We start from the raw sequence: 57,671 nt of genomic DNA, 5'->3' as shown, positions 1-57,671 counted from the left end.
CAGGAGAAAGCCTGGGCTTCCTTCCCGGCGATTTGCAGGAAAAGGTTGACCCATATCTCCGTCCGCTCTACGACGCCTTATACGACGTTATGGGCCCCGATCAGGTTGCCAAGGCACTGGAACGGGGATTGATCGAAATTGCACCGCTCGCGTATATGCGCGGACGCACGCTGGATGATTCTTTTATCATTCTGGATGAAGCCCAGAATACGACTCCTGAACAGATGAAAATGTTCCTTACCCGGCTTGGCTTTGGCTCCAAGATGGTTATTACGGGTGACGTTACCCAGATTGACCTGCCGCGCGGCAAAAAATCCGGGTTGATCGAAGCGAAGGCGATTCTGTCAGGCATCGAGGAGCTTGGGTTTGTTTATTTTGCGGAACAGGATGTCGTACGGCATTCCCTGGTGCAAAAAATTATCGTCGCCTATGACCGCTCTGCCGAAAACCAGGACTAACAAAGGGGACTGTCTCCATGGCCTCAAAGCAACCATCGAAATTAAGCGGATTTGTATATAGCAACAACGGCTGGAAGTATAGCGCGGCGACGCGCTATGCTCTTTTCCTGTTATTGGGGATTGTTTTCTACTTCAGTCTCTCACCTGATTTGCTGCCTAAACGCTATGACATTAAAGAGAACACCAAAAGTGCCAAGGAAATTACTGCGCCGAAGCAAATACTCGACAGCAAGGCTACGCTGAAGGCTCAGGAAGCCGCCGCTGAGACCGTGCAGAACAGGTATGAGATTATTCCGATGAGGCTCGATAATCTGGTAACCTTGCTGATAGACCGGATTGACCGGCTCAATCAGGATGATCTGATTTCACAAAGTGAGAAGGCCGGCATTTACAAGGATGTAATCCCGCAGCGGGCCAATGATTTTATCGTGAACTTTGTGAATTCGAGCCGTAACTCCGGCACGTATTCCACCACACTGCTCGATGAGATGCAGTCCGTCATCAAAGAACAGACCTATGTCATCCCGGAGGAGACTTACATCAAAATTCCGCGGCTGACCTCTCAGGACATCATCGAGATGAAGCCGGTTGCCCGGGATATTGTCACCAAGCTGATGAACGACCAGATTGTGGATGCCCAGACTGCGCGCGCGAAGGTAGCGGAGCAGGTCAGCGTCAGCTCGCTAAGCCAGCGCACAGCCCGTGAGGTGGTGCAGGAGCTGGTACGGCTGGTGATCACGAGCAATAAGTTCTACGATGAGGAAGCTACCAAGGAAGCTAAGGTGCAGGCCCGCGAGAACACGCCGGATGTGTTCATTGAGCAGGGGGATGTGCTTGTTGCTAAAGGGGAGTATATTACACCCGAGCTGTACGCACTGCTGGATGAGAGCGGCCTGCTGAGCAATGAGGTCAATTATTGGCCGCAGTTGGGCCTGTTCCTGCTGTCAGCTATGCTCTCCGCCGGTCTGCTGATGTTCATCCGTTATACCGGGGGGACCTCCGGCTTCAAGTACAATAATTCCCAGCTGCTTATGCTGGTGCTTGTGTTTATTATTACGATCATCTCGATGCGGCTTGCCGCGTTTTTACAGACGGATGTCCGGTCTTATGTCGGGTTCCTGGCTCCGGTAGCCATTGGCGCTATGCTGATCGCAATGCTGCTGGATATGACGCTGGCTTATTTCTGTTCCATCCTGTTCAGTATTCTTTCCAGTATTATATTGAATGTGCAGCAAAATACGGTGTTCGATTTCAACTTCGGATTCTTTGCGCTTATCGTTTGCTATGTGGCAATTTTCGCCACCCACCGCGCCGGGCAGCGGTCAACGCTGCTGAAAGGCGGAATCATGGTGTCTCTGTTCGGTTGTGTGGCTGTGTTTATGCTGACGCTCCTGAGCGGCGGAGACTGGAATCAGACGCAGACACTGTATGCTATCGGCTTTGCCTTTGCCAGCGGTCTGCTGACCGCAGTGCTGGTAATCGGCCTGATGCCTTTCTTTGAGGCTACCTTTGGCATTCTATCGGCACTCAAGCTGGTAGAGCTGTCGAATCCGAATCATCCTTTGCTGCGCAAGCTGCTTACAGAAACGCCCGGAACCTATCATCACAGTGTAATGGTCGGCAATCTGTCAGAAGCTGCGGCGGAGGCGATCGGGGCGGACGGGCTGCTCTGCCGCGTAGGCTCTTATTATCATGATATCGGCAAGACGAAGCGGCCGTTTTATTTTATCGAGAACCAGAACAACATGGAGAATCCGCATGATTCGATTGAACCGAAGCTGAGCAAATCAATCATCGTGGCCCACGCCCGCGACGGGGTGGAAATGCAGAAGGAGTACAAGCTGCCCAAACCGATCCGTGACATTGCTGAACAGCATCACGGCACGACATTTCTGCATTATTTTTATCATAAAGCATTGAAGCTGGCCGAAGAGAAGGGTGTGGAGCCTGATTTCACGGAAGAGGATTTCCGTTACCCTGGGCCGAAGGCGCAGTCGAAGGAATCTGCAGTTGTCGGAATCGCCGACAGTGTGGAGGCTGCTGTCCGTTCACTTCGCAAGCCGACGGTTGTGCAGGTGGAGACGATGATCGAGAAGATTATCAAAAGCCGGCTGGATGACCATCAATTCGATGAATGTGATCTTACGATAAAGGAATTGGATATTATCGCGCGGACATTGAAAGAAACGGTTATGGGGATTTTTCATTCCCGGATCGAATATCCGGAGGAAGTGAAGAAACCTAAAAAAGAGGAAGGAGCCGTAAATACATGAGTCTTGCAATCGTTTGGAACAATGAACAGGAAGAACACGAGATTAATGACGAGCTAATATCTCTGCTGGAGCGCATTCTGCAAAAAGCGGGTGAAGCCGAAGGCATTGAGGGCGGCGAGGTGGACCTTACCTTCGTCAACAATGAACGGATTCATGAGCTCAATCGGGAATACCGGGGAATTGACCGTCCGACGGACGTGCTTTCCTTTGCCATGAACGAAACCAGCGAAGATGAGCTGGAAATTATATACGGACAAGATGAGAATGAAGAGCTAGAAGATGTGCCGAATGTGCTGGGGGATATCATTATCTCTGTCACCCGGGCGCAGGAGCAGGCTTTGGAATATGGCCATTCCCTGGAGCGTGAGCTGGGTTTCCTGTTTGTGCACGGATTTTTGCATCTGCTGGGCTACGATCATCAGGATGCTGCTTCTGAGGCCGAAATGATGTCCAAGCAGGAGCATGTGCTGGCTCAGGTCGGGTTAACACGCTAATGGTCAAAAATACGGCGGTAGGCCACAAAAAGTTCTGGCATTCGTTTCGATTTGCAGCTCAGGGCATTGCGGGAGCGTTCAAATCCGAACTGAATATGAAGGTACATAGCGGCTTGGCTGTTCTTGTGCTTGCCGCTGCCGCCGTATTCAGACTTCCTGCAGCAAGCTGGATGTTGTTGCTGCTGGCAATTACGCTCGTTTTGACCGCTGAGCTGCTGAATACGGCTATTGAAGCGACGGTTGATCTGGTCTCACCGGAGATTCATCCCCTGGCCAAGACTGCCAAAGATACCGCCGCAGGTGCTGTGCTGCTTACGGCGGTGTTTGCTGTGATTACGGGAATCTATGTTTTTTATCACCCGGTAATGGACTGGATCACTGGACTTATGTCATAATCAGTTTACAACTTGAGCTCGGGGAGAGGCGGATCGGCGTTTTGCGCTCCGCCATCTTTGGTTAGATTCATACTTCTCGCAGTAAGAATCCTGTATGTTGAACAATTTTAATGGTGTGTAGGGGAAACGGTTTGCCCAAATCAACTTAATGTAGTCTATGCTTACAAAACTTAGGGTTAGCTTTCGAAGTAAGTTTTTTCCGAAGTAACTCGATGAAGTCTATGCTTACAAAACTTTTAGGAGGATCACTATGGATTCTGCGCTACTTCTTCAAGAAGCGATAAAGGCACGAATGAGTGCTTATATACCTTATTCCCGCTTTGGCGTCGGTGCTGCGCTGCTGGATCAGGACGGTCATGTCCATCATGGCTGCAATATTGAAAATGCTGCTTACGGGCCGACCAACTGTGCGGAGCGGACTGCAATGTTCCGCGCCATCGCGGACGGCCATAAAGCCCGCAGCTTTCAGGCTATCGCGGTTGTTGCCGATACCGATGGCCCCGTATCGCCCTGCGGTGTCTGCCGGCAGGTGATGGTGGAGCTATGCGGTCCCGACATGAAGGTCATCCTCGGGAACATGAAAGGCGACATCGTGGAGACTACCGTGCGTGAGCTGCTCCCGGGTGCTTTCGGACCGGACGATTTGGAGCAGGGGCAAGCTCCTGAGTAGATATTTGATAGGTGTAACCCTGTTTACAGCGTTATTAACTTGGGAAGATGGCAGAGCGGGAGGGTTGACGTTTCCGGCTATTGCAGAACAAATGTGTGGCGGAAGGTCATTTTGCCTTTCCCGTTACGCTTGCCTAGTTTAGTTGTATTTTGTACAGCTAAACTAACCTGTTTTTTGCAAGATATGTGTTTAGTTGTATAACCTGCAACTAAAATCAGCATAATGGCTCCAAGCAGCGGTTTTTGCCAAATTTAATTGTACATAATGCAGCTAAAATCATAGAGGTAACGATTCAAAGGTATTTAACTGTACAAAATACAATTAAACTGCATAAACCGAAGGATTGTCCAAAAAGACCTAGAAGTAAGAGTTATCTGTTCCATCGCCGACAAGCAGCTTTACCGCTGCACTGCCGCATATGCAGCTAACTAATTTATCCGCTCCGCGTGGTACAAACAGTTGACTAGCTTTCCCGCTCAGCCGGCCAAGTTTCCCGTTCAGCCAGCCAAGTGTGTTCCCGCAGGGAACGAAAGCGCTCTAAGCACCATCCGGCTCACCCAAGCGTCGAACCTAACTGTGCCATCCCATTCCGGGTGTCCAGAGGGCAGGGGCCCTTGGGGTCCCTCTTGGCTAAGGGGGATTTACCGGGATCGAAAAGGTTTTAACAAGAAACTTTATGAATTTGAAGTTATGTCAAGGAAGGAAGATTATATTGAAATTCAAATCAGGGTTTGTCGCCATTATCGGCAGACCGAACGTAGGCAAATCGACACTCATGAACCAGGTGATTGGCCAAAAAATTGCCATCATGTCGGACAAGCCGCAGACAACCAGAAACAAAATCCACGGGGTTTACACTGCCAACAACTCGCAGATCGTATTTCTGGACACACCGGGTATCCATAAAAGACAATCTAAGCTGGGTGACTACATGAACCAGACGGCGATGAGCACGCTGCATGAAGTGGAGGCCGTGCTGTTTCTGGTGGACGCATCCGAAGGACTCGGCGGCGGCGACCGCTTTATCGCCGAGCAATTACACAGTATCAAGACACCGGTTATTCTGGTGATGAACAAAATTGACAAGATTGAGCCGGAAGTGCTGCTGCCGCTGATTACACAGTACAACAAGCTGCATGAGTTTGCCGAAATCGTGCCGATCTCCGCCAAGCTGGGTAACAATGTGAATACCCTGCTGGATCAGGTGGCGAAATATTTGCCGGAAGGTCCGCAGTATTATCCCGACGATCAGATTACCGATCATCCGGAGCAGTTCGTCTGCGCGGAGCTGATCCGTGAGAAGATTCTCCATATGACCCGCGAAGAGGTACCGCATTCCATCGCGGTGGCCATCGAGGATATGAGTGTAGAACCCAATGGAGTTGTGCATATTTCCGCCGTTATTTTTGTGGAGCGCGATTCCCAGAAGGGGATCATTATCGGCAAGCAGGGTGCGCTGCTGAAAGAAGTGGGCCGGCGCGCCCGTACGGATATCGAGAACCTGCTGGGATCGAAGATTTTTCTGGAGCTATGGGTAAAAGTGAAAAAAGACTGGCGCAATCAGGACCGCGTACTGCGGGATTTGGGCTTCCATAAAGACCTTTAATCTTGGGCTCCGCAGCTTCTTGGCAGGAATTGCAAGGATAGAACCTGGTACATCGCACATCCTATTTCTGAAGAGACATCGTGTTTCCGAAGAAAGGATGAATACGAATGCGAGACTTTTCGTGGAAGTATTTTGCAATGACTGGAGATGTCGATGCTTATCTGCTGTACAGGGAAGCCGGAGATCCGCTGGATGAAGGCGGACTGCTGCTTGCAGAGGAAGAGAAGGCCCTTGATGAAGAAGCGCAATAAGGACTGGTTGCTTGCCGAATGGTTGGGGGAAGAGGCATGCTACACAGGGTGGAAGGGATCGTCATCCGCAGCATGGACTACGGCGAGGGGAACGCGATTATTACGCTTTGCACCGAGAACGCCGGCAAAGTAGGCGTTCTGGTGCGCGGCGCCAAGAAGGTCAAAAGCCGCCATGCTGCCCTGATCCAGCTGTTCACTGTAGGGGAATTTGTGTTTTTCCGCAACAACGGGGGACTGGGTACATTAAATGCCGGGGAAATTACACAGTCTCACCATCCGCTGCGCGGGGATTTGTTCAAAGCGGCATATGCTTCATATGCCTGCGAGCTGCTTGACCGTGTGCTGCATGATGAGGAGACGGGAAGCTTTTGGTTCCGCCAGCTTTCCGCCTGCTTGAATGCACTTGAGGACGGCAAGGAACCCGGCGTCATTATAAATGTTTTTGAGATGAAAATACTGCAGGCGGCCGGATATGGTCCGGAACTGGATGCCTGTGTCGTATGCGGGTTGGACAAACCTGATGAAGAACTCAGAATAAGTCCCCGTCTCGGCGGGGTGCTCTGCCGCAGCTGCAGGCATAATGATCCTCCAGCCATGGAGATTTCTCCGCGGGCGCTGAAGCTGCTGCGTCTATTCGCTGCACTTGATTTAAACCGGCTTGGAAATGTCGACGTGAAGGAAGGCACCCGCGCAGAACTTAAAAAGATTATGCGTGCCTTTATGGACATGCAGCTCGGGCTGAAGCTGAAGTCGCAAGGATTTCTTGATCAGCTCGACAAATACGATATTTGACGAAATCCAAATTTTCCGTTACTATGGTGACAGTTTCTTCTTGTATACAGCCGTTGTTGCTCTGACATTTGGAGACGTACAGTGATCGGGAAAGTAGTGGGCAAATTTGTCGCTTAAGCGAGCCGGGGATAGTGGAAGCCTGGCGGGACAAGGTTCATGAACAGGGCACCCGGGAGTACGGTAACGGCAGAATGAAAAGTGGATTGCGCTCATCGGATGTGGCCTGCTTTATTGGCCGGATACCGGATGCGTAATCAAGTAGGGTGGAACCGCGGGAGAATAAGTTAAGCTCTCGTCCCTATGTCTGTATATCAGGCATGGGGGCGGGAGCTTTTTTGCCTTGTGGCGAGGATCTTAACCAAGAATCCTGTACCGCCGCAAGTATAAAAGAGGACCGCCTCCATCGCGCAGGAGCAAGATGCCTCAAGGCACAGTGTGCCAAAAACTTGTAAGCGAAGGAGTCGGTAGTATGAATTTTCAGCAGATGATTTTGACACTGCAGCAGTTCTGGGCAGCAGAGAATTGTATTCTCGTCCAGCCGTATGATACGGAAAAGGGGGCGGGAACGATGAACCCCATGACGTTTTTGCGTTCGCTTGGACCGGAGCCTTGGAAAGTAGCTTATGTTGAGCCTTCCCGCCGTCCATCGGATGGACGTTATGGCGAGAACCCGAACCGCCTGTACCAGCATCACCAGTTCCAGGTGATTATCAAGCCTTCCCCGGACAATATCCAGGAGCTTTATCTGGAAAGCCTGAAGGCGCTTGGCGTAGACCCGCTGCAGAATGATATCCGGTTTGTCGAAGATAACTGGGAGAATCCGTCGCTGGGCTGTGCAGGCCTTGGCTGGGAAGTATGGTTGAACGGCGAAGAGGTTACTCAGTTTACTTACTTCCAGCAAGTCGGAGGAATTGAGACCAAACCGGTTGCTGTTGAGATCACATACGGATTGGAACGTCTGGCTACCAACATCATGAAGAAAGAAAATGTGTTTGATCTGGAATGGGTGGACGGCATGACCTATGGTGATGTATTTCATCAGCCGGAGGTTGAGCACTCGACCTATACATTTGAAGTCTCCGATGTCAAAATGCTGTTCACACTCTTTAATACCTACGAAGAGGAAGCACGCAGAGCCATGGAGCACCATCTGGTGTTCCCGGCTTACGATTATGTGCTGAAATGCTCGCATACCTTCAATCTTCTGGATGCACGCGGAGCGATCAGCGTTACCGAACGCACGGGCTTTATTACGCGGGTGCGGAATTTGGCCCGTACCGTTGCGGCGACATATCTTGAGGAACGCGAGAAGCTTGGCTTCCCGCTGCTGAAGAAAGAAGGTGCTGACCTTGTCTAAAGATATATTGTTCGAGATCGGTTTGGAAGAGGTGCCTGCACGCTTCATCCGCGCTGCGATGGAGCAGTTGAAAGACAGAACAACTAAATGGCTGGAAGCTTCGCGTATTTCCCATGGCGGAGTCAACGCATATGCAACACCGCGCCGCCTTGCGGTTCTGGTGAAGGATGCCGCCGAAAGGCAAGAGGATATCAGCGAAGAGGTGAAGGGCCCTTCCCGCAAAATCGCGTTGGACGCGAGCGGCGAGTGGAGCAAGGCCGCACTCGGCTTTGCCCGCAGCCAAGGGGTGTCGACGGAGCAGTTTACCTTTAAAGAATTGGCCGGAGTGGAGTATATCTACGCCACCAAAAACAGTGAAGGTGTAAATACTTCCTCGCTATTGTCCGAAGGACTCAGCGGCATTGTCGGCTCGATGACCTTTCCGAAAAATATGCGCTGGGGAGCGTATGATTTTAAATTTGTCCGTCCGATCCGCTGGCTGGTTGCCTTGTTCGGGCAAGAGATCATTGATCTGGAAATTACAGGGGTCAAAGCAGGCAATACCAGCCGCGGGCACCGTTTCCTTGGAACGAATGCTGTTATTGCTGAACCTGCGGATTATGTGGAAGCTATGCATGCGCAGCATGTGCTGGTAGATGTGAAGGAACGTGAAGAGTTGATCCTGAACCAGATTAATAAGCTGGCTGAGGAGAAAAGCTGGACAATTGCCATCAAAGAAGATCTGCTGGAGGAAGTGCTGTTCCTGGTAGAGACACCGACGGTACTGTTCGGCACCTTCGATCCTTCGTTCCTCAATATCCCGCAGGAGGTGCTGATCACCTCGATGCGGGAGCATCAGCGTTACTTCCCGGTCTTAGATAGCGCAGGCACGCTCCTGCCGTTCTTCGTTACCGTTCGTAACGGAAATGCAGAATCGCTGGACGTCATTGCCAAGGGGAACGAAAAGGTGCTGCGTGCCCGACTATCGGATGCGAAGTTCTTCTATGGAGAGGATCAGAAACTGCAGATCAGCGATGCGCTGGCTAAGCTGGAATCCATCGTGTATCACGAAGAGCTGGGCAGCGTTGGCGATAAGGTTCGCCGCATCCGTGCCATTTCTGACAAGCTCGCTGCGAAGCTGGGGCTGTCCGCAGATACCGCGGCTGAAGTCAGTCGTACGGCTGATATTTGCAAATTCGATCTGGTGACGCAGATGGTCTATGAGTTCCCTGAGCTTCAGGGCACAATGGGTGAAGATTATGCCCGCAAAGCGGGAGAAGCGGAAAATGTGGCAAAAGGTATTTTTGAACATTACCAGCCGCGTTTTGCCGGAGATGCAGTTCCTTCTACACAAGCTGGTCTTGTAGTCAGTCTGGCCGATAAAATCGATACGATCGTGGGCTGCTTCTCCATCGGCATTATTCCGACCGGTTCACAGGACCCTTATGCGCTGCGCCGCCAGGCGGCAGGCATCGTGCAGATGGTGCTGGAGCATCAATTGCCGATCTCTTTGCAGGAAATTTTCGCTGCGGCTTTGGAAATTCATGAAAATTTGCGCACAGAGAAACATTTTACCCCTGAGCTGCGTATAAACCTTTACGAGTTCTTCGGTCTGCGCGTAAAACGACTCTTGTCCGACGACAATATCCGATACGATGTGGTGGATGCAGTCACTGCCGCTGGTTTTGATGATATTGTCGCTGTTGTAGGCAGAAGCCGTGCGCTTACCGATGCTGTGAATGCCGTCGCTGATTTCAAGATCACTGTGGATTCGCTGACTCGTATCAGCAATCTGGCAGCGAAGGCGCAGGAAGGTATTGTGGTTGTGCCTTCATTGCTGAAAGAAGAGGCCGAGCTTAAGCTGTACGAAACATGGCAGGGTATTCACACGCCGTATCATGAAGCGCTCACTGCCCGAAATGCTGCAGAGGCGCTGCGGATTCTTTCCGGCCTGAAGGATGCCGTTACCGGATTCTTCGATTCCGTAATGGTCATGGCTGAAGACGAGGGAATACGTGCCAACCGTCTTGCGCTGCTGGCAGGCATTGATGCCGACTCCAAATCTTTTGCTGATTTCGGTAAGCTGGTTTGGTAAAACCCGGCAGTATCCAAGTAATGTTTGTGAATTTCATGGTATAGATCGATGGTTTAGGGTATAAATATACGGAACGGTGCCAATGCGTAAGTTGACATTCGTTCCGTATTTATGCTTTATCAAAGAAGGATTTTCGTTTGGCAAAGCGTATATATATTACACGGGAATTTGGTGATGTCATGTTGAGATCCCAAGCAAGAACAATTGTAGTCGACGGGGACGCATGCCCGGTCAAGAAGGAAATCGTTGCTGTAGCCCGTTCTTTCGGCATTCCGGTATTGATGGTTTCTTCTTTTGACCATGTGCTGCAGGCTGAAGAAGGTGTTACTGTGGTGCAGGTGGACCGCGGTGCTGACAGTGCAGACCTCTATATTGCCAATCATGTTTCTGCTGGAGATGTAGTCATTACCCAGGACTACGGCCTTGCGGCACTTGCGCTCGGCAAACGTTGCAAGGTACTCTCTAACCGGGGACAGGAATATGACAATTCCAACATGGATTTTATGCTGGAGAGCAGGCATGCCAGTGCAGTGGAACGCAGGCGGGGGCACTATTCCAAGGGTCCAAAAGCGATCACCGCAGAGGAAAAAATGAATTTTCAACATAAACTGACAAAACTTTTAACAATTTTGCAGGAGAATGTGGAGCTATAGCGAATTATATTTATTTGTTAAGAGATGAAGGTGGTTGAAGTGGCTAGCGGACACGGTAATATTCCAGAAGAAGTTATCGAGAGCGTGCTGGCGCGGCATGACATTGTCGATACCGTCGGTAAGGTTGTCCATTTGTCCAAGCAGGGGAAATATTTATGGGGCCTCTGCCCGTTCCATTCGGAGAAATCCCCTTCCTTCACCGTAACCCCGGACCGGGGAGTTTTTCATTGCTTTGGCTGTGGTATGGGCGGAAATGCCATCAAATTCAGGATGGAAATCGAAGGGTTATCCTTCCCCGAAGCAGTCAGAATAATGGCGGAAGAAAGCGATATTGTTATTCCCGAAGGCAAAGGAGGCACATTATCTCCTCCCGATCCTGAGCGGGACCGGCTGATACAGGCTTATGAGTTATCGGCCAAATTTTATCATTTTTTGCTGAAGAACACGGAATACGGCACTGCCGCAATGAATTATTTAAGATCCCGGAACTTCAGTGATAAAATGATCGACCAGTTTCAAATCGGCTATGCTCCAGACCGTTGGGACACCCTGCTGCAGTTTCTGGAGAAACGGAATTTTGATCTTGCTGAAATGGAAAAAGGCGGGCTGTTGTCTGCCAGGGGCGAGGGCAAAGGGTATCTCGACCGCTTTCGCGGGCGCGTTATTTTTCCGATTGCGAACCGCACAGGCAAGACCATCGCTTTTGCCGGAAGAATTCTTGGGGAAGGTCAGCCGAAATATTTGAATTCCCCGGAGAGCAGACTATTTAACAAAAGCCGGATTCTGTACAATTTGCACCAGTCCAAAGCATCCATCCGCAAAACGCGGCAAATCGTCCTCTTCGAAGGATACGGCGATGTCATTTCGGCCTGGGAAGCAGGTGTGCATAACGGCGTGGCTACCATGGGAACCTCGCTGACTGAGGGACATGTAGCCCTGATGAAAAGTCTGGCTGACGAGATTGTTCTTGCCTACGATGGTGACCGGGCTGGACAAGCTGCAGCGATGAAGGCGATCCCGATGCTGGAAAGCAATGATCTGCGGGTGAAGGTTGCCGTGCTGCCGAGCGGTCTGGATCCGGATGAATTTATCTCCCGTCACGGCGGGGACAGATTCAAAGAACAGGTGATGGATTCGGTGGTTTCATCCATAAAATTTAAGCTTATATATCTGAAAAAAAACCATATACTCCTAGAGGAAGACGGCAAAATCGCCTATGTCAAGGAGGCATTGGAGATTATTGCATCACTGCAATCTTCGACCGAGCGTGAAGTTTATCTGCGGGAAATATCCTCAGAGCTGGAGCTGTCATATGATAGCTTAAAGCAGGATTGCAACTTACTGCGGGCGTCGATGCAAAAAAACATCCCCGAAGGGGATAATAACGATAAAAGGTGGAATAATGGTAGGCATAAAAAAGGGCAGGTGCAGACACCTACTTTACTGCCCGCTTATCATGTTGCGGAACGGCGCCTGCTATCATTTATGATTCAGGACCCGGAAGCTGCTACTTATGTAGGCGAACGCCTCGGAGAAGAGTTCAACATCGATGATCATGCGGCAATCGCCGCTTATCTATATGCCTATTATGCGCAAGGCAAACCACCCGGCATCAGCCGTTTTTTATCATCACTACAGGATGATCGTCTGGAAAAGACTGCAACAGCGATATCCATGATGGACACACCGCCGGATTGGAATACGCAGGTTTTGGACGATTGTATCCGTGAAGTAAGGAAGTACCCCCTGCAGCGCAGGATGGAGCAAAAACGGGAAGAAATGATTCAAGCGGAGAAATCCGGTGACTTTTTGCGTGCGGCACAAATTGCAAGTGAGATTATAACCCTAGAGAGACAATAAGAAATTGACAGGATGTACCTAGGGAGGAGGGAGTCGAATTATGGCGAACGATCAGCACACTGAACTGGAAGCAGAATTTACTCTGGATCAGGTTAAGGACCAGCTTATTGAGCACGGCAAGAAAAGATCATCATTGAACTACAAAGATATTATGGAGAAATTGTCGCCGTTTGATCAAGACCCCGAGCAGATGGAGGAATTCTACGAGCAGCTCAGCGACCTCGGTATCGAGGTTGTAAATGAGAATGACGAAGAAGGTTCGCCGCTCCGCCAGAGTGAGGACAACGAGAATAGCGACTCTGACGACTTCAGCTTTGACGACGATTTGTCGCTGCCGCCGGGAATCAAAATTAACGACCCCGTCCGGATGTATCTGAAGGAAATCGGACGTGTGCCGTTGCTCTCGGCTGACGATGAAGTCGAACTGGCTATGAGAATCAAAAATGGTGATGAGGAAGCGAAACGCCGGCTGGCTGAAGCCAATCTGCGGCTCGTTGTCAGTATCGCCAAGCGTTATGTTGGACGCGGCATGCTGTTCCTGGATTTGATCCAGGAGGGCAATATGGGTCTGATCAAAGCGGTTGAGAAATTTGACCACAACAAAGGGTTCAAATTCAGTACCTATGCTACTTGGTGGATTCGTCAGGCCATTACGCGGGCGATCGCTGACCAGGCGCGGACAATTCGTATTCCAGTGCATATGGTGGAGACCATCAACAAGCTGATTCGTGTCTCCCGTCAGCTGCTGCAAGAGCTTGGGCGCGAGCCTTCGCCGGAAGAAATTGCGGCTGAAATGGAATTGACGGTTGAGAAAGTCAGAGAAATCATGAAGATTGCCCAAGAGCCGGTTTCCCTGGAAACACCAATCGGTGAAGAGGATGATTCGCATCTGGGCGATTTCATTGAGGATCAGGAGGCGCTTGCTCCTGCGGATGCAGCAGCCTATGAACTGCTGAAGGAACAGCTGGAGGATGTGCTGGACACGCTCACCGAGCGTGAAGAGAATGTGCTTCGTCTTCGTTTCGGTCTGGATGACGGACGGACGAGAACGCTTGAGGAAGTGGGTAAAGTATTCGGCGTAACCCGTGAGCGGATCCGCCAGATTGAAGCAAAAGCGCTGCGTAAGCTGCGCCACCCAAGCCGCAGCAAACGGCTTAAAGATTTCCTCGAATAGGTTTCATAAACCGGACCTTCTGCTGCACGGTGGCAGGAGGTCCTTTTATCTTGAGATACACCTAAGTAAAGGTGTGAAAAGAGAGGGATTAGCCGTTGAATTTGGAAAAACGAGAAATTATATTAAGAGAAATTCATTACTGGAGAAGGAGCAAGCTGCTACCTGAGCAGTATTGCGACTTCTTGACCAACCTTTACGATGATGAAAAGGAGATCAAAGACAGCAATCCGATCTCGCTGAAAAATCTTCAGCAGGGCAGCATCAAAATATGGTTGTTTGGTTTTGGAATTATTTCCTTGATTTTCTTGATTAGTCTTTATTTTAGCGTTTTTCCTTGGCCTTTGCAACTTGCCACAGCTCTATGTGTACTAATTGTTTGTTACGGTTACTCGGCTATTTACCGGGACCGAAACCACATGATCAGTCTTGTTCTGGCAGGAGTTGGCAGTGTACTGACGATAGGATTTGGCCTCTGGCTCATTGCTCTGCATGATCTGAACGCGGACTTGTGGCGGCCGCTGCTGATCGCAGGATGCGGCCTATTGTGGGTGATACTCGGATTCACATTGCGTATAGGCTTGCTGCACTATTGCGGGTTTGCCTTCTGGGCCCTGCTCTATGCCGGGTTCTCCGGCCAAATGCGTCCTGATGCTTCAGTCCTGGAGCTTGAGCTGCTCTGGCTGCCGCTCTGTATACTGATGGTCTGGCTGAGCTGGTTGTTGTACCACAGGATCAAAGGGGTTTCAGGGGTATATCTGGGCGTCGGAGTGTCGCTGTGGCTGATGCCGGAGATTGATGCGTTGTGGCTCAGACCGGATTATCCGGAATGGGTGTCGCTGGTGTTAATATTTAAGATTGCAGTTGGCCTTGCGCTGCTGTTTATTTTCCGAAAAAAATGGATAACGTGGGTGGCCTCATGAACAACGTAAAATTATCAAACCGGCTCCAGCTTGTGCTGGAGCAGATTCCAACAGGCAGCAAACTTGCCGATATCGGCTCGGATCATGCGCTGCTTCCGGTAGCAGCCTTGAGAAGCGGGAAAGCGGTCTCTGCAATAGCAGGTGAAGTCAATCCAGGACCTTATGAAGCAGCACGTAGAGGTGTGGCGGAGGCGGGCCTGGGCAAACAGATTGAGGTGCGGCGCGGAGACGGCCTCGAAGTGCTGGAGCCGGGTGAAGCTGACAGCATCTCCATCGCCGGAATGGGCGGCGCATTGATAGCCGCTATTCTGGACCGCGGCAAAAGCCTCGGCAAGCTTGCAGGTGTGAAGCTGCTTGCGCTGCAGCCAAATGTGGGCGAGGATATTCTGCGCCGCTGGCTGCTAAACAACCACTGGGTGCTTACGGCAGAGCATATCCTGGAAGAAGACGGGAAAATATATGAAATACTGACGGCGGTCCCTGACGGTGAAGCTGCAGGGATCACAAATGAACAGCTTTATCGTGAACGGCAGCTTGCTGGCGGCAATATGGTATGCAGCAAGGAGCTGCTTCTGCAAATGGGGCCTTGGCTGCTGCAAACGCCAAACGCTGTATTTACTGCCAAATGGCAGAGTGAGATTGCAAAATTGGAAGGGATTCTGGCTTCTCTGTCCCGCTCGGAGCTTGAATCGGCGGAAGAAAAGCGCAGCAGGATCACGGCACAGATCACAACAATCTCGGAGGTGCTGAAATGTACGCCAAAGGACAAACTGTAATCGGGTATATGGAGCAGCTTGCCCCAAAACATCTGGCTGAGGAATGGGACAACATCGGCCTTCAGCTGGGCAGCCTGCAGAAAGAAATTACCGGCGTGCTGGTTGCACTGGACGTCAACGACGACATTGTGGACGAAGCGATTGCTCAGGGCTGCAACCTGATCATCGCCCATCACGCGATTATCTTTCGTCCGCTTAAGGGGATACAGACCGAAACACCGATGGGCAAGCTCTATGAGAAGCTGATCAAAAATGATATTGCCGTATACATCAGTCATACCAACCTGGATGTCGCTGAAGGAGGGATGAACGACTGGATGGCGGAAGCGCTTGGCATCGAGAACGGTGTGCCGATTAAGGACATTCATACCGAGCAGTTGTCTAAGCTGGTTGTATTCGTGCCGAAGAATCATCACCAGAAGGTGCTGGACGCCATACTGAATGCCGGTGCAGGCTGGATCGGCAACTACAGCCATTGCAGCTTCAACATCGAAGGCTACGGCACCTTTATTCCGCGTGAAGGCTCGGAACCTTATATTGGAGAAGCGGGTAAAATGGAACGCGCTGAGGAAGTCCGCATTGAGACGATCGTGCCGCTGTCTATCCGCAATAAAGTAGTTCAGGCGATGCTTAAAGCGCATCCTTACGAAGAGGTGGCGTATGATCTTTATTCCATGGACCTTAAAGGCCGCAGCCTCGGACTCGGCAGAGTAGGCAAGCTTAAGGAGCCAACAACGCTTGGCGAATTTATCGGGACGGTCAAAACCGGCCTGAAGGTTGATCACGTTCGTGTTGTGGGCGATTTGAACCGGCCCATCCGCAAAGCGGCTGTTATGGGCGGCTCGGGGGCGAAGTATTATAACAGCGCCATCTTCAAAGGAGCCGATGTGCTGGTGACTGGCGATGTCGATTATCATACGGCTCAAGATGCTTACTTGGCTGGCATCTCATTAATTGATCCGGGACATAATGCGGAGAAGATTATGAAGGAGAAAGTGGCCGGTTGGATTCAGGGCAAGCTGGCTGAGCATAAGTACGGTACAGCGGTATATGCTTCGCAGATTGATACAGAGCCTTTCAAATTCCTGTAGATTCCCTTTATTTACACTTGTGCAGGTTGCGGCAAATCTGTATAATATACAATGTTGATCGGGAAGTTTGACAGACAATCGCCGGTGTGCGTGAAGACGCCGCGGGAGGAAAGTCCGGGCTCCACAAGGCAGGGTGCTGGATAACATCCAGTCGGCGCGAGCCGAAGGATAGTGCCACAGAAATGGACCGCCGATGGCCGCTTTCGGGCGGCACAGGCAAGGATGGAACCGAGGTGTAAGAGACCCCGAGGAACGCTGGTGACTTCGTTCCTGGTAAACCCCATCTGGAGCAAGACCTAATGAGACGCAGCGCTTCCTTAACCGGAAGAGCAGCCTTCGCCTGAGGCGTGTCTAGGTTGGTCGCTGGAGCTGTGCAGTAATGTATGGCCTAGATAGATGATTGTCGCTTATGGTGGGAGGGTAGTTCCCGTTTGAACCACGACGAGCACAGAACCCGGCTTACGGCAAACTTTCCTAACTGACAACTCTTATGAACTATTATTCTGTGAAGCTTATATACGACAGACAGCGGCCTTCCTTTGGAAGGTCGCTTTTTTGTGCGCCTTAGTTTAAAGATAGAATTAAAAAGACCGCATCGCTCCCTGTTATGAGGACGGTACGATCTTTTTTGTTGTTTTAGATGATCACTCTGGCGGACCTCAGTGACGTTATTTATGCGACAATACTGTTTTTGTCGTAGAAGCGGACTCAGGCGGCGTTATTTACTAAAATAGTGAGGTTAATAGCTGTTCTATTGTTAAATAACTGCACTGGAGTCCGCACCAGGCATTATTGAGCTGATTTTTGACAAATTAGGTCCCTCGAGTCCGTGCCAAAAGCAGCTCATATTGAGTCTTCAAGGCAAGGAGCAGCGTTTTTCCGGAATTCCACCTTCAGACTAAGCACGAACGTGCCGGAGTATTCCTGGTTGGCTGTTCTAGCAGAAGCAACAATATCTGGCAGGCAACGCAGCGGGGGCTCTGTTATTCCAGCGCCGGCATAAGCGTTGTCTCCAGGCTCTGGGAGTACTTGATGAGGGCCTTTTCCAGCCGCCCTACAGCAAGCGGAACCAGCTCCGGCGGAGTATGGGTGAAGTTCAGCCGCATTGCATTTTTCACAGGCTTGGCGGAATAGAACACTTCACCGGGCACAAAGGCTACACCTTGCTCCACGGCGAATGGAAGCAGCCCGGCAGTGTTAATAGCGGTGGATAGCTTCAGCCACAGGAACATCCCGCCCCGGGGTTCTTCGAACTTTGCGTCTTCCCAGCCGCGCGACGCCAGTTCGGCTGAGAGCTGCTTCATCCGTGAGTGGTATTCGCGGGAGATAAGACGGATATGTCCCTCAAGGTCAAAGACCCGAAGTAGTTCATAGAGGGCACGCTGGTCTATGGTGCTGGAATGCAGGTCGGCTGCCTGCTTGGCTTTGGCAACTATCCGGATCAGCTCAGCCGGACCGATAATCCAGCCGGTACGCAGGGCAGGCGCGACTATCTTGGAGAATGTTCCCGTGTAGACGACACAGGATTCCCCGCCGTAGCTTCTGTCGATCGCTGCCAGTGATGGAGGATAGGCATCAGCGGAATCGTCGAACTTAATTTCACCGTAAGGGTTGTCTTCAAGAATCAGCACGCCGTATCGTCGGCACAGGGAGACAACTTGTTCGCGGCGTTCCTTGCTCCAGGTTGCCCCGGAGGGGTTGTTGAAGGTAGGGACGGCATAGAGCAGCTTGGGGCGGTGTGTGCGAAGCTGCTCCTCCAGATGGTCAGGCAGCATGCCGGATTCATCGCTCTGAACAATGTGAATGTCCGCCCGGTAGGAGTTCAACACCTGCAAAGCTGCCATATAAGTTGGAGCTTCCACGAGGACAGCATCTCCGGGATCAAGCAGTATTTTGCACAGCAGATCTATGGCTTGCTGGGAGCCTGTGGTGAGGAGCATTTCCGAGATATCCGTCTGGATACCCTGATGGGTCAGCCTGGCCGCAACCTGCTCACGCAGCGGAATATAGCCTTCGGTGAGACCGTATTGCAGTGCCGATGTCTCGCCGGCAAGAGCCCGGCTGTAAGCCTCACGAACAGCTTCTACCGGGAAGAAGTCTTCGGCGGGCAGTCCGCCTGCCAGTGAAATGATGTCTTTGCCTTGGGTAATCTTCAGAATTTCGCGAACTGCCGAGGATCCCAGATGTTCCGTCATCGTAGAGTATTTGATCTTCATAAAAAATGCTCCCCGCTTTACAATTTTGTTGTATCATAACGGCATAGCGGTATAACAGTAAAGCGTTGAATATAACAGTGGGGGGGAAGTGCAGATGCATATTGATTTACTCCGCAGCGGCAGTAAATCTTTGCCGCAGCAAATCAGCGAAACGATGGCCCAGCGGATCACTTCGGGATTGCTGCAGCCGGGAGCCCGCCTGCCTTCCGTGAGAAACCTGGCATCTTCCCTGAAGGTAAGCCAGGTCACGGTAAGCAAAGCTTATGCTGAACTGGAAAGTCACGGGCATATCACCTGCAGCCAGGGAAAGGGCTGTTTTGTGGCCGAGAGAGCGCGGATGTCCCTGGATGCTGGGACGGGGTGGCAGGACGGGTATGACGACTTTTTGCCGCGGGCTCAGCTATGGCTGAATTTTGATTACTCCAAGGTGGAATATCCTTTTCATATGGCGGCGATTCATGGCGATCTGCTTCCGCTGGATTCTATCGGCGCGACTATGTCAACTCTTGTGACCGAACAGCCGGAGCTAATGGCTTCGTACGGCAATTTTCAGGGGGATCTAGAGCTGCGGGAAGTGATGTGCAGACATCTGCAAGGTCATGGAATCCATCTGCGCTCATCTGATTTAATGATCACGAGCGGAACCCAGCAGGGTATTGATCTGGTGGCCCGGACGTTTGTCGGCCCCGGGGATACCGTGTATCTGGAAGCGCCCAGCTATACGGGGGCTATAGATGTTTTTGCCGGACGTGGTGCGGAGATGATCTTTGTGCCCATGGACAACGAAGGAATGAAGGTGGATGTGCTCACTAAACTATGCGACCGGAGACCGCCGAAGCTAATCTATACCAATCCTACGTTCCAGAATCCGAGCGGCGTCACGATGAGTATCACAAGAAGACAGCGGCTGCTGGAACTAGCTAGAAGCTACCGCTGTCTCATTGTGGAGGATGATCCGTTCAGTGATCTGTATTTCCGCAAGCCGCCTCCGCCTTCGATCAAATCGATGGATGCAGAAGGGCATGTTGTGTACATGAAAAGCTTCAGCAAAGTCATTGCCCCGGGCTGCAGAATTGCCTGCGTTGCCGCCGGAGGCAACATTCTCTCCCGGCTGATTGCCGCCAAATCGGCGAGTGACCTCGGGAGCCCGCTGCTGACCCAGAAGGCGGTGCTTCCGTTCATTGCGCGCAAATATGAGACTTACGCAGAGCAACTGCGGACCGCGCTGCGGGGACGTATGGAGAAGGCGGCAAAGCTGCTGAAACAGCATGCCCCTCAGGGAGTGTCATGGAATCTGCCTGAGGGCGGGCTGAATTTGTGGCTGCAGCTGCCCACGCCCAGCGGCATCGGCAGGCTGCATGAGCTGGCAGAGCAGGAGGGCATCTCTTTCCTTCCGGGCGATGTCTGCTACTCCGGAGAGGTCCCTTCCCGCCATATCCGGCTATGTTATTCGCAGATGAAGGAAGCGGATATGGAACGCGGGCTGCGGCTGTTCCTGAGGCTCTTGGACAAGCATCTCAGCTCTGTCCGTTAATTGCTGTTCTCCAGATTGTGCTGCATGGATTTCAATTGACGATCGACATGCTGCGGGAATAGCTGCAGCGGAACTACACTTCCCCCGGCTGCCCGGAGTGTCCTATAGATATCGACCTGACCCCAGCCATAATACTTATCATGGCCGGTATCGCCGAGGTCGACGGCGTTCGAAATCATCAGCTCCATGACCTCCTTATTGGTCAGCGCCGGGTTGAGCGAACGTACAAGTCCCGCGAGTGCAGCTACATGGGGGCTGGCCATGGAGGTGCCGGACAATGCTGCATATTGGTTGTCGGGGTAGGTGCTGGCGATGCTTTCCCCGGGTGCGGTGACATCGATGTAATCCCCGTAATTGGAGAAAGAGGCTTTTTCTCCATTAGCGTTAGTCGCGGCAACCGCCAGAACCTCCTCATAAGCAGCAGGAAATCCCGGACGTTCAGTGTTATCGTTGCCCGCTGCGGAAACGATAACGACATCGCGGTCATAGGCATACTTAATCGCATCATGCAGAAACTGCGAATCGGCATAGTTGCCGAGGCTGAGATTGATCACCTTGGCTCCTTTGTCGGCTGCCCAAATAATACCCTCAGCGACGGAATACGTGGTGCCTGCGCCGGAGTTGTCCAGCGCTTTGACTGGAAGGATTTTATTGTACCAGCTGATGCCGGCCACTCCCTCCTCGTTGTTGATCACCGCACCGATAATGCCGGCTACATGAGTTCCATGCCCCACATCATCATTCGGTGTCGAACCTTTTGCGATCGCGTTATATCCGGCCAGGAGCTGGCCCTGCAGATCCGGATGACTTGCCTGTACGCCGGTATCGACCACAGCCACAACCACTTCCTTGCTGCCCTTGGACAAATTCCAGCCTTGCTCTGTTTCAATAGCCGGCAAATTCCATTGGTAGGTAGAGAACAGCAGATCATTGGGTGTAATTACACTGGCCCCTGTATTTTCGACTGCGGTCTCATTGGTTAAATACATATAGTGAGGTTCCGTATATTCAGGCTGCCATTTAGAGGTGAAGTAGGATTTAAGCTCGGCATAGTTCATTTTATCCGAACGGAAAATATAGGCATATCCCAATTTGCGCGGCTCCTTGCAGCGGATGTCCGCAGTTATAGTCTGGATCTGTCCAGCAGTGAGATAGCCGTTCTTAAAGCGTACGACGATTTCATTCTCGTAGAAATGGCTGGCGTTCTCGTTATCATGGCCGGTCTTGACGGTGATATCCTTCAGCGTATCAGCATGAATCGATTCCACCCGGTACTTCCCTTCCTTCGGATAAGGAATCAGCCGCAGATTTTTGAGCTGATGATCGGCGACACGGTCGAGGATCTTCTGATTAATCAGGGCAATGACGCCAATTTTTCCATCCTGATCACGCTGAGCCATGAAATAATATTTTTTCTGACCGATGATGAAGGAGGGGGATTCATAGGATTGATGGCCTCTGATCGCTGATTTTGCCGTGTTCAGGTACTTTAGCAGCTGTTTATTCTCCTGACCGCTGCCCTCCGGCAGGGAGGATTTGAAGGTGTGTGTTTGCTGGGTAACGAAATCGATCCAGATAAGCATGGTGATATGTCCGTGTCCTTGCTGCAGACGTTTGGCATATGCTGAAATATCTCGGGGCGCTGCACCATGCGTATCAGCAAGCATTGTTCTTAGGTGCTTGCCCACGTCAGTTCGGTTTAGCCGGTCTGTAGCTTTAACATCCTGAACCAGGGAAGTTTTCTTGACTGTTTTTTCCTGGGAGGGATTAGGTACGGCTGCTTGTTTCAGCTTCCCGTCTCCTTCATGCCGCAACGCAAACGTCAGTAGAACTACCGTGAACGCAGCGGTGACTAAACCGGCGACGCTTAAATTTTTACGGGACATATTTTCCGCTCCTTCATGGCATCGTAATAGCTATAGGTTTAGAAGAGAGTGCCCCTTTTATGCATCACAGAAAAGGATACCGCGTCCCAAGGTTTTATGTTAATATCAAAAAGAGTAATAGGAATAATTAAGTTACAGGGAAATAAGCAATACCTATTGAGAATGACTACCAGAAGTTGAAAATGACTACAAGAAGCAAGGACTAATAAGGGGGAGCACTCGCCATGTCAGCAGCCAATGTGCAGAAATTGTGTGAAACGACGAGAGAAAAACTTAAATCCGTGATCGGTAAAATGGAATTATTCCTCAACAACCATGCCCTGCCTCAGCTAGTAACCGAAGAAGATGAAGAAACGGTAGCTTTTTATCAAGGTTTCCTGTCCGATCTCCGCCACCTGCTGGTATTCTCGGAAATGTCTTATGAGAAGCTGGGAGTTGCCCTGCGCCGCGCCACATTTGACGAAGCATTCGCGCAAAAAGCGCTATATAATGTATATCATTATGGAGTCAACAATTTCTTTTATCCAAAGAATGAAAGTTACTCCGAGGACGGCCGTTACGCCTACACAGGCCAGGATGCCATCCGTTTCCGCAAAAAGCCTGTTCGCCCGGCCCGTGATATTATTATGGAGATTACCAAAGTCTATGAAGAGCTGCGCGATGACCTCAATTATTATGAGAATGATTATTTAACTGAAAAGCGTATGCAAAACCAGGTTTAACATCTTATGTCATATTTCGCGAAATTCAAAGGATCGTTTCTGTCATGAACACATGGCGGAACGGTCTTTTTTGTAAATATAAGCATTTATATGTTTCACACGATAAATTATCCTTCTATTTCTCGCTGAAACGGTACCGTCCTTAAAAAGGACGGCGAAGCCGTTTCCACTTGATTGATTAAGCTTTCTGCAAAGCGTGGGGACAGAGTGTTTTTGTGGGTATTGTGGTGGGGACTGGCACCTCATCTACCGCATAGAGATGAAATTCCACGGACATAATGATTCCTGAGGTGATCACATGACAACCACAAAACCGCTTGTAAGATGTAGTGTGAGCAACTGTCATTATTGGGGTGAACAGAACTTATGCCGGGCCGAGGAGATCGTTATTGAAATTGACAAGCATGTAGGCAGCCGGTTCAAGGAAGAATATGCCGAAGAGATGATAGCTAACAATCATCATGATCATGCCGCAACTTCGTCCGCGACCTGCTGTCTGACCTTCAAGCCTAACAACTAGGAGGCCTGAAAATGGACAAACACAGTGATAAATCCAAACTTGACCCGTCCGAAAGGAAAAAAATCATCCTGCGCCCGCGGAGAGTGGATTATCCCCGGCGGGACCGGGCCCACAATGAAGAGTATGCCGCGGAGATAAGCCCGCTTCCGGCACATATTCACAGCACAGGCGGCAAAACAGCCGAATCCAAGGAGCGCAGTGAGACAGAGACCGGCAGCAAGGGGCTGGGGAGGGTCGGGCTGGGCTTCGGGATTGCCTCCTTGTTCATCTGGTCGGTTATTCTGGGTCCCGTAGCTGCCATACTTGGGTACTATGCTTACGCCAAAGGGCAAAAAACTACAGGCGCATGGGCAATGGGACTGGGGATTGTATCTACGCTCAGCTATTTTGTCATGATACCATTTGCCCGCTAACCTAAGAAGAAACCGGAAGCAATGAAATCAAAACAGGCTTTTAGACCTAACTATAAGGGTCTGAAGTCTGTTTTTTCATGTCAGCATATAGCAATTATTATAAATCGACTGTAAAATAAAGTCGTATTTTAAATTTAAATTGAGTTTCTTAAGGTAAGGAATTTTATATAGAGGATCAGCAGAAGGAAAGGACAGTGCAATATGGCGATCAATCCGGCTTCAGGGAGCGGAGTTGGGCAACTAAGATGGGTGAACTTAAGAAGTTCGAGCCTCAAAAGTGAAACAGGGAAAAATCCCAGTGAAGTATCGGGTTCAACGTCAGCGGAGTTTTCCGCTTTGCTGCAGGAGCGGACGTTGCAGCCGGGGGATAGGGACAGCGCCACTGCACTGAATTCCCTTGGCGACAACTCCTCCTTAAGCGGTCTGCTGTGGCAGCAGCTTGGAGGGACAAGCGATTCATATGACGCAATTTCTGGGGAAATAACGGAAACCAGGCCCACCGATTATGAAGAGCTGATTCAGACGGCCAGTACGAAGTATGGTGTGCCGGTAGATTTGATCAAGGCAGTAATCGATACGGAATCCTCGTTCAACCCGAATGTCGTTTCTTCGGCGGGAGCGAAGGGATTGATGCAGCTGATGGATGGCACGGCGAATGGCCTCGGCGTTTCCGACCCCTTCGATCCGGCTCAGAGCATTGACGGCGGGGTACGTTATTTATCGTATCAGCTGAAGCGTTTTGACGGGCAGGAGAAGATGGCGCTTGCCGCTTATAATGCCGGGCCCGGACGGGTAAACAAGCTCGGAGTCAACAGTGACCAGGAGCTGATGGAGAAGCTTTCCCAGCTTCCGAAAGAAACCCAGGACTATATTCTCAAAATAGAACGCGCCCGCGCTGAATACGCAGTATAATAAAAAGGATCAAATGGTGTCGTCTGGACCACTCTGGTGGCGGGACCCGTTTGATCCTTTTTTCCGGATCAGTTATTCTATATTCTCGCGCATGATCAGCACAGAAGCAAAGGAGAGACCCGATATATGCTGTACTGGGATTATGCCGCTGCCGCACCCCCTTATGAAGAAGTAGTGCAGACGATGGAGCAGATTATGAAGCAGCATTATGCGAATCCCTCGTCGCTGCACCGTGCAGGTACGGAAGCGGACCGGCTTATCAAACGTTCAAGGGAAGTCTGCGCAGCCGCGCTCGGAGTGAAGCCGCAGGAGATTCTGTTCACCTCCGGCGCTACCGAAAGCAACAACCTCGCGGTTAAAGGTGCTGCTCTTCAGTATCAGAGCAGGGGACGCCATATCGTGACTACGGAAATAGAGCATCCTTCGGTCTATGAGAGCTGCCTGCAGCTGCAAAACATGGGCTGGGAGATCACCTTTGTAGCACCAGACAGCTCAGGAATAGTTGAGCCCTCCCGTATTGCCGCTGCGGTGCGCCGGGATACTGTACTTGTCAGCGTGATGCATGTCAATAATGAGGTTGGAACAGTGCAGCCGCTGCTGGAGATCGGGCGGCTGGTGAAGGCTGCCAACCACCGGACGCTGTTTCATGTGGACGGAGTGCAGGGCTACAGCGGGTTTGAGCCAAGACTTGGTGAATGGCAGGCTGACCTGTACAGCTTATCCCCCCACAAAATCCGCGGCCCGCGCGGGGTAGGGCTGCTGTTTGTAAGAGAAGGGGTTACGCTATTCCCGTTGCTGACTGGCGGCTCCCAGGAAAACGGACTCCGCGCCGGCACAGAAAATGTGCCGGCGGTTGTGGCTTCCGCCAAAGCCATCCGCATGAGCGGCGAGCGGAGGGAACAGGTTAACAACGTGATGATTCCGCTGCGCAACCGGCTGTTGAAGTTTGTGGCCGGCATCCCGGAACTGAAGGTCAACAGCAGGGAGGACGGAGCTCCGCATATTGTCCATTTCTCTTATCCCGGTATGAAGGGGGAAGTGCTGGCCCGCAAGCTGGAGGAACTGGGGATGGTCGTATCCACCCGTTCGGCCTGCTCCTCGCGGCTGGCCGAGCCGAGCCGGATTCTGCTGTCCATGGGCAGGGATGTTTCTACGGCACTTGGCGGAATCCGCATTAGCCTTGGCGACAGCCATACGGAAGCTGATATTGCCCTGCTGGAGCAGGCGCTGCTTAAGGCTGTACAGTCTTTGAAGATTGTTGAAGGAGGCATGAGATAACCGATGAAAGAGCAGGAAACTGGAACTGCCATAGGCGGCGGAAGCAGTATTGAATATGCAGATATGCTTATACTGAGGTTCGGGGAATTTACACTGAAGGGCAAGAACCGGGCCCGGTTCGAGAAGACGGTGCTGAGCCATGTGAGGGAGATGGTCAAGCCGTATCCCAAAGTGGTGCTGAGCAAGGAATTCGGACGGATTTATGTGCAGTTGAACGGTGAGCCGGCCGGCGAATTGGCGGCGTCGCTGAAGAATGTATTCGGCATCGCCTCTATTAGTCCGGTCAAGGTCTCTTTATCGGAGTTTGACGATATCCTGTCCGCCAGCCGGACATTCCTGAAGATTATCGCTCCAGCCCCGGGTACTACCTTTAAGGTCAACGCGCGCCGGGTATGGAAGGAGTTCCCGCATGGCTCCATCGAGATGAATAAGCTGATCTCAACTCCGCTGCTGCAAGGCTACCCCGACCTGATCGTGGATGTGAAATCACCGCAGATGGAGCTCAAGATCGAAATCCGTGAGGGGCATACTTATATTTTTTGTGAGAATATCCCCGGGGTCGGAGGGTTTCCGCTGGGAACCAACGGAAAGGCTATGCTCCTCCTGTCCGGCGGTATTGATAGTCCTGTGGCAGGCTGGTCTTCGATGCGCCGCGGTTTGGAAGTGGAGTGTGTCCACTTCTACAGTTATCCTTATACAAGCGAGCTTGCCCGCCAGAAGGTCGTGGATCTTGCGCGGGTACTGTCTCGTTATGCCGGGGTGATTAAGCTGCATCTCATTCCGTTTACGGAGGTGCAGACCGCTTTTACGGGGATTGGCCAGGATAACCTGATCATTACGCTGATGAGGCGGGCGATGCTGAAGATTACCACCCGGCTGGCTGAACGGGAAGGGGCACTTGCACTTGTTACCGGGGAGAGTCTGGGGCAGGTGGCCAGCCAGACGTTGTCCAGCATGAATGTCATCGGCCGCGCTACAACACTGCCGCTGCTGCGGCCGCTGGTCATGATGGACAAAAGCGAGATTGTGGAGCTTTCGCAAATGATCGGCACGTATGATTTATCTATCCTGCCTTACGAGGATTGCTGCACGTTATTTGTGCCTAAATCACCTACGACTAACCCGAATCTGCGGATTGTGGACAAGATTGAAGCGACGTTGCCCGGATATGCCGAACGGCTGGATGCTGCTGTCGCGGGGACAGAGACGATTTCCATTACGCCTTACGGGGATGAGAAACCAAGCGATGTAGTTCCGGCGCAAGCCGGGCTGCAGGAAGAGTGGTTCTAACACAATAACAGGGGGCCGAAACCGTTGACAGATTTCGGCCCCCTTTTTTTGTTGATGAAACGGTATATCTTACCCCGAGGTCCCGCTATGCGGGATCTTTTTATGCTCCAGCCGCCGTTTCCAGTGCCCTGCAGCCAGTATGCCTGCAATCACAAGGATGATGAAGAGAACATGCAGCAGCGGGTGCTGCTCAAAAAAAGGCTGGAGCTTCTGTTCACCGGTAATCATGGTGGAGGCGGTGTACCCCAGCACTGCGGAACCGATGTAAATAATCCAGGGATACCGGTTAATCAGCTTAATAAAAAGCGTACTGCCCCAGACCACAATGGGAACACTGATAAGCAGTCCTACCACAACCAGCGTGATATTGTGATTGGCTGCTCCGGCAATGGCGATGACATTGTCCAGACCCATGGCCGCGTCGGCAACAATAATTGTCCGCACAGCCGCCCACAGTGTGCCTCCGGCCTTGATATCCGCATCGTTATTTTCCCCGCTGAGCAGCTTGTAAGCAATCAGGATCAGCAGCAGCCCACCGAACAGCAGCAGCCAAGGGACTTTCAGCAGCCAGACAACCAGTATGGTAGCGATGATCCGCAGCACAACGGCTCCGCCCGTTCCAAGCAGAATAGCCTTTTTCTGGGTGCCTGCCGGTAAATTTCGTGCAGCAAGCCCGATGACAATAGCGTTGTCCCCCGCCAGAATCAAATCAAGAAAGACGATATTCAGCAAGGGCAATATAAAATCGGTAACAGTTGTATTCAAGCCGGGTCACTCCCATAGTTTGTTGGTCAGAGCATTAGATAGGTATAGTTTTGTATACGCTAAAAAAGGGCCGGACATGCATCAGCCGGGAAAAAAGTTGGACAGGAAGCATAGCTTGTCGCCATTCCACATACATGTAATTACATGTAGTCCGGGGAGGTAAAAGCTAATGGATTCCTTGTTGCTGCTTGGGGAAATATTGATGATCAATCTTGTGCTGAGCGGAGATAACGCGATGGTCATAGCGATGGCCAGCAAAAATCTCCCGGAGAAGAACCGCAAAACTGCTGTCTGGTGGGGGGCTGCGGGCGCTGTCATTCTTCGGTGTGTGCTGACGTTTGCGGCAGTGCTGCTGCTGAAAATCCCCTATATTGAAGCGGGCGGAGGCATTCTGCTGCTATGGATTGCCTTCAAGCTGCTGCTGGAGGAAGAAGAGGAGGTTAGGGTGGAGGAAAGCTCTACCGTGTGGAGGTCCATCCGCACCATTCTGTTGGCGGACTTTATCATGAGTCTCGACAATGTGCTGGCGATTGCGGGAGTAGCCAAAGGTGATTTGGCCATAATCGTTATCGGGATCGCGTTAAGCATTCCGATCGTCGTCTGGGGAAGCGGTATTATCGTCGGCTGGCTGCACCGGTTTCCTGTGCTTGTCTTCATCGGCGCCTACATACTCGCCCATACTGCTGGAGAAATGCTGCTGCAGGATGCCAAGTTTGGTGCGGTGCTTTCCTTTATGCTGCCGTCTTTACACTCCATTTTACCGCTTGCACTTGGTGTTATCGTTGTCCTGTCCGGCATGATTAAGCGGAGGACCGTATCCGCAGGTTAAGAAGCGGCAATACTAGAGGCTGTGCCAAAAGCTGGATAAGCTGGGGCGCAGCCTCTTTAGACTGAGCTGCTTTTTCAAAATATAAGGATTTATATGCTTCACGCTATAAATTATCCTTCTATTTCTCGCTGAAACGGATAACGTCCTTTTGAGGACCGTGAAGCCGTTTCCACTTGTCATCTCCTAAAATATGATGAATGATGGTGTTTTATTTATTTTTCAGATAAAATATAAAGGGAATCCTGTCGCAGGAATGAACTTTCGAAGTGACGAGGCAAGGAATAGACCGTGAATTTGAAGGGATGGGTGATTGATGTCTTCCAAAAACGACATGAAACTGGGTATTTTTATTGCCGCCGCCGGCATTGTGATTCTATTCGGAAAGCTGGGGGTGTTCGGGTTTCTCGGGCGGGCCTTATGGCCACTCGTGATACTGGTTCCAGGCCTGTTCCTGCATGTGCTCTTCTTCAGCCGCCGCGCTTCGGCAGCCGTGTTGATTCCGGCCGGAATATTGACTGTATATGGCTTGCTGCTCGGGTTATGCAATACCTGGGGCTGGGGGCTTATGACTCATCTGTGGCCGCTGCTGCTGTTAGGCATCGCTGTCGGGCTGTATGAATATTCGCTGTATTCTTCTGCGCGGACCGGCGGTCTGATGACTACGTCTGTCATACTGGGAGCACTGAGCCTGGTACTGTTTATCTTCAGTCTGCTGGGCACAGGAGCGTTGTATTTATTAGGTGCGGTACTGATTGCTGCAGGGATTTGGCTGATGGCCGGGCGCGGAAAACCGCGAAGCCGCAAGAAGTGGAACGGGGGCTGGTGAGTGAACCGGCAGCTGTGAAATTTGTGGATCTTCTCAAGGAAAAAAGGATCTGACTCGAAATTAGAAAAATTAAACGAAGTTGGAAATCGTTTTTTCAGAAAAAGACTTGCTTTTCATAGTGCTTTCACTATAATATTAAGGAATGTTGGAGCGTCGGCTTTCTGCCAGGCGCTTCTTTTGTGAGACTGCCGTGACATGCTATAAATTTAAACATTTTTAATTTGATAAATGAGAGGATTTGGATACAAATCATGCATTCAAGAAAAGATATTCGCAACATTGCGATCATTGCCCACGTTGACCATGGTAAAACAACACTTGTCGATCAGCTTTTGCAGCAATCAGGAATTTTTAGCGCGCATGAGCACCTGCAAGAACGTGCCATGGACTCGAACGACCTGGAGCGGGAACGCGGAATCACTATCCTAGCCAAAAATACAGCAATTACCTATAAAGAGTTCTTGATCAACATTGTAGATACCCCGGGCCATGCTGACTTCGGCGGCGAAGTTGAACGGATCATGAAGATGGTTGATGGTGTACTGCTTGTTGTTGACGCCTATGAAGGCTGCATGCCGCAAACGAAATTCGTTCTGCGCAAAGCGCTGGAACAGCACCTGACACCAATCGTTGTAGTGAACAAGATTGACCGTCCGGCTGCACGTCCGAAGGAAGTTATTGATGAAGTGCTGGATCTGTTCATTGAGCTTGAAGCCAGTGACGATCAGCTGGAATTCCCGGTAGTTTATGCATCCGCACTAAACGGCACATCGAGCATGGATACTGAGAAACAGGATGACAACATGCTTGCTTTGTATGAAACGATTGTTGAGCATATCCCGGCTCCGACCGAAAAGGTTGAAGAACCTCTGCAGTTCCTTGTTACGCTGATGGATTACAATGAATACCTTGGCCGTATTGCCATCGGACGTGTAAACCGCGGTGTTATCAAGCAAGGCCAATCCGTAACTGTTATTATGCGTGACGGTAAAAGCAAGACGGCACGGATCGAGAAGCTGTTCGGCTTCCAGGGCCTCAAACGCGTAGAAACTGAAGAAGCGGGCGCAGGCGATATCGTTGCTATCGCCGGCATTAAGGATATCAACATCGGTGAGACGATTGCTGATCCGCAGCATCCTGAAGCCCTTCCGGTCCTGAAGATCGATGAGCCTACGATGCAAATGACGTTCCTCGTGAACAACAGTCCGTTTGCCGGTAAAGAAGGCAAATGGGTAACTTCCCGTAAGCTGCGCGAGCGTCTGTTCAAAGAGCTCGAAACAGATGTCAGCTTGCGTGTGGATGAAACAGATTCTCCTGACGCCTTTATCGTATCCGGACGCGGTGAGCTTCACCTCGGTATCCTGATCGAGAATATGCGCCGGGAAGGTTATGAAATGCAGGTTTCCAAGCCTGAGGTTATCGTCAAAGAAATCGACGGAGCCAAGATGGAGCCGCTTGAACGTCTGATGATTGACGTTCCTGAAGAAAGCATGGGCGCCGTAATGGAGAGCCTGGGCAGCCGCAAAGCTGAAATGGTCAACATGATTAACCACGGTACTGGTCAAGTTCGTCTGGAATTCCTGATTCCTGCACGCGGCCTGATTGGCTACAATACACACTTCCTGACGCTGACACGCGGCTATGGTGTAATGAACCATGCCTTTGACAGCTATGCTCCTCTGATCGGCGGCCAGGTTGGCGGACGTCATCAGGGCGTGCTGGTGTCCAGTGAGACCGGAAGTACAACGTTCTACGGTATGATGGGCGTAGAAGACCGCGGTATTCTATTCCTTGAGCCAGGAACAGAAATCTACGAAGGTATGATCGTCGGTGAGCATACCCGTGATAACGATATTATCGTTAACATCTGTAAGGAAAAAGCACTGACCAACGTGCGTTCCGCTACAAAGGATGAAACGGTAAAAATGAAGACCCCACGGATGTTCTCTCTGGAAGGTGCGCTTGAGTATCTGAACGATGACGAATATTGTGAAATCACCCCGAAATCCGTTCGTCTTCGCAAGAAGATCCTGAACAAGGGCGAGCGTGAACGTGTAGAAAAGCAGCGTAAGTCAGCACAAGCCAGCCAGGCCTAAGCTGATATAGAACAAGCCGCCGGATGTTGAATCCGGCGGCTTGTATTTGTTTAAAGATAATTTATATGCTTCACACTATAAATTATCTTTCTATTTCTCGCTGAAACGGGTACCGTCCTTATGAGGACGGTGAAGCCGTTTCCACTTGTGAGGCGATCTTTTAAATTGCAGGGATTATTTGCGGATTAAAGCTCCCGGGGATGATATAATGTAAGCGATACATACCTTGGGAGGAGTGGTGGGCTGTGCAGAGCTGGTTTGCGGAGCATCCTATTGTGGCCTATATTGTCATTTTTATATTGCTGACTTATGTGTATAACCGTGTATTCCGCGTGAATCAGAAGCTCCCCATCGGCAAAGAAATCGTGCTCTATCTGATGATGGCACTTGGTTCAGGCATGCTGCTGATTTTTCAGCACGACAAGTTGCCTATCATTCAGTGCCTGCTGGTGGCTGTAGGACTTATGCTGCTCGTGCGGGTCCGTTATTTTGTAGAGGCCCGGCAGAAGCGCAAGGCTGCAGCAGCAGCCAAAAGACAATAAACGCAACTTTTATCGTTTGAAATCGTCTATAGTAAGTATAAATCAACCTAATCTATGCGAAATGAAAAGGACCTTATTCTATTATGAGTACAAGCAAGGGAAATTTACCTCCAAGAAGACCCGCTGGACCCCAACAAACGGGCAGAGGGCAGCAGGTTAAGGCTGCTCCTGGGAAGCAGGGCAAGAAAAAAGTGAAGAAACGGGGATTTGCAGCCCGTTTGGGAAAAATGCTATTAATTATCCTTTTAGTTGCGATTCTGGGAGTGCTGGGCTACGTAGGGTTTCTGTACTATAAGTTCGAGCAGGGAGGATTTGGAGTGGACCAGCCCGTTCAGGACAGCCAGCTTGCTTCGTCTAAGCCGCTGACTATGCTGTTGCTGGGAACCGACAACCGCCCGAAGCATCCGTCTAATCTCACGGATGTTATTATGGTTGCTGCACTGAATCCTAAGACGCATTCGGCGACGGTTGTCTCGCTTCCGCGGGATACTTACGTCGAGCTAAGCGGTTATAAGAAGACCAAGATCAATGCGTTTTACCCCCGCTTCAAGAGCAAGGAGAAAACCTCAGGCATTCTAGCTGAGGATGAGATGAAGACGATGATGGGCAAATATCTGGACATCGATGTCGATTATGTCACCGTACTCGATTTTCAAGGCTTCCGTGATATTGTGGACGAGTTTGACGGAGTGGATGTCAACATCAGTGCCGACATGTGCTATACGGACAGTGTGGACGGAACAGATATTAATCTGAAGAAAGGCCCGGCCAAGCTGGATGGGGATGAGGCGCTCGATTATGTGCGTTACCGCAAGTCCAACTGTAGTCCAAGGACCCAGGCTTCCGATGACTTTGACCGCAATAAACGCCAGAACGAGGTATTGAACGGACTGGTTGGACGAATGCAGTCCATTGGAGGAGTGCTCAAAATAGGCAAGGTTTTTGACGCTGTGGGCGACAATATGCATAGTGACATTGAGAACGCACAGATCAAAAGCATGATTTCTACCTATTGGAAAATATCTAAAGAGAATATTGAATTTGTGCCGGTGACCGGAACCTGGCGCAGCCCGTATGTATATATTAACGATAAAGAGCTTGAAGCGGCAAAGAAGAGCCTTCAGGACCGGATTGCCGGGGTTTCCTCTGCTGCCTCAGAGTCTACTGCTCCTTAACCAAGGTCTGGAAGCAACTCTAAATTGAATGCAAGTTTGGGCGTGTGCTATAATATAATAAAGTGAACGCACATTTGCCGCATAGGGGGCCTGTACTTATGTCCGAAGCCGTTGCTCAGCTCAATGAAACCTTGCTATCGATGCTGCAGTCGGAAACGTTTGTCCTACTTAACACTGTTGATGCGGAATCCGGAGGCCCTACGTCTACGGCGATTTCCTGGATTTATGCAGTGAGCCCTTCTATCGTGCGTCTGGCGGTAGACCACCGCTCCAGACTTGTGAACAACATGAAGGTGAATCCAATGGTAACCGTAACAGTTTTTGGCGAGGGCACCGTTCATGCCATTAATGGGCGTGCTGTTGTGAGGCAGGATCCGCTGCCGGATGTTCCCTTCAAGATGTGCTGTTTTGATGTTGAAATTGAAGCGGTTCGCAACGCGCTGTTCTATGGCGCGCAGCTGGAGTCCGCTCCAAAATATGCTAAGGTATACGATGCGCGTGCGGCTGAGAAGCTGGACGGCCAAGTATTTGCCGCGATGCAAAAAGCCCAGTGAGGATCTCACTAGGCTTTTTTTGTCCAAAGAATCAGTTTATTGATTGTTGCCTTTCGGCTTGGTATCCTCTGGCAGCTGCGGTATGATGCGGCCGATGATATCCGCCATTTCTGCAGCGAAGCCGGACACCGGATTTCCCTTAGAGATATGGCGGCCCATTTCGTTCAGTCTGTTGGAGATATCCATATCGGCAGTGACGAAGGCCTTGACGCCCCGCGGATCTTTACGGATGGCTTCAGCCACCGAATATTTGATGCTTCCGACACGCGAACGTTCCAGCTTCCCGTCAACATCAATACCAACCACGGCGACATTATTCATTACGACACAGTGGGCACCGTTGACGCCTGGAACTCTTTGGGCCAGCTGTTCAAAATGATCCTTGAGTGCAACATCGCTTTCCCCCTTGCCGTCAGAAGTTTGTCCGGCTTCAGCGTAAGGGGCCATATTACCATCATTAGATAATGAACGCACCTCGCGGTTTCCCTGGCTGCTTAAAGCCTTGGCCGATTGTTTATCCTGAGGAGAGGGTGATGTCTCTTTATTAGCGATACCGCAGCTTGTCAGCAGCAGCAGTACCAGCAACAGACACATTGATTTTCTCATATGTGCTTACTCCTTTCAGTCAGAAATCAGTTCTTTACTTTATCTTGCCCTTGCTGAAAAGAGTTATGTATGATCAATCAAACCAGGCGCTGTGGAGGGGATAGCATGAAAAAGATATTTGTACTAGACACCAACGTGCTTTTGCACGACCCCAATTCGATCTTTGCTTTCAAGGAGCATGAAGTAGTCATTCCGGCCGTGGTTCTGGAAGAGATCGACTCCAAGAAGCGTAATGCCGATGAAATCGGCCGCAACGCCCGCACTGTGTCACGATTGTTAGACGGACTCCGGGAACTGGGCCACCTGCATAGCGGTGTAGTTCTGGAACATGGAGGCATGCTGAAGGTGGAGCTTAACCACCGCAGCTTCGTAAAGGTACAGGAAATGTTCGGTGAGGTATCCAACGACAACCGGATATTGGCTGTAGCGCTCAATTATCTTCATGAGGAGAACGAGAAAGCTGAACCACGTCCTGTGGTACTCGTAAGTAAAGATGTACTTGTCCGCATCAAAGCGGATGTGCTTGGCATTACACCGGAGGATTATTTATCTGACCGTACAGGTGATCTGAACGAGCTGTATACCGGCTACCAGTCATTGATGGTCCATCCTTCGCTGATTGATGAATATTACAGCCACCGTTTCCTGTCCGTCAAACAACTGCCCCTGTCCTATGCGCTCTACCCGCATGAATTTGTAATTCTGAAGGATGAGATCGGCAGCGGCAAATCTGCTCTGCTCAAAGTAAACAGCGACGCCACACGCCTTGAACCGCTTTATCTGGGCAATGATGCGGTGTGGGGTATCAGTGCCCGCAATGCCCAGCAGCGGATGGCGCTGGAGCTGCTGTTGAACGATGACATCCCGCTGGTAACTATTACCGGCAAGGCAGGAACAGGCAAAACGCTGCTGGCGCTTGCTGCCGGATTGTTCAAGGTGGAGGATGAACACCGCTACAAGAAGCTGCTCATCGCCCGGCCGGTTGTGCCGATGGGTAAAGATATCGGATATTTGCCCGGGGAGAAGGATGAGAAGCTGCGTCCGTGGATGCAGCCGATTTATGATAATTTGGAATTTTTGTTTGATACGAAGAAGTCCGGGGATATTGATAAAATACTCATGGGCCTCGGCAGCATCCAGGTGGAGGCACTAACCTACATCCGCGGACGTTCTATTCCTTCACAGTTCATCATTATTGATGAAGCTCAGAACCTTTCCCGCCACGAGGTGAAGACCATCGTCTCCAGAGCCGGGGAAGGCAGCAAGGTTATTCTTATGGGCGACCCGGAGCAGATCGACCATCCTTATCTCGATGCTGCGAGCAACGGGCTCAGCTATATTGTCGAGAAGTTTAAGCAAGAAGGGATCAGTGGTCATATCACACTGGAAAAAGGCGAGCGTTCCCGCCTGGCCCAGCTGGCCGCCGATTTACTGTAATCGGCAGCATTTGTCAGCCGGCTGCTGTAATGACACAATAAAAGGCTGCGAAACATACCCAGCACCGCGCAGCCAAATCATGATAAGCAACGCCGTAAAGCCGGGAGATCAATGTCTCGGCTTTTTGCCTGCCCCTCCCCGGAACGGCGGAGGTTTCAGAGCTTATACGCGATAATGGAATGGAGAGAAAGTTTGGAACTGGAGAAGCGCTAGCGTTCGCCTTTATCCTCGAATTTCTTCCGCTGCAGGCGGAACTATATAAGTTGAACAAAAGAACTACCTAGAGGCAAAAGCAGCGGAGGGGAATTTTGGAACTGTAGGAGCGATAGCGACCGCCTTTGTCTACGGATTTCAACCGCAAATAGCGGGTTAAATCAAGAAATCTGTAGACAACAGCGGCCGAAAGTCCAAACATTCACCGCAGTTGCGTTCTATGCCGGATCGGTAAATTTAAAGTTCAACTTATATAGAATCAGGAAATCTGAGGATAACAGCGATCGGAAGTCCAGATCTTTCTTGTAATGTAACATTATATCGCAAATGTCTCGAGGCCTCCGCCGTTACACCTATATAATAGAAAGAGAACGTTTTCAGCTAACACAGACAATCAAAGAATCATCTGGTAAAATAGGGGGACAAGTGTTTAGGCCGGAGGGGAAAAAGAAATGCTGAGACGCAAAAACTATTGGCTGCTGTTTGCAATACTGCTGCTTGCGCTGACAAGCTTGTCACCCAGCATGGAGCTGGACACCAGCGAACGCACCCGTCCGCAGAAGTTGCCGCTCGATCAATCAGAGCGCCCGGATTCGGGAGAGACTGGAAATGTGCAAAGCCTGCAGATTCGTGTTTCGCTGAGCAGCGAAGAGCTGCGTGAGCTGGAACGGATCAGCAGAAACTATACGTTATCGAGCGGGATTGAAGTTGTGCTGAGCAATGTGGACAGCGAGGAATCGGCTGAAGCTCTGAAGCAGGACCTGACTACAGGAGACAGTCCGGATATTGTGATGACCGATGGCCGCAATATATCCGATCTGGCCACCCGGGGGTATTTGCTACCGGTGGATGTCTACCAGAGCGTTCCCGGCAGCGCCCCGCTGACCCTGCTCATTCCGCAGATGCAGTGGAATGGATATGACTGGGGAGTTCCGCTCGATATTGATCCTTACGTACTGGTGTATTCTCCGGCGCGCCTTGCCGAATTGGGCCTTTCGGAAGCGCCGAAAAATCTGGAGCAGTGGAGCGGGCTGCTGAAGCATTTCAGAGAAGAACAGGATCAGGAACAATATATCCTGGCTATGGATACCCGCAATCCCTATGGTTACTCTGCGGTACTGGAAAGTATGGGGGCCAGCCTGACTTCAGAGAATACGGCAATGCTGGAGTGGACCCAGAACGCCCGCAGCTCCTTATATCTGACCAGCCGGTACAATAAAGAGCTCTGGAATATGCTCCAGGAGGGAAAGGTCGCCGTAGCTGCACTTCCGCTCTCTGAATTCCAGAAGCACGGGAATTCATCGCTGGCTGTGGAAGTGCCACTGCCTGGCGGGAGCAGTAAAGGCTATGAGGCAATGTTCAGCCGTTTCTTCGCTCTTCCCGCAGAGTCGAGCAACCCGGAGGCGGCGGTGAAATGGCTCGCCTATATTACCTCCAGCTCCGCGCAGCTGGAATGGCTGGAGAACACGGGGCGTCTGCCTGCGCTGGAAGAGCTTTACCGTTCGGGACTTCCGGAGATGGCCAGGCTTCCTTTTGACTCCCGGGTGCTGCTGACAGACGAAGCCATCACTGAGGAAAGACCGGTTGGCGGCTGGAGTGAGCTCTCCACGGCGGTGGCAATGCTCCTTACCGGCAAGCTGGATGCCGCAGGATACCGGGAAGCACTGGCAGCAACCTCAAAATGAGATGGAGAGCTTTACATAAAGCACGCCTTCTTTGCTTTCTACTTCAGTCGCATGCAGAAGTGAGACGATTTTCTCGGGATAAAACCCTAGATCGAATTCTTCCTCCAGTGACTGGCGGGTGGAATCAGGCAGCTCCAGGCCGTTAAATACTACATTGTCGACATGGAACATTAGCCCGTTAACAGGTTCGTTTTCAATCGTGTAATGACCGGTCAGGGTAAGCGTCAAGCCGCCGCTGGTTCCCGAAGCAGTCACCTGACCCTTGTTGAAATGAAAAGCGAAATCCTTAAATAGCTCATTTTGTGAAATCAGAAAGGTATTAAGATCCTCTTCCTTCAGCGCAAGGGTGTAGGTCATTCCTTTGCGGGTCAGCATCCCGCTTTTGCTCTGGACAAATTGCGGCAGATGATTCATTGCCGATGACAAAGCCTTAAAATAGGTTTTCACTTCATGAATACCAATGTTCTCCCAATACCTCGTAAATTCGTTCAGCAGCGCGCTCATGCTCTCCGGATCGCTGCTGGCGCTGATTCCTCCTTCAATCTCCTCATTTAACGCGGCCACCCGCGTTTTTTGTTCGGTAAGAGCCGTTTTAAGCTCCTCAAGCTCCTTGCTGCTGCGCAGCGAAGCCGTTATCGTGGATTTCATATCTTTGTATTGCTCTTCATAATGATTCAGGATGTCGCGGTCCTGCCCAATAATAATCTCGTAATAATCGTACAGGGCAAGCATCCGGCTGATACTTTTAGCGGAGAGCAGAGCAGCCAGCAGACTATCTCTATCCCCCATATAATAAGAGCGAATGACAGCCCCGGCACGTTCTTGTTGATCTGCGATAGCTGCTTCTTTTTCTGCTGCTTGTTTGCTGAGGAGTGAAACCTTCTTCTCGAGAACCTTTTGCTCCGCGGTAATTCTAAGGATCTCACGTTCGATTTCAGCAGAGGACAACGTCTGCTCCAGCAGCCTGCGGGTCTCTTCGTTATCGGGAAAATCAGGAGGAGAAGAGACGGCGGCAGCACTAGAGCCCATGGAAAGCGAGGCCGCAGAGGTCAGCGGCAGCATCGTGCAGAGAAGCAGAATGAGCAGGAAGGCGAACCTTCGGCTTAAAATATTGCGGGAAAGCACTACACCACCACCTTTGGCAAAATAGAATAGGTATGTACTATTAATATGTTTTGTCCTGCTAAAATATCATACCCTGTTTTCCGCCTCCCGGCCTACAAAAAAAGACAAACAAAAAAGGAAGCCGTCCTTATTTCTAAGGAATGACTTCCGTTTGATTGGCCAATAGCCATTATAGCGGCAACCCCATCTGAAAGATGGTCCAGTAGCTGAAGCCGGTAAATGTAACAATCATATATCCCCAGAACAACATGATGTAGGTCTTTTCTGTAAACTTCAGATAGCCAAGTATTACAAAAAAGGCGGTTTGTAAGAAGAAAAGTAAGGCCATCTCGGTTAAATCCCCGGCAAAAGCCATCAGCCCGATTACGAGCGTGAAAAACCCCAATACGCGAAACATGCGGTCCAAGAGAGTGTCCCCCTTCTTAGAATGGTCCCCGAATATGACTTCTTTGGATTGATTATACCTCCTGGACAAAAGACTGTAAACGAATTCATTGAAAAAAAACCTTTGTTTTTTAAATTAATATGATTTTTGACATTGACATATGTGTTTAGTAAGAAAAATCAGAAATTATAGCAATGTGCGTATGATGTTTAAGCAAAATGGAAATACAATTTAGTATCAAATAGATTCTATGAACTCTATCAGAGGCATAGAAATGGAGTAAGCAGCTTTTATCCTATTCACTACCCGGCGGAGCTGCCGGTTATGAAGATGGTTATTTCATGATGTTGTTAGGAGGGTTAGGCTTTATGACAGCCGTTAGACAAGATGCTTGGAGTGCTGAAGATGATTTGGTTTTGGCAGAAATAACGCTGCGTCATATCCGGGAAGGCAGTACGCAACTCGCTGCTTTTGAAGAGGTGGGAGAAAAAATCGGAAGGACCTCGGCGGCATGCGGATTTCGCTGGAACAGTTGTGTCCGCAAAAGCTATGAGGATGCAATTGGCATCGCCAAAGGCCAACGCCAGAAGCGGAGTTATTTGAAAAAACAGCCGATGAACAGGGGAGCACAGGTAGCAGGACTGATTCTCAGCGACATTGAAGAAGAATATGGACGAAGCGAAGGTTTGAACGAAAATTCGTTATCCATTGATGCGGTTATCCGTTTCCTCAGACAGTGGAAAGGAACCTTTCACGAGGCGGGACGCCAGCTGAAGATGCTGGAAAGAGATCTGCGGGAGAAGGAAGATGAATTATCCGAGCTCAGGGTGGAAAATGAGCGGTTATCGAAGGAAGTTAACCTCGCCCAAAGTGATTACCGCGTGGTAAACGATGATTACAAGGCACTGATTCAGATTATGGACCGTGCCCGCAGACTTGCTTTCCTTAACGAAGAGGAAGAGGAAATGAAGACGCGGTTCAAAATGGATGCCAACGGCAATCTCGAACGTATGGAATAAAGTTATGCAACGGTATGACCCGCAAACAGAGCTGCCTTCGGGCACAGTGTTTGCGGTTTTTTGTTTTTGCATTTGCGGAAGCCTGCGGATATAATGAGGGAAATTATTGGAAGGGTGCGGAGGCAAGGCGTGAAAATTGATATTATTGGCGCGGGATCACTTGGTTTGCTGCTGGCAGGAAAACTTATCGGCGCCGGAGCCGAGGTCAGAATCTGGTGCCGAAGTGAAGAACAGGGCAGGGCGCTGGAGGAGAACGGTATTACAATAAGCTATGAGGATGGCCAACCCCCGGTTTTCCTTCCGCCCGACAAATTTAGGTCAGCAGCTGTGAACACCTTTGCCGAAGTTTATCTGCGTGATCCGGGGGAGTTCATGGCAATTATGGTCAAGCAGAATGCACTCCACAATGAATTCCCGCAGATATTGCTTCCACTAAAGCATAGCAAGATTCAAGCGGTGTGTTTTCAGAATGGCTACGGCCATTTGGAGCTGCTGCAGGAGTTGCTGCCACAAGCAGCAGTTTGGGCAGCGGTAACCACTGAGGCAGCCAAAAGAAAAACATTAACGGAGGTTATTCATGCAGGGAGAGGAGAAATATGTATAGGGAAGGTTGGCGGCAGCAATACTACTCATGGTCCATCCGCGCTAATTAGTTTCATTGAAACGCTCACAGCAGCAGGATTCTCCGCCTCTATGTCGAAAGAAGTGGATACCATGATTTACCGGAAGCTTTTAATCAATGCTGTGATCAATCCCCTTACAGCGATCTGGCGCGTACCGAACGGTGAATTGCTCGCTTCCGAGCAGCGCATACATTTGATGAAGGAACTGTATGAGGAAGCGATTGCCGTATATGAAGCCTGCGGTATTGCTCTTGAAAGTAACGCCTGGGAAGGCATAATGGAGGTTTGCCGGGCAACAGCCGGCAATATTTCATCAATGCTTGCCGATGTGTTGTCCTCAAGAGCAACGGAAATACGCTGGATTAATGGGAGCATTGTGGATATGGCGGAGCGGAGTGGCATCGATGCTCCACATCACCGCTGGATTTGCCGGATGGTAGAAGGCATGCTTGTGAGGGAGAGGTGAGGCTGTTTGGAATTTCTGCGGAATTCGTTCATTACTATAAGCGTTATTCCGATTGTTCCTTTTTTAATCGTCTATTTTGCGGGAATAGGCCTCAAAAAAGAAAAGAAAAGCACTTTTTTGCTGGCAATGGACGTGACTACATTATTTTTATTTCTTTCCGTATCGGCCTTGTTTAATATCATCTTTGATTCGGGTTGGGGCTTCTATCTTATACTACTTATTGTATTAATATCCACCGGATTGATTGGCGGGGCTCAAAATCGCTTAAAAGGAAAAGTGGATGGAAAACGGTTACTTCGGGCAGTATGGCGGCTTTCTTTCTTTTTTATGACCGTTAGTTACATTCTGTTTTTGGTCGTAGGCCTCATTCGATACATATCACAAGCGATGTAACGTTCCACTGCTTCGGTGAAGCGTCAATGTCACAAATCTTTTAAGTTTAAAAAAAAATCGGTTTTCAGAAAATATTGCTCTAGATTTTTTTGACCACTGGTTGTATAATCATAAACCATATACCACATTCTATTTAGGGGGAACTGCTAGATGAAGAAGAGTAAAAGTCTATTGCTCATGATTGCATTAGTTTTAGTCATCGGCACAGTGCTTGCTGGCTGCGGCGGAAACAATGCTAACAATGGCAAAAATGCCAGCCCGACCAATGCGCCGGCTGACAATGCAGGTAACAAGAATACAGGAAACGCAACTGGCGATGAGAAGTTAGCTGCTGACCAGACGCTTAAGATCAACCTGAGCTCCGAGCCTCCTACATTTGACCCGCAACAAGCTCAAGACAGCACATCCAATGCTATCCTGAAATTGCTGTATGAAGGACTTACTCGTCAAAATGCAGAGACTGGGCAAGCTGAAGAAGGTATTGCTGAGTCCTGGGAAATCTCCCCTGACGGCCTGGTGTATACGTTCAAACTTCGTGATGCAAAATGGAGCAACGGCGACCCTGTAACAGCTAAAGACTTCGCCTTTGCTTGGAAGCGTGTCCTTGATCCGAATGCAGAACAAGTGGCTCCTTACGCTTACCAACTGTACTACATCAAAGGTGCTAAAGATTTCAATGAAGGCAAAATCACTGACTTCAGCCAAGTTGGCGTTAAAGTAGTTGACGATAAAACACTTGAAGTGACACTGGCCAACCCTACACCGTATTTCTTGGGTCTGTTGTCTTTCTATACGTACTACCCAGTGCATAGTTCCGTTGCAAATGATCCAAAATGGGCAACTAAGGTTGAAACCCAAATCACTAACGGACCTTTCACTTTGTCGGAGTGGACGACTGGCCAATCTCTGGCCGTAGTTAAGAACCCATCGTACTATGCTGCAGATCAAATTAAAGCAGCAGGCATCAATTTCTCCGTTGTAAACAGTGGTGCAACTGAACTCTTGAGTTACAAAAACGGAGAACTTGACCGTGCAGGCGGTCCGATTGGAGAAATTCCAACCGAGCAGCTGCCAATCGTTGAGAAAGAATTCCCTAAAGAATTTGCAAGAAAAGGTATTTCCAGCGTTTACTACTACCAGTTCAATGTAACTGAAAAACCTTTTACAAATGCTAAAATCCGTAAAGCCTTGGCTATGGCTATCCAACGTCAGCCAATCATCGATAATATCACTTTGGGCGGACAACTGCCAGCATTTGGTTTTGTTCCTCCGGGCATCCAAAGCAATGAGAAAGCATACCGTGATCAAGTAGCTGATTCCCAATACTTCAGTGAAGATGTAGAAGGCGCTAAAAAATTGCTTGCCGAAGGTCTGAAAGAAGAAGGCTTGGATAAACTGAGCTTCACTCTTTCCTACAATACAAGTGAAGGCCACCAGAAAATCGCTGTAGCTATTGCGGATATGTGGAAAAAGAGCCTCGGCGTTGAAGTTAAACTGGAAAACAAAGAGTGGGGTGTCTTTCTCAAAGATAAACAGAACCTGAACTATCAAGTAACACGCGCTGCTTGGTCCGCGGATTACAATGATCCAATGACATACCTTGATATGTGGGTAACTGGCGGCGGTAACAATGATGCTGGTTATTCCAACCCAGCGTATGACAAACTGATCGACGAAGCTAAAAAATCTTCAGACAATGCCCTTCGTCAAGAGAAGTTTGCTGCTGCAGAAAAATTACTTATGGATGATATGCTTCTGATTCCGATCTATTACTACACAAATAACTCGTTGACTAAAGAGTACCTTAAAGGTGTAACTCTGGACTTCAGCGGTGCAATCGACCTGACCCGCGCTTACTTGCTCGAACACTAAGAGAGAAGCTAGCAACAAAATACAGTAATATAATATCTGAAGGTTTTTATATTACTTCGGGATATATATGTGGAACTCCATATATATCCCTTTTTTTTGTATGGGATAGTAAATGAGATTATTTGGAAAAAATAACAATTTGATTAAATGGACAAATGAGTATTTTTTCCTTAGAATAGGTAAGTAAAAATATTGTCGAAGGAGGTGATGGCGGGCATGGTTCGTTATATTTTCAACAGATTTCTCCACATGATTATTTCTCTGTTTGTCTTGATATCTGCGACCTTTTTCTTAATGAAGGCGATTCCCGGAGATCCATTCACAGCAGAAAAGAAAATTCCTGAACAAATTTTGCAGCGTCTATACGCGCAGTATAATTTGGACAAGCCCGTCTTTGAGCAGTACGTTATTTATTTGAAGAATATTATTAGAGGTGACCTGGGCATTTCAATGAAAATGCTTAACCAGGAAGTAACAGATATTATTTCACAAACCTTCTCTTCATCGCTGAAGCTTGGGGTTGTGGCTATTATTGTAGCGATTATCATAGGTGTAGGGTTAGGGATGCTTGCGGCTCTGCATCACCGGAAATTGATCGATAATGTCGCAATGATATTGGCTGTTCTCGGTATTGCGGTACCTAGCTTTGTTGTGGCTTCATTGCTGCAATATTTGCTGGCTTATCATTGGAAAATTTTCCCTGTCATGGGCTTTAAAGGACCGATGAATTATTTCCTCCCGGTTATGGCACTGACGGCGTCGCCGATTGCAGTCATTGCACGTCTTACACGTTCCAGCATGCTTGAAGTGCTTCATGCCGATTACATCAAGACAGCAAAGGCGAAGGGCCTCAACTGGATGTCGATTTTATCCCGCCACGTGTTGCGCAACGGTATTATGCCGGTAATTACTTATGTGGGACCGATGACCGCGAACATTATTACCGGTTCTGTTGTCATTGAACAAATCTTCGGTATCGGCGGTATCGGTAAACAGTTCGTTCAAGCGATTAATACACGTGACTATCCGATTATTATGGGTATCACCATATTCTATGGTGTAATCTTGATGGTCGCACGTTTCCTTACGGATGTCGCTTATGTTGCTGTTGACCCACGTATAAAACTTGCTGGAGGAAAGGAGGATTAACGTTGGCTGCAAATAATAATACTGTTGCTCCACATGTGGACCTGAAGCCCGAAGATTTCCGTAAAATCGGCATTGATGAGAAGGAAGCGGAAGTGATTCAGCGCGAAAGCCTTTCCGCTTGGCAGGATGCATGGCAGCGTCTGCGCCAGAACAAATTAGCTATGGTTGCGCTGGTTATTATGATCTTGATTGTCATTATGGCCATCGTTGCTCCGCATTTGGTTCCTTATACTTATGATTCGAATGATTTGATGAGTACGAACAAGAAACCATCCTTGGATCACTTGTTTGGAACGGATGATTTTGGACGCGATGTATTTGTCCGCACCTGGATGGGTGCCCGGATCTCGCTGATTGTCGGCCTTGCCGCTGCGATGATCGACTTAATCTTTGGTGTTATTTACGGTGGGGTCATGGGATTCTTCGGTGGACGCATCGATACAGTAATGAACAAGTTTTCCGAAATTTTATATTCGATTCCTTATCTGCTCGTAGTAATTATGCTGCTTGTAGTATTTGAACCGAGTCTGTGGACGATTATACTTGCCTTGACCATTACGGGCTGGATCAATATGTCCTGGATTGTACGCGGCGAAATTATGCAGCTCAAAAACCGTGAATTCATCTTGGCCTCACGCTCTATGGGTGCTGACTGGAAACGGCTGCTGTTCAAGCATTTGCTTCCAAATGCAATGGGACCTATTATTGTTACCGTAACGTTGTCCGTACCAAGCGCAATCTTCTCCGAAGCGTTCCTCAGCTTCCTCGGACTTGGCGTACAGGCACCGGTAGCTTCACTTGGTTCCATGATCAATGACTCCCTTACAGGCTGGATGTACTATCCTTGGCGGATGATCTTCCCTGCGCTTGTTATCAGCTTGACCATGCTGTCCTTTAATATTTTTGGTGATGGACTCCGTGATGCACTGGATCCTAAGCTGAAGAAATAGGAGGTGAACATTGATGGAACCCATTCTGCAAGTCAAAGATCTGCATGTTTCCTTTTTTGTAAAAGGCGGAGAAGTACAGGCTGTCCGCGGTATGAATTTTGAAGTAGGCATAGGTGAAACGGTAGCCATTGTCGGTGAATCCGGCAGTGGTAAGAGCGTTACGGCGCAGTCGATTATGCGGCTCATCCCTACACCGCCCTCCAAAGTGAAACAGGGCGAGATTATTTTTCAAGGACAGAATCTGCTGAACAAAAGCATGAAACAAATGGAAAGTATTCGCGGCAAAGATATTGGCATGATATTTCAAGACCCGATGACTTCTTTAAACCCAACTATCAAAGTGGGCAAACAGATAACCGAAGTTTTGATCAAACATCAGAATATGTCAGCGGCCGAAGCGAAAAAGCATGGTATTGAGATGCTGAAATTAGTTGGCATCAAAAATGCGGAGGCTCGCTTTAACCAATATCCCCACGAATTCTCCGGCGGGATGCGCCAACGTGTAATGATTGCCATTGCACTGGCCTGCCGCCCGGCTCTGCTGATTGCAGATGAGCCGACAACGGCGCTTGACGTTACCATTCAAGCGCAAATCATGGATGTTATGAAAGAGATGCAGCAAAAGCTGGGGACCTCCATCATCCTGATCACTCATGATCTCGGCGTAGTTGCCGGCATGTGTGACCGGGTCATCGTTATGTATGCTGGTGAAGTGGTGGAAACAGGTACCAGATGGGAAATCTTTAAGAATCCGCAGCATCCGTATACCAGGGGGTTGCTGCGGTCGATGCCGCGTCTGGACCAAAAGAAGGGTGAGCCTTTGATTCCGATCATCGGGACTCCCCCGGATCTGATTAAGCCGCCGATCGGCTGTCCGTTCACAGCGCGTTGCAGTGAAGCAATGCATGTCTGCGAACAAATCGATCCCGGTGCAACAGAGTTCAGCGAAACGCATATGGCGCGTTGCTGGAATCTGCATTCGATGGCCAAGGAGGTGCAGTTCGTTTGAGTAAGAACCTGATTGAAGTTGAAGGTCTTAAGAAATATTTTAATGTAGGCAAAGGTAAAGTTCTTAAGGCTGTTGATAATATTAATTTCTCGATCCGCGAAGGTGAAACCCTGGGTATGGTTGGGGAATCCGGATGCGGAAAGACTACTGCCGGCCGTACGGTTCTTCGTTTGTATGAACCGACTGCAGGAAGCGTAAAGTACAATGGCACTGATATCTATAAATTATCCGCGGGCAAAATGAAGGCGCTGCGCCGTGACATGCAGATGATTTTTCAGGATCCGTATGCTTCACTTAACCCGCGTCTAACGGTGTCCGATATTATCGGGGAAGCACTGGACATCCATGGGATGGCCGGAAGCCGTGCAGAACGCAAGAAACGGATTGAAGAACTGCTGGATATGGTTGGACTTAACCATGACCATGCTACCCGCTATCCGCATGAATTCTCCGGCGGCCAACGCCAGCGTATCGGGATTGCCCGCTCGCTTGCGGTAAACCCTAAGTTCATCGTCTGCGATGAGCCGATTTCCGCACTTGACGTGTCCATTCAGGCGCAGGTTGTCAACCTGCTCAAAGAACTGCAGGACCGTCTTGGACTTACTTATCTCTTTATCGCGCATGATTTGTCCATGGTTAAGCACATCAGTGACCGAGTGGCAGTAATGTACCTGGGTAAAATGGTTGAGCTTGCAGAAAGTGAAGAGCTTTATGCGAACCCGCTTCACCCGTATACGAAATCGCTGCTGTCGGCGATTCCAGTTCCCGATCCGGAAATTGAAGCCAACAAGAAGCGTATTCATCTGCATGATGAGCTTGGCAGCCCGATTTACTCGGCTAACGAGAAGAGCAATGACAGCGACTTTGAATTGATTGAAGTTTCCAAGGGACATTGGGTTACCAAGCAATATGTATAACTGAATGCAGTTGAAATACGTTCAAAAAGAAGATACATTAGAGCCATTGTGGTCTCTAATGTATCTTCTTTTTTTAAAAGGAATAATATAGAAAACATTTACTTATTATAACATTTGTCATACTTTCACCCACTCTAAAGATGCTATATATATTTATATAAAAGTATTTTTATAGGAGGTTTATATGAAATCTTCAAATTATAACTTTTTTATTGATTTTCCAGAAAGTAATCAAGTATTAGCCTATAATTCAAGAACAGCATCACTAGCCTTGCTGGAACCCAAAAATTATAAGGAATATCTGGAGTTTGAAAAAAACTCGGTAATTGCTGGTCTAGACGAAGACTTTCTCAAAAAACTGAAAATTGGCGGCTTTATTCTGGAGAATGATATTAATGAGCATGATATTATCACGCATCATCTGCTGCGGAACAGATACAAGACGGATACTCTTGACCTGACTATTGCCACAACACTTAATTGTAATTTGGGTTGCGTTTATTGTTTCGAGAAAGATATTCGGAGTAATAAGAAAATGGGCGATGAGGTTAAAGACAGAATAGTAAGCATTGTAGAGGAACAGGCGGGAACGATTAAATTCCTTAGTATCTGCTGGTACGGCGGAGAGCCCCTGCTGGATATGACTGTAATTAGGGATCTTTCCAATAAGTTTATAGATATTTGCGAGAGTAACAAAATAGAATATAGCGCGAGCATTATAACCAACGGCTATAACTTAACACCAGATATCGCAGCTGAGCTGGCAAGCCTAAAAGTCACGTTTGCCCAAGTGACCATTGATGGGCCGAAGCCTATTCATGATGTGCGACGGCCTCTGGTTGGAGGACAGCCCACTTTTGACCGAATCTTAAATAATGTAGAGAAAGCCAGCGAAATTCTGCCTATTACATTAAGAATCAATACGGATGACAGCAACAAGGATGATATGGACTCTCTGCTGGATTTGATTGTTGCAAGAGGGTTGGGTTCGAAAGTCGGAGTCTATCTTGCCCAGGTGAAGAACGAGAATGAATGTTATAACACTAATGTATGTATGGCTACCTCCGCATTTACAGAGATATCTGACAACTTCGACAAAAAGGCTCATCTTATGGGGATCGGAAGCAATCTTTATCAATATCCTGCGCCTACCGGTCCTTACTGCGGAGCTGACAGTGCAAATTCTTATGTGATCGATCCTGAGGGCTATCTCTACAACTGTTGGACTGAGGTTGGTGATATGTCGAAAAGTTTTGGGAATTTGGTAGATTACAGTTTTGAAGGAAACATTGGCTTGAAGCTTCAGTACATGCTGTATGAGCCGCAGCAAAATGAAGAGTGCGCCAATTGCAAATATTTGCCTCTGTGTATGGGGGGGTGTCCCTATGAACGGCTGAATAACGCGGGGGATTATTGTGCAGCCATTAAATACAATCTGGAGAGGAAGATTAAAAATTACGCCAAATACGTAATCGAGCATCAAAAGGAAGCCAAAGAAAAGGTTGAAGTCTAGGTATGTGGGTTCATCTTATTGGATGAGCATCATATAAATTAACTTTATTGGAGGTTATATCATGGAATTTCTTGTTCAACCTATGTATTCTGGAAGTGCCGCCAACTGTCCCAACTTGCAGCACTGTAATTGTTACCAGGGCGGAGACTGCAATTTTCATGTATGTGTAGACAAGGGCAGCTCCTGTATTGCGCACAAGCCAGGCTGTATTGCTTGGATGTAGTCATCAACATTTACTAACGGTTGTCCGTCCGGATAATGCATTACCTTATCCGGGCGGCAATGCAGGTTGGGGCGAATATGAAAATAAAACAATTAACGAGACTCGTGTTTACCCGCAACTACAAGAGCCTGGCGCCTCTCTTTATCATGTCTTTGTTTTCATCGGTCATCTTTAATTTGCTTCTTCCCAATCTTAATGGAGAATACTTTGATGAGTTGACCCGAGGCGCCGAACACCGACTATATACGGTATTATTTTATTTGTTAATTGTGAATGCGGGAGGGCTTGTTCTTTCCTTTTTCTTAAGCCTGCTTAATAGCGTTGCCGGCTCAAGGGTAGCGCTGAAGGTCAACTTTGAAGTAATTGAGCATATTCAGAAGACACCTTTGGAATACTCCAACAAAATCAATCCAGTCTTTGTAACCCAACAAGTGAACAATGACAGTCATGTGGTGACAGATTTCTTCCTGGACTTTCTGATCCAGGGCTTTGTCAGTCTTTTGATTTTAATATCAACGGTTGTTTTAATGTTCAAAATCAATATATTGATTGGTGTATTGTTCTTATTGGCTGTACCTGTTTATGCGGTTGTTTATTTTATGTTCAAGAAGCCTATTTACCAGAGTGCTTATCTCATGAAAAATGAGCAGTCACAGCTTTTCTCCCAGATGAACCGGCAGTTAAGCAATATACAGTTAATCAAACAGCAGAACTGGTTCAAGTCACTGAAACAAGAACTGCTGAGTCATTCGGCGAGCTTCATGAAAGGATTAATCCATAATTCGAGAATATTGAACTTAGCCTCCTCGGCCAACGGGCTTGTTATGCAATTGTTCAATATTGCTGTTTTGTATATTGGCGCCGTCTCTGTTGTTCAAGGGAAAATGACCATCGGAGAGATAGTTATTGTTACCTCCTATGTTGGTTCCGCAGTAAGCTCTTCCAGATATTTTATAGATAATTTCAGCAAGTATCAGACTATAAAAGCCTCCATGGACAGATTGGAGGAGCACTTATCCGTGGCTCCTGAAATGAACAACGAAGCTGTGCTATCTACCATTGATAAAGTGATATTGAAGCAAGTCTCATTTGAACTGAATAATGTCCATATTCTGGACGGGTATGACTATGTTTTTACCAAAGGAAATATTTATGCCGTAACCGGATATAACGGAAGGGGAAAATCCAGCTTTGTCAATGTAATCACCGGTTTGTATCAGATGTACGGCGGAAATATTTTTTTTAATGATACTAATATCAGAGAACTGGATATGTACAAATTAAGGGGAGAGTTGATTGGCATTGTCGAACAAAACCCCTATATCGTCAGCAATAACTTCAAAGAAAATCTTACATATGGTTTAACATCCCTACGGGACTCCGAGCTGGATCTGTTCATCCAGAGCTTTAAGCTGGAAGGAAAAATGACCGAAACGCAGTCACAGGGGGAAATGCTACTGTCTGGCGGGGAAGCCCAAAAGTCATCTATAATACGAACCTTGTTAAAAAAACCGCAGCTACTCATCTTGGACGAGCCCACATCCATGCTGGATAAGGAATCAACCGTTTGTCTGCTTGAAACTCTTGTTCGGCTAAAGAATGAGGCCATAATCATTATTGTTACGCATGACAGCAATGTAATGGATATATGCGATGAGATTATCAATCTGGATACTGAACATAACCAGAAGAAGCCTCAAGTATACCTGGCTTCGCCTTAATATATAAGCCCGTGTTCAATACCGTCAACCGGATACGGACTTTATATAAATAAATATTTATTTATAGGAGGATTCACACATGACCTTTTTAGTAGAACCATCTTATTCAGTGCTTGGCTCGAGTTGTCCGAAATTATCTTCCTGTGATTGTTACCAAGGTGGTAGATGTTCATTTAGTGTATGTGTATCCAAAGGAGACAGCTGCATCGGATATAAACCCGGTTGTTTGGCATGGATGTAAACTGGTAAAACGAGAAGTAGGAGAAAAAAATGGAATTTATGGTAACTTCATTAACGATGGATTCCCGGTCCCATGCCGTGTTTTCCTGTAATTGTTATCACCGCGGGAAATGCCATGTGTCAAAATGCATTGGTAAAGGCAGCAGTTACAATCACTATAAAAAAATATAAGGATAGTCAATCTGTAAAGCTAGACCAGCTGAGATATTCGGCCAGGTCTAGTTTTTTCATTTCTTTTTGACGCCGCCCTTCACTTTGGATACAATCAGATAGTATTATCCGTATCAATTTCTACATATATGAAGCAACAGGAGAAGAGGAGGCCACAGCTATGAACGTAATACCGGAACCGATCCCGGGCGGATCTGCGCTCGCACGCGACTATATAGAACGTTATGAACAGGTAAGCCATCTGTACGGCGGCGATTTCCGCGATGAAGAGGGTAGACGCCGGCGGGCGGAGTGGCTGGATGGCAGCGAGCAAGCCCGCGCCGATCGCGCCGATGTTGCGGCTTGTCTGCGTAGTTACAATGCCGTGCACAATCCACACGAAGCTGTGCAGGCTTCGCTGGCGCTGCTGGAGCAGCCAGGGACGCTGGTGGTGACCGGGGGGCAGCAAAGCGGCCTGTTTACAGGTCCGCTGTTTGTCGTATATAAGGCACTCACCACCATTCAGGCGGCAAAAGAAGCTGCAGTCCAGCTAGGACGGCCGGTTGTGCCGCTCTTTTGGATTGCCGGTGAAGATCATGACTGGGATGAGGTTAATCATACATTTGTCTTAAACCGCACCGGGGAGATCACCAGAATCAAGCTGGACAAAGCTGAAGGCCCCCGTTCTTCTGTCAGTGATATTAAGGTGGAAGAATCGGGATGGGAGCAGGTCATTGCCGAACTGGATGGCCTCCTTCAAGAAAGTGAATTCAAACCGCAAATCATGGAGTTTATCCGTGAATCTTCACGAATGGCGGGCAGCATGAGCGATGCTTTTGCTAAGCTGATCGGTTCGCTATTCGGCAAATTCGGCCTGATTCTGCTGGATTCTGCCGATCCGCAACTGCGCAGGCTGGAGAAACCGTTTTTTGCCAAACTGATTGAACGCAATGATGAGCTGGAAGCAGCCTACAAACAATCGGCGATGCGTATAGTTGAAGGAGGTTATGAGCTGCAGGCAGATGTGACCTCCGGGAATGCGAATCTTTTCTATATACATGAAGGTGCGCGGCTGCTGCTGCATAAGGCGGATGGGCGATATACTGACCGCAAGGGTGTCGTCTCCTTCTCACCGGAGGAATTGCTGGCAGTGCTTGAAGACCATCCTGAACGCTTCAGTAACAATGTGCTGACACGCCCGCTTATGCAGGATTATGTCCTGCCGGTTCTGGCCACAGTACTGGGACAAGGGGAACTGGCCTATTGGGCCATTCCACGCAATGCCTTCGAAGTTGTCAGCGGGCAGATGCCGCTGATCCTTCCGCGCATGTCTTTTACAGTCATAGAAGGAACACTGCACAAGCATATGAATAAATACAGCCTCTCCTTCGCGGATGTAAGACAAGGGCTTGAGCAGAAACGGAAAGAATGGATCACTGCCCAGGATGAACTGGAGCTTGGCCGCCGGTTCGAGGAAACGAAGGAAGCCTTCTCCGTCATGTATGAGCCGCTGATCGAACAGCTCGGAACGATTCAGGCCGGTCTGCTTAAATTAGGCAATAACAATAAAGAGAAGATCCTGGATCAGATTGCATTTTTACAGGGGAAAGCCCAGGATGCCATGGAGAAACAAAATGAAGCTGCGCTCCGCCAATGGGAACGGATTGAGCTGTCACTCATGCCGCTGGGAAAGCCGCAGGAAAGAGTATACAATATGATGTATTACTTGAACCGCTACGGCCCGGCTTGGCTGGATGAACTGATGACCATACCCGCCGACTTCAGCGGAACGCACCGTATTATTTATATGTAGGAAAAGAAAAGTAAGCTTACGAAGCAAGTTTTGTTCGAAGCTAGTTCAAGAAAGTCTATGTTCACAATACTTTTAGGAGGTTTCATAAATGAGTTCAATGTCGAAAGAAAATAGTATTGTCGCGGACATGTCGCTCGCGCATGAAGGGCATCTCAAAATCGACTGGGTCCGCCAGCATATGCCGGTGCTGAACCGCATCCGCGAGCAGTTCGAAGCTGAGCAGCCTTTCAAAGGGCTGAAGGTGTCGATTACGCTGCATCTGGAAGCAAAGACGGCTTATCTTGCGAAGGTAGTCAAGGCGGGCGGTGCTGAAGTTACAATAACCGGATCAAATCCGCTGTCGACCCAGGACGATGTCTGCGCGGCGCTTGTCGAAGACGGCATTACAGTGTTCGCCAAATATAATCCCTCACCGGAGGAGTTTAAGGCACTGAATATCAAGGCTTTGGAGAGTAAGCCGGATCTGATCATCGATGACGGAGGAGATTTTGCGACCCTGCTGCATTCGGAACGTCCCGACCTGATGGAGAATATCCGCGGCGGTGCTGAGGAAACCACTACAGGGATCATTCGGTTGAAGGCACTGCAGAAGCAGGGCATCCTGAAGTTCCCGATGGTTGCCGTTAATGATGCGTATTGCAAATATTTGTTTGATAACCGTTATGGTACGGGCCAGTCGGCATGGGACGGGATCGTCCGTACAACCAACCTGATTGTAGCAGGCAAAACCGTGGTTGTAGTTGGTTACGGCTGGTGCGGCAAAGGGGTAGCCATGAGGGCTAAAGGCTTGGGCGCTAACGTAATCGTCACTGAAGTGGATGCAATCAAGGCAGTGGAGGCGCATATGGACGGATTCCATGTGATGCCGATGCTGGAAGCGGCCAAACGCGGTGATTTCTTCGTTACGGTTACCGGCAACCGGTATGTCATCCGCGGCGAGCATTATGATGTTATGAAGGACGGCGCAATTATGTGCAATGCCGGACATTTTGATGTGGAAGTGAATAAACCGGAACTTGCGGAACGATCGGTATCCCAGCGTACCGTGCGTAAAAATATCGAGGAATACCAGTTGAAGGACGGACGCAAGCTCTATCTGCTGGCTGAAGGCCGGCTGGTCAATCTGGGGGCGGCCGATGGGCATCCGGCGGAAATAATGGATACGACTTTCGCTTTGCAGGCGTTGTCGCTTAAATATGTGAATGACAATTACAAGAGCATCGGTGTCAAAGTGGAGAATGTTCCTTATGATCTGGATGAGCAGGTGGCACGCTACAAGCTCGAAAGTCTGGGAATTGCTATCGACAGCCTGACTCCAGCGCAGGTGGAATATCTGGACAGCTGGAATTTGAACGACTAAGCGGTATTTTATCCTTATCGATAGGCCCGTTGCCATGTATATGGTGCGGGCTTCTTTTTTTGATCCGGATGGGTGAATGCATAGAGTCAGGTGCCTGTGGAGGGGATGACTTGACAAACAAGAAAAAATTACCTTGCTGCGGAAAAAGGTTTTTGATTTTTAATGGCGAATCTATTATGCTTAGGTGGTGTAAAGTGGGGTAAAGTGGGGAATCGGTAGCAAGGGGTGGGTAAAACTATGTTTATGGGGGAATTCCAGCATAGCATTGACGACAAGGGCCGCATCATTATTCCGGCCAAGTTCCGTGAATTGCTCGGAACCTCTTTCGTAGCGACCCGCGGCCTCGACTCCTGCCTGTTTGTTTATCCCATGGAAGAATGGGGAATCATGGAGCAAAAGCTCAAAAGCCTTTCACTGATGAAATCGGATGCCCGTGCCTTCAGCCGCTTTTTTTTCTCAGGAGCGACAGAATGTGTATGGGACAAGCAAGGCAGGGTGAATCTGCCGGGGAACCTGCGGCAATATGCCAAGCTGGACAAGGACTGTGTTATTCTGGGCGTTTCGAACCGGGTGGAGATCTGGAACAAGGAGCTATGGGAGCAGTACTTCGAACAGTCAGAGGAATCGTTCAACGAGATTGCCGAAAAATTGGTGGATTTCAATTTTGATCTATAACATACACAAACACAATTCGAATACTGCCCTGGAGGGATGCAGCTTGTTTCACCACATCACGGTGCTTAAGGAAGAAGCGACAGAAGGGCTGCACATCAAGAAGGATGGGATTTACGTTGACTGTACGCTCGGAGGAGCCGGACACAGTTCTCTTATCGCATCCAAGCTTAGCGGCGAAGGCCGGCTGATCTGTCTGGATCAGGATGAGTGGGCTTTGAACAATGCGAGGGAGAAGATGGCTGAATACGGGGAGAAGGTTGTTCTGGTTAAGACCAACTTTCGCGATCTTGAGCAGGTGCTGAAGGAGCTTCCTTTTGTGCCGCAAAAAGATGGTGTTCCCCAGGTCGACGGAATCCTGTTTGATCTTGGCGTATCCTCACCCCAGTTCGATGAAGGGGAACGGGGGTTCAGCTATAATCACGATGCTCCGCTTGATATGCGGATGGACCAGTCCGCAGAGCTGACTGCAGCCGAAATCGTTAATACATGGAGCGAGCAGGAAATCGCCCGCGTGCTTTTCCAATACGGAGAAGAGAAGTTCTCGCGGCGGATCGCCCGCAAAATTGTGGAGCGAAGAGAGGAACGGCCAGTAGAAAGTACAGGCGAATTGGCTGAGCTGATTAAGGAAGGCATCCCTGCAGCTGCGCGCAGGACGGGTGGACATCCCGCCAAACGCAGTTTTCAGGGTCTGAGAATCGCCGTGAACGACGAGCTTGGCGCTTTTGAGGAAGGACTTCATGGCGCGGTACGCTGCCTGGCACCCGGAGGAAGGGTATCTGTAATTACCTTCCATTCTCTGGAGGACCGGATCTGCAAGCAAATCTTCAGCAGCTATTTAAGCAGATGCACTTGCCCGCCTGACTTTCCTTTTTGCGTATGCGGTGCTGAAGGTACTCTCAAGTTAATTAACCGCAAGCCGCTCGTTCCTTCCGGGGAAGAGCTGGAGCTTAACCCGCGCGCCCGTTCAGCGAAACTGCGTATTGCAGAGAAATTGTAAAAAGACGATAAAGGAGAGTCAGAGATGGCCTATACCCGCGGCAATTTAGCAGTCAAGCCCAAGAGAAAAGAAGAGGTAAACCCGCTTTACCGCGAGAAGACAAAAGTTGTCACTAGGCGGATGGTGATTCCACTGCAGGAGAAGCTGATGTATATGCTGACACTGGGAGCATTCGTGCTGGTGGCTGTCGCCCTGATTTGGCGTTACGTCCACATTTATGATTTGAACTTGCAGGCTCAGAAGCTGGACAGCGAAATTGCAAACAACAAAAAGCAGATTGCCACATATCAGATGGAGAAGCAGAATTTAGAGCAGCTGGTAATCGAGAAGGCAAAAAAGCTGGGATACGTGCAGCCGCCTGAGGATACCACTATTTATGTGCCGGTGGGCAGTACTTCAACTGACGGAGATAACCAATAGCGATTGGCAGAAGTCGCAATAATAGAGTTTGTGAGGTTTCCTTATGGTAAAAAGAATAAAACTTCGCACGCTGTTTATAGGAGGGTGTATTACCCTCTTTTTTCTTGTTTTAGTCGCCCGGGTCTTCTGGATACAGGTTCTGCAAAGCGAGTCCTGGCAGGAAAAGGCGGCCAAGCAGTGGGCTCATACTTCGGAAATTAAAGCGGTGCGGGGAACGATCGAAGACCGCAATGGCATTGTTCTGGCTAGTGATGTCCCGGCGTATACCGTTGTGGTGGACCCTGCGGTCATTGCTGAGCTGAAAATCG

General features: G+C 49.3%; 53 protein-coding genes and 1 other RNA gene (2 of these 54 running past the window's edge). 48 read left to right on the top strand and 6 right to left on the bottom strand.

The features are described from left to right. The 17 genes from NST99_RS26030 to rnpB form a co-directional block, all read left to right on the top strand. Nucleotides 1-458: the final stretch of a PhoH family protein gene (locus NST99_RS26030; protein WP_341095534.1), read on the top strand. It extends 514 nt beyond the left edge of the window; only the last 458 of its 972 coding nucleotides appear in the window; the start codon falls outside the window, past its left edge; its stop codon occupies nucleotides 456-458. A 17-nt stretch (nucleotides 459-475) separates the two neighbouring features. Beyond that, on the top strand, nucleotides 476-2,731 hold the full coding sequence (locus NST99_RS26025; RefSeq protein ID WP_341095531.1) for an HD family phosphohydrolase: 2,256 nt from the start codon (nucleotides 476-478) through the stop codon (nucleotides 2,729-2,731). Beyond that, nucleotides 2,728-3,225 carry an rRNA maturation RNase YbeY gene (gene ybeY, locus NST99_RS26020; RefSeq protein WP_341095529.1) on the top strand — a complete coding sequence of 166 codons (498 nt, stop codon included), beginning with the start codon at nucleotides 2,728-2,730 and terminating at the stop codon, nucleotides 3,223-3,225. The genes NST99_RS26025 and ybeY overlap by 4 nt, the downstream gene beginning before the upstream one ends. Further along, complete coding sequence (locus NST99_RS26015; protein WP_038595423.1) at nucleotides 3,225-3,620, top strand: diacylglycerol kinase family protein; 396 nt, start codon at nucleotides 3,225-3,227, stop codon at nucleotides 3,618-3,620. The genes ybeY and NST99_RS26015 overlap by 1 nt, the downstream gene beginning before the upstream one ends. A gap of 250 nt (nucleotides 3,621-3,870) precedes the next feature. After that, entirely contained in the window at nucleotides 3,871-4,290 is a 420-nt protein-coding gene (locus NST99_RS26010; protein WP_341095527.1) for a cytidine deaminase, read from the top strand. A 775-nt stretch (nucleotides 4,291-5,065) separates the two neighbouring features. After that, complete coding sequence (era, locus tag NST99_RS26005; RefSeq protein WP_341097758.1) at nucleotides 5,066-5,896, top strand: GTPase Era; 831 nt, start codon at nucleotides 5,066-5,068, stop codon at nucleotides 5,894-5,896. 107 nt (nucleotides 5,897-6,003) lie between these two features. Next, a complete protein-coding gene (locus NST99_RS26000; RefSeq protein ID WP_341095525.1) occupies nucleotides 6,004-6,147 on the top strand; it encodes a YqzL family protein in 144 nt (47 codons plus the stop codon). Between the two features lie 36 nt (nucleotides 6,148-6,183). Then, nucleotides 6,184-6,939, top strand: coding sequence for a DNA repair protein RecO (gene recO, locus NST99_RS25995; protein ID WP_341095523.1), 756 nt, complete (start codon nucleotides 6,184-6,186; stop codon nucleotides 6,937-6,939). A gap of 469 nt (nucleotides 6,940-7,408) precedes the next feature. Further along, nucleotides 7,409-8,296, top strand: coding sequence for a glycine--tRNA ligase subunit alpha (glyQ, locus tag NST99_RS25990; RefSeq protein WP_341095521.1), 888 nt, complete (start codon nucleotides 7,409-7,411; stop codon nucleotides 8,294-8,296). Beyond that, on the top strand, nucleotides 8,289-10,370 hold the full coding sequence (gene glyS, locus NST99_RS25985; RefSeq protein ID WP_341095519.1) for a glycine--tRNA ligase subunit beta: 2,082 nt from the start codon (nucleotides 8,289-8,291) through the stop codon (nucleotides 10,368-10,370). The genes glyQ and glyS overlap by 8 nt, the downstream gene beginning before the upstream one ends. Before the next feature lie 179 nt (nucleotides 10,371-10,549). Continuing rightward, nucleotides 10,550-11,023: a YaiI/YqxD family protein gene (locus NST99_RS25980; protein ID WP_341095517.1), complete on the top strand. Its 474-nt coding sequence runs from the start codon at nucleotides 10,550-10,552 to the stop codon at nucleotides 11,021-11,023. 24 nt (nucleotides 11,024-11,047) lie between these two features. Then, the gene (gene dnaG / locus NST99_RS25975) at nucleotides 11,048-12,883 is read left to right on the top strand and encodes a DNA primase (RefSeq protein WP_341095516.1); all 1,836 of its coding nucleotides are present in this window, start codon (nucleotides 11,048-11,050) and stop codon (nucleotides 12,881-12,883) included. A 40-nt stretch (nucleotides 12,884-12,923) separates the two neighbouring features. Then, nucleotides 12,924-14,057, top strand: coding sequence for an RNA polymerase sigma factor RpoD (gene rpoD / locus NST99_RS25970; RefSeq protein ID WP_038595416.1), 1,134 nt, complete (start codon nucleotides 12,924-12,926; stop codon nucleotides 14,055-14,057). Nucleotides 14,058-14,473: 416 nt separating this feature from the next. Then, nucleotides 14,474-14,977 carry a hypothetical protein gene (locus tag NST99_RS25965; protein ID WP_341095512.1) on the top strand — a complete coding sequence of 168 codons (504 nt, stop codon included), beginning with the start codon at nucleotides 14,474-14,476 and terminating at the stop codon, nucleotides 14,975-14,977. Further along, entirely contained in the window at nucleotides 14,974-15,753 is a 780-nt protein-coding gene (locus tag NST99_RS25960) for a tRNA (adenine(22)-N(1))-methyltransferase (RefSeq protein ID WP_341095510.1), read from the top strand. Before NST99_RS25965 ends, NST99_RS25960 begins: the two co-directional genes overlap by 4 nt. Next, on the top strand, nucleotides 15,729-16,844 hold the full coding sequence (locus NST99_RS25955) for a Nif3-like dinuclear metal center hexameric protein (protein WP_341095509.1): 1,116 nt from the start codon (nucleotides 15,729-15,731) through the stop codon (nucleotides 16,842-16,844). The genes NST99_RS25960 and NST99_RS25955 overlap by 25 nt, the downstream gene beginning before the upstream one ends. 62 nt (nucleotides 16,845-16,906) lie before the next feature. Next, nucleotides 16,907-17,321: RNase P RNA component class A (gene rnpB / locus NST99_RS25950), an RNA gene on the top strand. Between the two features lie 506 nt (nucleotides 17,322-17,827). Here rnpB and NST99_RS25945 read toward each other — a convergent pair. Continuing rightward, nucleotides 17,828-19,060, bottom strand: coding sequence for an aminotransferase-like domain-containing protein (locus NST99_RS25945; RefSeq protein ID WP_341095506.1), 1,233 nt, complete (start codon nucleotides 19,058-19,060; stop codon nucleotides 17,828-17,830). A gap of 94 nt (nucleotides 19,061-19,154) precedes the next feature. Between NST99_RS25945 and pdxR the strand changes: the two genes are divergently transcribed. Further along, nucleotides 19,155-20,594 (top strand): MocR-like pyridoxine biosynthesis transcription factor PdxR, encoded by a 1,440-nt coding sequence (pdxR, locus tag NST99_RS25940; RefSeq protein ID WP_341095505.1) that lies wholly within the window; start codon nucleotides 19,155-19,157, stop codon nucleotides 20,592-20,594. On the opposite strand, the gene NST99_RS25935 is transcribed toward pdxR, so the two are convergent. Then, a complete protein-coding gene (locus tag NST99_RS25935) occupies nucleotides 20,591-22,480 on the bottom strand; it encodes a S8 family peptidase (protein WP_341095504.1) in 1,890 nt (629 codons plus the stop codon). The two genes, pdxR and NST99_RS25935, sit on opposite strands and share 4 nt — an antisense overlap. A 224-nt stretch (nucleotides 22,481-22,704) precedes the next feature. On the opposite strand from NST99_RS25935, the gene NST99_RS25930 reads away from it, so the two are divergent. The 6 genes from NST99_RS25930 (at nucleotide 22,705) to thiI (ending at nucleotide 27,615) form a co-directional block, all read left to right on the top strand. Then, complete coding sequence (locus NST99_RS25930) at nucleotides 22,705-23,202, top strand: YpuI family protein (RefSeq protein ID WP_038595408.1); 498 nt, start codon at nucleotides 22,705-22,707, stop codon at nucleotides 23,200-23,202. Between the two features lie 298 nt (nucleotides 23,203-23,500). Further along, nucleotides 23,501-23,722, top strand: a complete 222-nt coding sequence (locus NST99_RS25925) for a DUF1540 domain-containing protein (protein WP_341095501.1) — start codon at nucleotides 23,501-23,503, stop codon at nucleotides 23,720-23,722. A gap of 11 nt (nucleotides 23,723-23,733) precedes the next feature. After that, nucleotides 23,734-24,135 carry a hypothetical protein gene (locus NST99_RS25920; protein WP_341095499.1) on the top strand — a complete coding sequence of 134 codons (402 nt, stop codon included), beginning with the start codon at nucleotides 23,734-23,736 and terminating at the stop codon, nucleotides 24,133-24,135. A 201-nt stretch (nucleotides 24,136-24,336) separates the two neighbouring features. Further along, on the top strand, nucleotides 24,337-25,047 hold the full coding sequence (locus tag NST99_RS25915; protein ID WP_341095497.1) for a lytic transglycosylase domain-containing protein: 711 nt from the start codon (nucleotides 24,337-24,339) through the stop codon (nucleotides 25,045-25,047). A 126-nt stretch (nucleotides 25,048-25,173) separates the two neighbouring features. Then, complete coding sequence (locus tag NST99_RS25910; protein ID WP_341095495.1) at nucleotides 25,174-26,325, top strand: cysteine desulfurase family protein; 1,152 nt, start codon at nucleotides 25,174-25,176, stop codon at nucleotides 26,323-26,325. Between the two features lie 3 nt (nucleotides 26,326-26,328). After that, nucleotides 26,329-27,615: a tRNA uracil 4-sulfurtransferase ThiI gene (gene thiI / locus NST99_RS25905; RefSeq protein WP_341095493.1), complete on the top strand. Its 1,287-nt coding sequence runs from the start codon at nucleotides 26,329-26,331 to the stop codon at nucleotides 27,613-27,615. 69 nt (nucleotides 27,616-27,684) lie between these two features. Here the strand turns inward: thiI and NST99_RS25900 are convergent, their stop codons facing one another. Further along, on the bottom strand, nucleotides 27,685-28,380 hold the full coding sequence (locus NST99_RS25900) for a TerC family protein (RefSeq protein WP_341095492.1): 696 nt from the start codon (nucleotides 28,378-28,380) through the stop codon (nucleotides 27,685-27,687). Between the two features lie 169 nt (nucleotides 28,381-28,549). Here NST99_RS25900 and NST99_RS25895 point away from each other — a divergent pair, with 169 nt between their 5' ends. The 6 genes from NST99_RS25895 to NST99_RS25870 all read left to right on the top strand — a co-directional run bounded on the left by NST99_RS25895 (nucleotide 28,550) and on the right by NST99_RS25870 (nucleotide 34,402). Further along, nucleotides 28,550-29,209: a TerC family protein gene (locus NST99_RS25895; RefSeq protein ID WP_341095490.1), complete on the top strand. Its 660-nt coding sequence runs from the start codon at nucleotides 28,550-28,552 to the stop codon at nucleotides 29,207-29,209. Between the two features lie 313 nt (nucleotides 29,210-29,522). After that, a complete protein-coding gene (locus NST99_RS25890) occupies nucleotides 29,523-30,035 on the top strand; it encodes a hypothetical protein (protein WP_341095488.1) in 513 nt (170 codons plus the stop codon). 251 nt (nucleotides 30,036-30,286) lie between these two features. After that, nucleotides 30,287-32,131 (top strand): translational GTPase TypA, encoded by a 1,845-nt coding sequence (gene typA / locus NST99_RS25885; protein WP_038595399.1) that lies wholly within the window; start codon nucleotides 30,287-30,289, stop codon nucleotides 32,129-32,131. Between the two features lie 245 nt (nucleotides 32,132-32,376). Continuing rightward, nucleotides 32,377-32,673: a YlaH-like family protein gene (locus NST99_RS25880; RefSeq protein ID WP_341095486.1), complete on the top strand. Its 297-nt coding sequence runs from the start codon at nucleotides 32,377-32,379 to the stop codon at nucleotides 32,671-32,673. Nucleotides 32,674-32,756: 83 nt separating this feature from the next. Beyond that, nucleotides 32,757-33,848 (top strand): LCP family protein, encoded by a 1,092-nt coding sequence (locus tag NST99_RS25875; protein ID WP_341095484.1) that lies wholly within the window; start codon nucleotides 32,757-32,759, stop codon nucleotides 33,846-33,848. Between the two features lie 98 nt (nucleotides 33,849-33,946). Continuing rightward, nucleotides 33,947-34,402, top strand: coding sequence for a pyridoxamine 5'-phosphate oxidase family protein (locus NST99_RS25870; protein WP_038595395.1), 456 nt, complete (start codon nucleotides 33,947-33,949; stop codon nucleotides 34,400-34,402). A 36-nt stretch (nucleotides 34,403-34,438) separates the two neighbouring features. Here NST99_RS25870 and NST99_RS25865 read toward each other — a convergent pair whose 3' ends face one another. After that, a complete protein-coding gene (locus NST99_RS25865; RefSeq protein WP_341095482.1) occupies nucleotides 34,439-35,008 on the bottom strand; it encodes a YhcN/YlaJ family sporulation lipoprotein in 570 nt (189 codons plus the stop codon). Nucleotides 35,009-35,113: 105 nt separating this feature from the next. On the opposite strand from NST99_RS25865, the gene NST99_RS25860 reads away from it, so the two are divergent. Both NST99_RS25860 and NST99_RS25855 read left to right on the top strand, forming a co-directional pair. Then, a complete protein-coding gene (locus NST99_RS25860; RefSeq protein WP_076109033.1) occupies nucleotides 35,114-36,445 on the top strand; it encodes a PhoH family protein in 1,332 nt (443 codons plus the stop codon). A 665-nt stretch (nucleotides 36,446-37,110) separates the two neighbouring features. Further along, nucleotides 37,111-38,343: a sugar ABC transporter substrate-binding protein gene (locus NST99_RS25855; protein ID WP_341095479.1), complete on the top strand. Its 1,233-nt coding sequence runs from the start codon at nucleotides 37,111-37,113 to the stop codon at nucleotides 38,341-38,343. On the opposite strand, the gene NST99_RS25850 is transcribed toward NST99_RS25855, so the two are convergent. Further along, on the bottom strand, nucleotides 38,335-39,468 hold the full coding sequence (locus tag NST99_RS25850) for a coiled-coil domain-containing protein (RefSeq protein ID WP_341095476.1): 1,134 nt from the start codon (nucleotides 39,466-39,468) through the stop codon (nucleotides 38,335-38,337). The genes NST99_RS25855 and NST99_RS25850 overlap by 9 nt on opposite strands. Before the next feature lie 169 nt (nucleotides 39,469-39,637). After that, on the bottom strand, nucleotides 39,638-39,874 hold the full coding sequence (locus tag NST99_RS25845) for a DUF2626 domain-containing protein (RefSeq protein WP_038595390.1): 237 nt from the start codon (nucleotides 39,872-39,874) through the stop codon (nucleotides 39,638-39,640). 347 nt (nucleotides 39,875-40,221) lie between these two features. On the opposite strand from NST99_RS25845, the gene NST99_RS25840 reads away from it, so the two are divergent. The 16 genes from NST99_RS25840 to NST99_RS25765 all read left to right on the top strand — a co-directional run. Next, a complete protein-coding gene (locus NST99_RS25840) occupies nucleotides 40,222-40,872 on the top strand; it encodes an RsfA family transcriptional regulator (protein WP_341095474.1) in 651 nt (216 codons plus the stop codon). Between the two features lie 129 nt (nucleotides 40,873-41,001). Then, the gene (locus NST99_RS25835; protein WP_341095472.1) at nucleotides 41,002-41,961 is read left to right on the top strand and encodes a ketopantoate reductase family protein; all 960 of its coding nucleotides are present in this window, start codon (nucleotides 41,002-41,004) and stop codon (nucleotides 41,959-41,961) included. 6 nt (nucleotides 41,962-41,967) lie between these two features. Next, nucleotides 41,968-42,354 carry a DUF3397 domain-containing protein gene (locus NST99_RS25830; protein WP_341095469.1) on the top strand — a complete coding sequence of 129 codons (387 nt, stop codon included), beginning with the start codon at nucleotides 41,968-41,970 and terminating at the stop codon, nucleotides 42,352-42,354. A gap of 150 nt (nucleotides 42,355-42,504) precedes the next feature. Continuing rightward, nucleotides 42,505-44,226: a peptide ABC transporter substrate-binding protein gene (locus NST99_RS25825; RefSeq protein WP_341095468.1), complete on the top strand. Its 1,722-nt coding sequence runs from the start codon at nucleotides 42,505-42,507 to the stop codon at nucleotides 44,224-44,226. Between the two features lie 216 nt (nucleotides 44,227-44,442). Then, nucleotides 44,443-45,375 (top strand): ABC transporter permease, encoded by a 933-nt coding sequence (locus tag NST99_RS25820; RefSeq protein ID WP_341097757.1) that lies wholly within the window; start codon nucleotides 44,443-44,445, stop codon nucleotides 45,373-45,375. 2 nt (nucleotides 45,376-45,377) lie between these two features. Continuing rightward, entirely contained in the window at nucleotides 45,378-46,325 is a 948-nt protein-coding gene (locus tag NST99_RS25815; protein ID WP_341095467.1) for an ABC transporter permease, read from the top strand. A 13-nt stretch (nucleotides 46,326-46,338) separates the two neighbouring features. Beyond that, entirely contained in the window at nucleotides 46,339-47,334 is a 996-nt protein-coding gene (locus NST99_RS25810) for an ABC transporter ATP-binding protein (protein WP_341095465.1), read from the top strand. Continuing rightward, complete coding sequence (locus NST99_RS25805; RefSeq protein ID WP_341095463.1) at nucleotides 47,331-48,251, top strand: ABC transporter ATP-binding protein; 921 nt, start codon at nucleotides 47,331-47,333, stop codon at nucleotides 48,249-48,251. The genes NST99_RS25810 and NST99_RS25805 overlap by 4 nt, the downstream gene beginning before the upstream one ends. A 184-nt stretch (nucleotides 48,252-48,435) precedes the next feature. Next, complete coding sequence (locus NST99_RS25800) at nucleotides 48,436-49,764, top strand: radical SAM/SPASM domain-containing protein (protein WP_341095461.1); 1,329 nt, start codon at nucleotides 48,436-48,438, stop codon at nucleotides 49,762-49,764. A gap of 300 nt (nucleotides 49,765-50,064) precedes the next feature. Continuing rightward, a complete protein-coding gene (locus NST99_RS25795) occupies nucleotides 50,065-51,708 on the top strand; it encodes an ABC transporter ATP-binding protein (protein WP_341095459.1) in 1,644 nt (547 codons plus the stop codon). A 571-nt stretch (nucleotides 51,709-52,279) separates the two neighbouring features. Further along, nucleotides 52,280-53,911 (top strand): bacillithiol biosynthesis cysteine-adding enzyme BshC, encoded by a 1,632-nt coding sequence (gene bshC / locus NST99_RS25790; RefSeq protein ID WP_341095457.1) that lies wholly within the window; start codon nucleotides 52,280-52,282, stop codon nucleotides 53,909-53,911. Between the two features lie 88 nt (nucleotides 53,912-53,999). Further along, complete coding sequence (locus NST99_RS25785; protein WP_076109040.1) at nucleotides 54,000-55,271, top strand: adenosylhomocysteinase; 1,272 nt, start codon at nucleotides 54,000-54,002, stop codon at nucleotides 55,269-55,271. Nucleotides 55,272-55,508: 237 nt separating this feature from the next. Then, nucleotides 55,509-55,946 (top strand): division/cell wall cluster transcriptional repressor MraZ, encoded by a 438-nt coding sequence (gene mraZ / locus NST99_RS25780; RefSeq protein ID WP_038595376.1) that lies wholly within the window; start codon nucleotides 55,509-55,511, stop codon nucleotides 55,944-55,946. 43 nt (nucleotides 55,947-55,989) lie between these two features. Next, entirely contained in the window at nucleotides 55,990-56,943 is a 954-nt protein-coding gene (gene rsmH / locus NST99_RS25775; protein WP_341095454.1) for a 16S rRNA (cytosine(1402)-N(4))-methyltransferase RsmH, read from the top strand. A gap of 24 nt (nucleotides 56,944-56,967) precedes the next feature. After that, the gene (locus NST99_RS25770; RefSeq protein ID WP_341095451.1) at nucleotides 56,968-57,363 is read left to right on the top strand and encodes a hypothetical protein; all 396 of its coding nucleotides are present in this window, start codon (nucleotides 56,968-56,970) and stop codon (nucleotides 57,361-57,363) included. 43 nt (nucleotides 57,364-57,406) lie between these two features. Next, on the top strand, nucleotides 57,407-57,671 hold the beginning of the coding sequence (locus NST99_RS25765) for a penicillin-binding transpeptidase domain-containing protein (RefSeq protein ID WP_341095449.1). It continues 1,961 nt past the right edge of the window; only the first 265 of its 2,226 coding nucleotides appear in the window; its start codon is at nucleotides 57,407-57,409; the stop codon falls past the right edge of the window.

Source organism: Paenibacillus sp. FSL L8-0470 (assembly GCF_038008625.1).
Classification (GTDB): domain Bacteria; phylum Bacillota; class Bacilli; order Paenibacillales; family Paenibacillaceae; genus Paenibacillus_AQ.
The sequence above is the reverse complement of the archived record's forward strand: the minus strand, read 5'-3'. Positions and strand labels throughout refer to the sequence as shown.

What these genes read in the sequence shown, in the direction of transcription:
- NST99_RS26025 (WP_341095531.1), top strand. Translation starts at nt 476, where the DNA reads ATGGCCTCAAAGCAACCATCGAAATTAAGCGGATTTGTATATAGCAAC.
- ybeY (WP_341095529.1), top strand. Translation starts at nt 2,728, where the DNA reads ATGAGTCTTGCAATCGTTTGGAACAATGAACAGGAAGAACACGAGATT.
- NST99_RS26015 (WP_038595423.1), top strand. Translation starts at nt 3,225, where the DNA reads ATGGTCAAAAATACGGCGGTAGGCCACAAAAAGTTCTGGCATTCGTTT.
- NST99_RS26010 (WP_341095527.1), top strand. Translation starts at nt 3,871, where the DNA reads ATGGATTCTGCGCTACTTCTTCAAGAAGCGATAAAGGCACGAATGAGT.
- era (WP_341097758.1), top strand. Translation starts at nt 5,066, where the DNA reads ATGAACCAGGTGATTGGCCAAAAAATTGCCATCATGTCGGACAAGCCG.
- NST99_RS26000 (WP_341095525.1), top strand. Translation starts at nt 6,004, where the DNA reads ATGCGAGACTTTTCGTGGAAGTATTTTGCAATGACTGGAGATGTCGAT.
- recO (WP_341095523.1), top strand. Translation starts at nt 6,184, where the DNA reads ATGCTACACAGGGTGGAAGGGATCGTCATCCGCAGCATGGACTACGGC.
- glyQ (WP_341095521.1), top strand. Translation starts at nt 7,409, where the DNA reads ATGAATTTTCAGCAGATGATTTTGACACTGCAGCAGTTCTGGGCAGCA.
- NST99_RS25980 (WP_341095517.1), top strand. Translation starts at nt 10,550, where the DNA reads ATGTTGAGATCCCAAGCAAGAACAATTGTAGTCGACGGGGACGCATGC.
- dnaG (WP_341095516.1), top strand. Translation starts at nt 11,048, where the DNA reads ATGAAGGTGGTTGAAGTGGCTAGCGGACACGGTAATATTCCAGAAGAA.
- rpoD (WP_038595416.1), top strand. Translation starts at nt 12,924, where the DNA reads ATGGCGAACGATCAGCACACTGAACTGGAAGCAGAATTTACTCTGGAT.
- NST99_RS25965 (WP_341095512.1), top strand. Translation starts at nt 14,474, where the DNA reads ATGATCAGTCTTGTTCTGGCAGGAGTTGGCAGTGTACTGACGATAGGA.
- NST99_RS25960 (WP_341095510.1), top strand. Translation starts at nt 14,974, where the DNA reads ATGAACAACGTAAAATTATCAAACCGGCTCCAGCTTGTGCTGGAGCAG.
- NST99_RS25955 (WP_341095509.1), top strand. Translation starts at nt 15,729, where the DNA reads ATGTACGCCAAAGGACAAACTGTAATCGGGTATATGGAGCAGCTTGCC.
- NST99_RS25945 (WP_341095506.1), bottom strand. Translation starts at nt 19,060, where the DNA reads ATGAAGATCAAATACTCTACGATGACGGAACATCTGGGATCCTCGGCA.
- pdxR (WP_341095505.1), top strand. Translation starts at nt 19,155, where the DNA reads ATGCATATTGATTTACTCCGCAGCGGCAGTAAATCTTTGCCGCAGCAA.
- NST99_RS25935 (WP_341095504.1), bottom strand. Translation starts at nt 22,480, where the DNA reads ATGTCCCGTAAAAATTTAAGCGTCGCCGGTTTAGTCACCGCTGCGTTC.
- NST99_RS25930 (WP_038595408.1), top strand. Translation starts at nt 22,705, where the DNA reads ATGTCAGCAGCCAATGTGCAGAAATTGTGTGAAACGACGAGAGAAAAA.
- NST99_RS25925 (WP_341095501.1), top strand. Translation starts at nt 23,501, where the DNA reads ATGACAACCACAAAACCGCTTGTAAGATGTAGTGTGAGCAACTGTCAT.
- NST99_RS25920 (WP_341095499.1), top strand. Translation starts at nt 23,734, where the DNA reads ATGGACAAACACAGTGATAAATCCAAACTTGACCCGTCCGAAAGGAAA.
- NST99_RS25915 (WP_341095497.1), top strand. Translation starts at nt 24,337, where the DNA reads ATGGCGATCAATCCGGCTTCAGGGAGCGGAGTTGGGCAACTAAGATGG.
- NST99_RS25910 (WP_341095495.1), top strand. Translation starts at nt 25,174, where the DNA reads ATGCTGTACTGGGATTATGCCGCTGCCGCACCCCCTTATGAAGAAGTA.
- thiI (WP_341095493.1), top strand. Translation starts at nt 26,329, where the DNA reads ATGAAAGAGCAGGAAACTGGAACTGCCATAGGCGGCGGAAGCAGTATT.
- NST99_RS25895 (WP_341095490.1), top strand. Translation starts at nt 28,550, where the DNA reads ATGGATTCCTTGTTGCTGCTTGGGGAAATATTGATGATCAATCTTGTG.
- NST99_RS25890 (WP_341095488.1), top strand. Translation starts at nt 29,523, where the DNA reads ATGTCTTCCAAAAACGACATGAAACTGGGTATTTTTATTGCCGCCGCC.
- typA (WP_038595399.1), top strand. Translation starts at nt 30,287, where the DNA reads ATGCATTCAAGAAAAGATATTCGCAACATTGCGATCATTGCCCACGTT.
- NST99_RS25875 (WP_341095484.1), top strand. Translation starts at nt 32,757, where the DNA reads ATGAGTACAAGCAAGGGAAATTTACCTCCAAGAAGACCCGCTGGACCC.
- NST99_RS25870 (WP_038595395.1), top strand. Translation starts at nt 33,947, where the DNA reads ATGTCCGAAGCCGTTGCTCAGCTCAATGAAACCTTGCTATCGATGCTG.
- NST99_RS25865 (WP_341095482.1), bottom strand. Translation starts at nt 35,008, where the DNA reads ATGAGAAAATCAATGTGTCTGTTGCTGGTACTGCTGCTGCTGACAAGC.
- NST99_RS25860 (WP_076109033.1), top strand. Translation starts at nt 35,114, where the DNA reads ATGAAAAAGATATTTGTACTAGACACCAACGTGCTTTTGCACGACCCC.
- NST99_RS25855 (WP_341095479.1), top strand. Translation starts at nt 37,111, where the DNA reads ATGCTGAGACGCAAAAACTATTGGCTGCTGTTTGCAATACTGCTGCTT.
- NST99_RS25840 (WP_341095474.1), top strand. Translation starts at nt 40,222, where the DNA reads ATGACAGCCGTTAGACAAGATGCTTGGAGTGCTGAAGATGATTTGGTT.
- NST99_RS25825 (WP_341095468.1), top strand. Translation starts at nt 42,505, where the DNA reads ATGAAGAAGAGTAAAAGTCTATTGCTCATGATTGCATTAGTTTTAGTC.
- NST99_RS25820 (WP_341097757.1), top strand. Translation starts at nt 44,443, where the DNA reads ATGGTTCGTTATATTTTCAACAGATTTCTCCACATGATTATTTCTCTG.
- NST99_RS25810 (WP_341095465.1), top strand. Translation starts at nt 46,339, where the DNA reads ATGGAACCCATTCTGCAAGTCAAAGATCTGCATGTTTCCTTTTTTGTA.
- NST99_RS25800 (WP_341095461.1), top strand. Translation starts at nt 48,436, where the DNA reads ATGAAATCTTCAAATTATAACTTTTTTATTGATTTTCCAGAAAGTAAT.
- NST99_RS25795 (WP_341095459.1), top strand. Translation starts at nt 50,065, where the DNA reads ATGAAAATAAAACAATTAACGAGACTCGTGTTTACCCGCAACTACAAG.
- bshC (WP_341095457.1), top strand. Translation starts at nt 52,280, where the DNA reads ATGAACGTAATACCGGAACCGATCCCGGGCGGATCTGCGCTCGCACGC.
- NST99_RS25785 (WP_076109040.1), top strand. Translation starts at nt 54,000, where the DNA reads ATGAGTTCAATGTCGAAAGAAAATAGTATTGTCGCGGACATGTCGCTC.
- mraZ (WP_038595376.1), top strand. Translation starts at nt 55,509, where the DNA reads ATGTTTATGGGGGAATTCCAGCATAGCATTGACGACAAGGGCCGCATC.
- NST99_RS25770 (WP_341095451.1), top strand. Translation starts at nt 56,968, where the DNA reads ATGGCCTATACCCGCGGCAATTTAGCAGTCAAGCCCAAGAGAAAAGAA.